Annotated in this window: 59 protein-coding genes (1 of these 59 cut by a window edge); 30 read left to right on the top strand and 29 right to left on the bottom strand. The window is 72.3% G+C overall.

All coding sequences use genetic code 11. The annotated features are described in order from the left end of the window. From GA0070215_RS05395 to GA0070215_RS05380, 4 genes are all read left to right on the top strand, one after another. A protein-coding gene (locus GA0070215_RS05395; RefSeq protein WP_018783891.1) for an enoyl-CoA hydratase-related protein crosses the window boundary here: on the top strand, positions 1 to 550 show its 3' portion. The gene continues 209 nt to the left of window position 1, outside the view; the window shows 550 of its 759 coding nt (coding positions 210–759); the start codon falls outside the window, past its left edge; it ends in the stop codon at positions 548 to 550. 5 nt (positions 551 to 555) lie between these two features. Further along, positions 556 to 2,781 (top strand): acyltransferase domain-containing protein, encoded by a 2,226-nt coding sequence (locus tag GA0070215_RS05390; RefSeq protein ID WP_244166868.1) that lies wholly within the window; start codon positions 556 to 558, stop codon positions 2,779 to 2,781. Between the two features lie 553 nt (positions 2,782 to 3,334). After that, entirely contained in the window at positions 3,335 to 4,096 is a 762-nt protein-coding gene (locus GA0070215_RS05385) for a Crp/Fnr family transcriptional regulator (protein WP_091042453.1), read from the top strand. Beyond that, positions 4,093 to 5,373 (top strand): cation:proton antiporter, encoded by a 1,281-nt coding sequence (locus GA0070215_RS05380; RefSeq protein ID WP_091042451.1) that lies wholly within the window; start codon positions 4,093 to 4,095, stop codon positions 5,371 to 5,373. Before GA0070215_RS05385 ends, GA0070215_RS05380 begins: the two co-directional genes overlap by 4 nt. 11 nt (positions 5,374 to 5,384) lie before the next feature. Here GA0070215_RS05380 and GA0070215_RS05375 read toward each other — a convergent pair whose 3' ends face one another. Continuing rightward, positions 5,385 to 5,924 (bottom strand): DUF1697 domain-containing protein, encoded by a 540-nt coding sequence (locus GA0070215_RS05375; RefSeq protein ID WP_026267549.1) that lies wholly within the window; start codon positions 5,922 to 5,924, stop codon positions 5,385 to 5,387. A gap of 126 nt (positions 5,925 to 6,050) precedes the next feature. Here GA0070215_RS05375 and GA0070215_RS05370 point away from each other — a divergent pair, with 126 nt between their 5' ends. Genes GA0070215_RS05370 through GA0070215_RS05360 form a run of 3 tightly spaced genes read left to right on the top strand, consistent with a single transcriptional unit; the run spans position 6,051 to position 9,143 of the window. Then, the gene (locus tag GA0070215_RS05370) at positions 6,051 to 7,292 is read left to right on the top strand and encodes a hydroxymethylglutaryl-CoA synthase family protein (protein ID WP_018783886.1); all 1,242 of its coding nucleotides are present in this window, start codon (positions 6,051 to 6,053) and stop codon (positions 7,290 to 7,292) included. Between the two features lie 23 nt (positions 7,293 to 7,315). Then, complete coding sequence (locus tag GA0070215_RS05365) at positions 7,316 to 8,800, top strand: class I adenylate-forming enzyme family protein (protein ID WP_091042447.1); 1,485 nt, start codon at positions 7,316 to 7,318, stop codon at positions 8,798 to 8,800. A 46-nt stretch (positions 8,801 to 8,846) separates the two neighbouring features. After that, positions 8,847 to 9,143: a DUF4260 family protein gene (locus GA0070215_RS05360; RefSeq protein ID WP_341844950.1), complete on the top strand. Its 297-nt coding sequence runs from the start codon at positions 8,847 to 8,849 to the stop codon at positions 9,141 to 9,143. On the opposite strand, the gene GA0070215_RS05355 is transcribed toward GA0070215_RS05360, so the two are convergent. The 3 genes from GA0070215_RS05355 to GA0070215_RS05345 all read right to left on the bottom strand — a co-directional run bounded on the left by GA0070215_RS05355 (position 9,076) and on the right by GA0070215_RS05345 (position 11,184). Next, entirely contained in the window at positions 9,076 to 9,708 is a 633-nt protein-coding gene (locus GA0070215_RS05355) for a M23 family metallopeptidase (protein WP_026267548.1), read from the bottom strand. The genes GA0070215_RS05360 and GA0070215_RS05355 overlap by 68 nt on opposite strands. 121 nt (positions 9,709 to 9,829) lie before the next feature. Then, positions 9,830 to 10,069 carry a hypothetical protein gene (locus tag GA0070215_RS05350; protein ID WP_091042443.1) on the bottom strand — a complete coding sequence of 80 codons (240 nt, stop codon included), beginning with the start codon at positions 10,067 to 10,069 and terminating at the stop codon, positions 9,830 to 9,832. 74 nt (positions 10,070 to 10,143) lie between these two features. Beyond that, positions 10,144 to 11,184, bottom strand: coding sequence for a DUF4034 domain-containing protein (locus tag GA0070215_RS05345; protein ID WP_091042439.1), 1,041 nt, complete (start codon positions 11,182 to 11,184; stop codon positions 10,144 to 10,146). Between the two features lie 152 nt (positions 11,185 to 11,336). On the opposite strand from GA0070215_RS05345, the gene GA0070215_RS05340 reads away from it, so the two are divergent. Continuing rightward, entirely contained in the window at positions 11,337 to 11,693 is a 357-nt protein-coding gene (locus tag GA0070215_RS05340; RefSeq protein ID WP_026267547.1) for a nuclear transport factor 2 family protein, read from the top strand. 276 nt (positions 11,694 to 11,969) lie between these two features. Here the strand turns inward: GA0070215_RS05340 and GA0070215_RS05335 are convergent, their stop codons facing one another. Continuing rightward, a complete protein-coding gene (locus tag GA0070215_RS05335) occupies positions 11,970 to 12,302 on the bottom strand; it encodes a hypothetical protein (protein ID WP_244166866.1) in 333 nt (110 codons plus the stop codon). 28 nt (positions 12,303 to 12,330) lie between these two features. Here GA0070215_RS05335 and GA0070215_RS28365 point away from each other — a divergent pair, with 28 nt between their 5' ends. Next, positions 12,331 to 12,561, top strand: coding sequence for a hypothetical protein (locus GA0070215_RS28365; protein WP_167361480.1), 231 nt, complete (start codon positions 12,331 to 12,333; stop codon positions 12,559 to 12,561). Here GA0070215_RS28365 and GA0070215_RS05330 read toward each other — a convergent pair. From GA0070215_RS05330 to GA0070215_RS05300, 7 genes are all read right to left on the bottom strand, one after another. Next, positions 12,546 to 13,700, bottom strand: a complete 1,155-nt coding sequence (locus tag GA0070215_RS05330) for an alanine racemase (protein ID WP_091042434.1) — start codon at positions 13,698 to 13,700, stop codon at positions 12,546 to 12,548. The genes GA0070215_RS28365 and GA0070215_RS05330 overlap by 16 nt on opposite strands. Further along, on the bottom strand, positions 13,697 to 15,292 hold the full coding sequence (locus GA0070215_RS05325; RefSeq protein WP_091042431.1) for an IucA/IucC family protein: 1,596 nt from the start codon (positions 15,290 to 15,292) through the stop codon (positions 13,697 to 13,699). The genes GA0070215_RS05330 and GA0070215_RS05325 overlap by 4 nt, the downstream gene beginning before the upstream one ends. After that, positions 15,289 to 16,911, bottom strand: a complete 1,623-nt coding sequence (locus GA0070215_RS05320) for an IucA/IucC family protein (RefSeq protein ID WP_091042427.1) — start codon at positions 16,909 to 16,911, stop codon at positions 15,289 to 15,291. Before GA0070215_RS05320 ends, GA0070215_RS05325 begins: the two co-directional genes overlap by 4 nt. Then, a complete protein-coding gene (locus GA0070215_RS05315) occupies positions 16,911 to 18,083 on the bottom strand; it encodes an ATP-grasp domain-containing protein (protein ID WP_091042424.1) in 1,173 nt (390 codons plus the stop codon). The genes GA0070215_RS05320 and GA0070215_RS05315 overlap by 1 nt, the downstream gene beginning before the upstream one ends. A gap of 73 nt (positions 18,084 to 18,156) precedes the next feature. Next, the gene (locus tag GA0070215_RS05310; protein ID WP_091042877.1) at positions 18,157 to 19,593 is read right to left on the bottom strand and encodes an MFS transporter; all 1,437 of its coding nucleotides are present in this window, start codon (positions 19,591 to 19,593) and stop codon (positions 18,157 to 18,159) included. Positions 19,594 to 19,814: 221 nt separating this feature from the next. Then, positions 19,815 to 21,056 (bottom strand): MFS transporter, encoded by a 1,242-nt coding sequence (locus GA0070215_RS05305; protein ID WP_091042421.1) that lies wholly within the window; start codon positions 21,054 to 21,056, stop codon positions 19,815 to 19,817. After that, entirely contained in the window at positions 21,056 to 21,766 is a 711-nt protein-coding gene (locus GA0070215_RS05300; RefSeq protein ID WP_091042419.1) for a siderophore-interacting protein, read from the bottom strand. Before GA0070215_RS05300 ends, GA0070215_RS05305 begins: the two co-directional genes overlap by 1 nt. A 114-nt stretch (positions 21,767 to 21,880) precedes the next feature. Here GA0070215_RS05300 and GA0070215_RS05295 point away from each other — a divergent pair, with 114 nt between their 5' ends. From GA0070215_RS05295 to GA0070215_RS28635, 3 genes are all read left to right on the top strand, one after another. Then, complete coding sequence (locus GA0070215_RS05295; protein ID WP_091042416.1) at positions 21,881 to 22,438, top strand: GNAT family N-acetyltransferase; 558 nt, start codon at positions 21,881 to 21,883, stop codon at positions 22,436 to 22,438. A gap of 492 nt (positions 22,439 to 22,930) precedes the next feature. Next, positions 22,931 to 23,458 carry a DUF421 domain-containing protein gene (locus GA0070215_RS05285; RefSeq protein ID WP_091042414.1) on the top strand — a complete coding sequence of 176 codons (528 nt, stop codon included), beginning with the start codon at positions 22,931 to 22,933 and terminating at the stop codon, positions 23,456 to 23,458. A gap of 128 nt (positions 23,459 to 23,586) precedes the next feature. After that, positions 23,587 to 24,564 (top strand): low temperature requirement protein A, encoded by a 978-nt coding sequence (locus GA0070215_RS28635; protein ID WP_091042410.1) that lies wholly within the window; start codon positions 23,587 to 23,589, stop codon positions 24,562 to 24,564. A 71-nt stretch (positions 24,565 to 24,635) separates the two neighbouring features. Here the strand turns inward: GA0070215_RS28635 and GA0070215_RS05275 are convergent, their stop codons facing one another. Further along, on the bottom strand, positions 24,636 to 25,388 hold the full coding sequence (locus GA0070215_RS05275) for a GNAT family N-acetyltransferase (RefSeq protein WP_091042406.1): 753 nt from the start codon (positions 25,386 to 25,388) through the stop codon (positions 24,636 to 24,638). A gap of 254 nt (positions 25,389 to 25,642) precedes the next feature. Between GA0070215_RS05275 and GA0070215_RS05270 the strand changes: the two genes are divergently transcribed. Continuing rightward, complete coding sequence (locus GA0070215_RS05270; RefSeq protein ID WP_018783865.1) at positions 25,643 to 26,851, top strand: DUF2254 domain-containing protein; 1,209 nt, start codon at positions 25,643 to 25,645, stop codon at positions 26,849 to 26,851. 95 nt (positions 26,852 to 26,946) lie between these two features. Further along, positions 26,947 to 27,129, top strand: a complete 183-nt coding sequence (locus tag GA0070215_RS05265; RefSeq protein ID WP_244166865.1) for a hypothetical protein — start codon at positions 26,947 to 26,949, stop codon at positions 27,127 to 27,129. Between the two features lie 7 nt (positions 27,130 to 27,136). Here GA0070215_RS05265 and GA0070215_RS05260 read toward each other — a convergent pair whose 3' ends face one another. The 3 genes from GA0070215_RS05260 to GA0070215_RS05250 form a co-directional block, all read right to left on the bottom strand. Beyond that, positions 27,137 to 27,538, bottom strand: a complete 402-nt coding sequence (locus GA0070215_RS05260; protein ID WP_018783863.1) for a hypothetical protein — start codon at positions 27,536 to 27,538, stop codon at positions 27,137 to 27,139. Positions 27,539 to 27,591: 53 nt separating this feature from the next. Then, the gene (locus GA0070215_RS05255; protein WP_018783862.1) at positions 27,592 to 27,861 is read right to left on the bottom strand and encodes a BON domain-containing protein; all 270 of its coding nucleotides are present in this window, start codon (positions 27,859 to 27,861) and stop codon (positions 27,592 to 27,594) included. A 492-nt stretch (positions 27,862 to 28,353) separates the two neighbouring features. After that, a complete protein-coding gene (locus GA0070215_RS05250) occupies positions 28,354 to 28,737 on the bottom strand; it encodes a Fur family transcriptional regulator (protein ID WP_018783861.1) in 384 nt (127 codons plus the stop codon). A gap of 378 nt (positions 28,738 to 29,115) precedes the next feature. On the opposite strand from GA0070215_RS05250, the gene GA0070215_RS05245 reads away from it, so the two are divergent. The 4 genes from GA0070215_RS05245 (at position 29,116) to GA0070215_RS05230 (ending at position 34,704) form a co-directional block, all read left to right on the top strand. Further along, positions 29,116 to 32,379 (top strand): S8 family serine peptidase, encoded by a 3,264-nt coding sequence (locus GA0070215_RS05245; RefSeq protein WP_091042401.1) that lies wholly within the window; start codon positions 29,116 to 29,118, stop codon positions 32,377 to 32,379. Positions 32,380 to 32,524: 145 nt separating this feature from the next. After that, entirely contained in the window at positions 32,525 to 33,535 is a 1,011-nt protein-coding gene (locus tag GA0070215_RS05240; RefSeq protein ID WP_231394675.1) for a permease, read from the top strand. Further along, positions 33,532 to 34,257: a TIGR03943 family putative permease subunit gene (locus GA0070215_RS05235; RefSeq protein WP_167361485.1), complete on the top strand. Its 726-nt coding sequence runs from the start codon at positions 33,532 to 33,534 to the stop codon at positions 34,255 to 34,257. The genes GA0070215_RS05240 and GA0070215_RS05235 overlap by 4 nt, the downstream gene beginning before the upstream one ends. Positions 34,258 to 34,401: 144 nt before the next feature. After that, on the top strand, positions 34,402 to 34,704 hold the full coding sequence (locus tag GA0070215_RS05230) for an ArsR/SmtB family transcription factor (protein WP_167361484.1): 303 nt from the start codon (positions 34,402 to 34,404) through the stop codon (positions 34,702 to 34,704). A 158-nt stretch (positions 34,705 to 34,862) separates the two neighbouring features. On the opposite strand, the gene GA0070215_RS29480 is transcribed toward GA0070215_RS05230, so the two are convergent. The 5 genes from GA0070215_RS29480 to GA0070215_RS29475 form a co-directional block, all read right to left on the bottom strand. Next, positions 34,863 to 34,997 carry a hypothetical protein gene (locus GA0070215_RS29480; protein WP_279616538.1) on the bottom strand — a complete coding sequence of 45 codons (135 nt, stop codon included), beginning with the start codon at positions 34,995 to 34,997 and terminating at the stop codon, positions 34,863 to 34,865. Positions 34,998 to 35,118: 121 nt separating this feature from the next. Further along, entirely contained in the window at positions 35,119 to 35,424 is a 306-nt protein-coding gene (gene rpsN, locus GA0070215_RS05225) for a 30S ribosomal protein S14 (protein ID WP_018783847.1), read from the bottom strand. Further along, the gene (gene rpmG, locus GA0070215_RS05220) at positions 35,424 to 35,591 is read right to left on the bottom strand and encodes a 50S ribosomal protein L33 (RefSeq protein ID WP_018783846.1); all 168 of its coding nucleotides are present in this window, start codon (positions 35,589 to 35,591) and stop codon (positions 35,424 to 35,426) included. Before rpmG ends, rpsN begins: the two co-directional genes overlap by 1 nt. After that, the gene (gene rpmB / locus GA0070215_RS05215) at positions 35,591 to 35,827 is read right to left on the bottom strand and encodes a 50S ribosomal protein L28 (RefSeq protein ID WP_018783845.1); all 237 of its coding nucleotides are present in this window, start codon (positions 35,825 to 35,827) and stop codon (positions 35,591 to 35,593) included. The genes rpmG and rpmB overlap by 1 nt, the downstream gene beginning before the upstream one ends. Positions 35,828 to 35,902: 75 nt before the next feature. Next, complete coding sequence (locus GA0070215_RS29475) at positions 35,903 to 36,391, bottom strand: winged helix-turn-helix domain-containing protein (RefSeq protein WP_091042392.1); 489 nt, start codon at positions 36,389 to 36,391, stop codon at positions 35,903 to 35,905. Positions 36,392 to 36,434: 43 nt separating this feature from the next. Between GA0070215_RS29475 and GA0070215_RS05205 the strand changes: the two genes are divergently transcribed. From GA0070215_RS05205 to GA0070215_RS05195, 3 genes are all read left to right on the top strand, one after another. After that, positions 36,435 to 37,751: a CobW family GTP-binding protein gene (locus tag GA0070215_RS05205; protein WP_091042388.1), complete on the top strand. Its 1,317-nt coding sequence runs from the start codon at positions 36,435 to 36,437 to the stop codon at positions 37,749 to 37,751. Further along, complete coding sequence (locus GA0070215_RS05200) at positions 37,748 to 38,011, top strand: type B 50S ribosomal protein L31 (protein ID WP_018783842.1); 264 nt, start codon at positions 37,748 to 37,750, stop codon at positions 38,009 to 38,011. The genes GA0070215_RS05205 and GA0070215_RS05200 overlap by 4 nt, the downstream gene beginning before the upstream one ends. A gap of 218 nt (positions 38,012 to 38,229) precedes the next feature. Continuing rightward, a complete protein-coding gene (locus tag GA0070215_RS05195) occupies positions 38,230 to 38,664 on the top strand; it encodes a Fur family transcriptional regulator (protein ID WP_091042384.1) in 435 nt (144 codons plus the stop codon). Between the two features lie 29 nt (positions 38,665 to 38,693). On the opposite strand, the gene GA0070215_RS05190 is transcribed toward GA0070215_RS05195, so the two are convergent. The 5 genes from GA0070215_RS05190 to aztA form a co-directional block, all read right to left on the bottom strand. After that, positions 38,694 to 39,101 carry a Fur family transcriptional regulator gene (locus GA0070215_RS05190; protein WP_018783840.1) on the bottom strand — a complete coding sequence of 136 codons (408 nt, stop codon included), beginning with the start codon at positions 39,099 to 39,101 and terminating at the stop codon, positions 38,694 to 38,696. Positions 39,102 to 39,439: 338 nt separating this feature from the next. Continuing rightward, complete coding sequence (locus GA0070215_RS05185; RefSeq protein WP_244166864.1) at positions 39,440 to 40,180, bottom strand: class I SAM-dependent methyltransferase; 741 nt, start codon at positions 40,178 to 40,180, stop codon at positions 39,440 to 39,442. Positions 40,181 to 40,182: 2 nt separating this feature from the next. Continuing rightward, entirely contained in the window at positions 40,183 to 41,415 is a 1,233-nt protein-coding gene (locus GA0070215_RS05180) for a GTP-binding protein (RefSeq protein ID WP_091042378.1), read from the bottom strand. After that, complete coding sequence (gene rpmF / locus GA0070215_RS05175) at positions 41,412 to 41,591, bottom strand: 50S ribosomal protein L32 (protein WP_081635878.1); 180 nt, start codon at positions 41,589 to 41,591, stop codon at positions 41,412 to 41,414. Before rpmF ends, GA0070215_RS05180 begins: the two co-directional genes overlap by 4 nt. 96 nt (positions 41,592 to 41,687) lie before the next feature. Next, on the bottom strand, positions 41,688 to 42,344 hold the full coding sequence (aztA, locus tag GA0070215_RS05170) for a zinc ABC transporter ATP-binding protein AztA (protein ID WP_231394674.1): 657 nt from the start codon (positions 42,342 to 42,344) through the stop codon (positions 41,688 to 41,690). 51 nt (positions 42,345 to 42,395) lie between these two features. Here aztA and aztB point away from each other — a divergent pair, with 51 nt between their 5' ends. The 5 genes from aztB (at position 42,396) to GA0070215_RS05145 (ending at position 46,994) form a co-directional block, all read left to right on the top strand. Further along, positions 42,396 to 43,274: a zinc ABC transporter permease AztB gene (aztB, locus tag GA0070215_RS05165; protein WP_018783836.1), complete on the top strand. Its 879-nt coding sequence runs from the start codon at positions 42,396 to 42,398 to the stop codon at positions 43,272 to 43,274. Continuing rightward, a complete protein-coding gene (locus tag GA0070215_RS05160; protein WP_018783835.1) occupies positions 43,271 to 44,464 on the top strand; it encodes a YncE family protein in 1,194 nt (397 codons plus the stop codon). The genes aztB and GA0070215_RS05160 overlap by 4 nt, the downstream gene beginning before the upstream one ends. Next, the gene (aztC, locus tag GA0070215_RS05155) at positions 44,461 to 45,372 is read left to right on the top strand and encodes a zinc ABC transporter substrate-binding protein AztC (protein ID WP_091042376.1); all 912 of its coding nucleotides are present in this window, start codon (positions 44,461 to 44,463) and stop codon (positions 45,370 to 45,372) included. The genes GA0070215_RS05160 and aztC overlap by 4 nt, the downstream gene beginning before the upstream one ends. A gap of 80 nt (positions 45,373 to 45,452) precedes the next feature. After that, positions 45,453 to 46,634 carry a zinc metallochaperone AztD gene (aztD, locus tag GA0070215_RS05150; protein WP_026267532.1) on the top strand — a complete coding sequence of 394 codons (1,182 nt, stop codon included), beginning with the start codon at positions 45,453 to 45,455 and terminating at the stop codon, positions 46,632 to 46,634. Positions 46,635 to 46,733: 99 nt separating this feature from the next. Beyond that, positions 46,734 to 46,994 carry a hypothetical protein gene (locus GA0070215_RS05145; RefSeq protein ID WP_091042373.1) on the top strand — a complete coding sequence of 87 codons (261 nt, stop codon included), beginning with the start codon at positions 46,734 to 46,736 and terminating at the stop codon, positions 46,992 to 46,994. Between the two features lie 29 nt (positions 46,995 to 47,023). Here the strand turns inward: GA0070215_RS05145 and GA0070215_RS05140 are convergent, their stop codons facing one another. Genes GA0070215_RS05140 through GA0070215_RS05130 form a run of 3 tightly spaced genes read right to left on the bottom strand, consistent with a single transcriptional unit; the run spans position 47,024 to position 49,485 of the window. Then, positions 47,024 to 47,845: a cation diffusion facilitator family transporter gene (locus tag GA0070215_RS05140; RefSeq protein WP_091042875.1), complete on the bottom strand. Its 822-nt coding sequence runs from the start codon at positions 47,843 to 47,845 to the stop codon at positions 47,024 to 47,026. Further along, positions 47,845 to 48,174: an ArsR/SmtB family transcription factor gene (locus GA0070215_RS05135; RefSeq protein WP_091042369.1), complete on the bottom strand. Its 330-nt coding sequence runs from the start codon at positions 48,172 to 48,174 to the stop codon at positions 47,845 to 47,847. The genes GA0070215_RS05140 and GA0070215_RS05135 overlap by 1 nt, the downstream gene beginning before the upstream one ends. Positions 48,175 to 48,216: 42 nt before the next feature. After that, complete coding sequence (locus tag GA0070215_RS05130) at positions 48,217 to 49,485, bottom strand: MFS transporter (protein ID WP_141708157.1); 1,269 nt, start codon at positions 49,483 to 49,485, stop codon at positions 48,217 to 48,219. A 144-nt stretch (positions 49,486 to 49,629) separates the two neighbouring features. Between GA0070215_RS05130 and GA0070215_RS05125 the strand changes: the two genes are divergently transcribed. From GA0070215_RS05125 to GA0070215_RS05110, 4 genes are read left to right on the top strand one after another with little or no spacing between them, the layout of a single operon-like run. After that, positions 49,630 to 51,303 carry an ABC transporter family substrate-binding protein gene (locus tag GA0070215_RS05125; protein ID WP_018783828.1) on the top strand — a complete coding sequence of 558 codons (1,674 nt, stop codon included), beginning with the start codon at positions 49,630 to 49,632 and terminating at the stop codon, positions 51,301 to 51,303. 35 nt (positions 51,304 to 51,338) lie between these two features. Further along, complete coding sequence (locus GA0070215_RS05120; protein WP_091042363.1) at positions 51,339 to 52,334, top strand: ABC transporter permease; 996 nt, start codon at positions 51,339 to 51,341, stop codon at positions 52,332 to 52,334. After that, positions 52,331 to 53,128 carry an ABC transporter permease gene (locus GA0070215_RS05115; RefSeq protein ID WP_091042359.1) on the top strand — a complete coding sequence of 266 codons (798 nt, stop codon included), beginning with the start codon at positions 52,331 to 52,333 and terminating at the stop codon, positions 53,126 to 53,128. The genes GA0070215_RS05120 and GA0070215_RS05115 overlap by 4 nt, the downstream gene beginning before the upstream one ends. Then, a complete protein-coding gene (locus GA0070215_RS05110; RefSeq protein WP_208600289.1) occupies positions 53,125 to 55,041 on the top strand; it encodes a dipeptide ABC transporter ATP-binding protein in 1,917 nt (638 codons plus the stop codon). Before GA0070215_RS05115 ends, GA0070215_RS05110 begins: the two co-directional genes overlap by 4 nt. Positions 55,042 to 55,100 lie beyond the last annotated feature (59 nt).

Below are 55,100 nucleotides of genomic sequence, written 5' to 3'. Positions count from 1 at the left end.
CGCCGGTGACGGTGGCGCCTCCGACGGCGGCGCGGCGTTCTTCGCCCTGCTGGAACGCTTCACCACGATGCCGCGGGTGGTGGTGGCGCAGGTGGACGGGCAGGTCGCCGGCGGTGGTGTCGGGTTGGTCGCCGCCAGCGACTTCGTGCACGCCACCGCCCGCAGCACGTTCGCGCTGCCGGAGGCGCTGTGGGGGTTGCTGCCCTGCTGCGTGCTGCCGTTCCTGGTGCGGCGGGTCGGGTTCCAGAAGGCGTACGCCGCGACGTTGAGCACGCAGACGATCGCCGCGGCCGAGGCGTACCGGATCCACCTCGTCGACGAGGTCGCCGAGCGTCCCGAGACGGTGCTGCGGCAGCTGCTGTTCCGCCTCAACCGCCTCGACCCGGTGGTCGTCGGCGACGCCAAGCGGTACTTCCGGGCGTTCTCCGGCGTCGACGACCGGCTGCGCGAGCACGCGGTGACCGAGTTCGGGCGGCTGATGTCGGCGCCCGCGGTGCGGCAGCGGATCACGGAGTTCGTCGCGCACGGCCGCTACCCCTGGGAACGGTGATCGCCGTGCGCGCGTGGGTCTTCCCGGGGCAGGGCTCGCAGCACCCCGGCATGGGCGAGGGGCTCCTGGACCGGTTCCCCGCCGAGTGCGCCACCGCCGAGCGGATCATCGGCGTGCCGCCGGCGCGGCTGTGCCGGGACGCCGAGGGCGAGTACCTCGGCCGCACCCGGTACGTACAGCCCGCCGTGTTCCTGGTCAGCGTGCTGGCCGCCCGAGCCGCGCTGGCGGACGGCCGTCCGCCACCCGAGGTGGTGGCCGGGCACAGCCTCGGCGAGTACGCCGCGCTGCACCTCGCCGGCTGTCTGGACTTCGACAGCGCGCTGAGCCTGGTCGTGCGCCGCGGGCGGCTGATGGAGAGCGTGACCGGCGGTGGCATGGTGGCGGTGCTCGGCCTGCCGCTGTCGCGGGTGACGGAGCTGCTGGCCGAGATCCCGGACGTCGACCTCGCCAACCACAACCTGCCCGACCAGTTCGTGCTGGCCGGCGGCACGGCGGGCGTCCGCGCGGTCGTCGACGCCGTGCGGCGGCTCGGCACCGGCCGGTGCGTGCCGCTGGCGGTCAGCGTCCCGGCGCACTCGCGGTTCATGGCCGGTGCCGCGGGGGCGTTCGCGGTGGCCCTGCGCGACGTCGCGCCGGGACCGCCGTCGATCCCGGTGGTGAGCAACGTGACCGCCTCGCCCCATGTCCCGGGCGAGATCCAGGGCACGCTGCTGCGGCACTTCGTCGAGCCGGTCCGGTGGTGGGACACGATGTGCCTGCTGGCGCGGTCGGGGGTCACCGAGCCGGTCGAGGTCGGTCCCGGTGAGGTGCTGACCAAGATGTGGCGCCGGGCCGCCGGGAGCCTGCCGCCGCCCGCCCCCGGCGGGCCGCTCGCCCTCGCCGCGCCTGTCCCGCCGTCCGCACCGTCCACCCCGGCCACACCGCCCGCACCGTCCTCGCCGGTCGCACCGGCCACGGCCGTCGCGCCGCCCGCGCCGGCCGCGCCTCCGGTGGCAGCGCCGTCCGTGTCGGTGGCACCCGGTCCCACTACCGGGCCGCCGCCGGCCGCCGCGTCGCGTCCGCGCCCGCCGGGCTCGTCCGGGCTGCGGTCCGACTACGGCATCCGGTACGCCTGCCTGGCCGGGTCGTCGCCGTTCGGCGTCACGTCGCCGGCGTTCCTGCGACGGCTGTCGGAGGCCGGGCTGCTCGGCTTCTTCGGCGCGCAGGGGCTGGCGCCGCCGGAGATCCGGGCCGCGCTGGCCGAACTGCGCGACGTCCGCCGGTACGGCATGGCCTGGCCGTCCGGCGGCGACGAGCGGGCGCTGTGCGATTTGTACCTCGCGCACGACGTCCGCCATGTGGAGGTCACCGGTCCGCTCGCCGTGGTGTCGCCGCAGCTCGTGCGGTTCCGGCACGGCGACGGTCCCCGGCAGCTCCTGGTCCGCGCCCCGGACCTGGCCACGGCGGTCCGGTTCCTGCGCCCCGCCGACCCGGCGACGGTACGGGCGCTGGCCGCCGCCGGGCACCTGAACGGCGTGTCGGCGGTCGCGGCGGCTCGGGGACCGATCGCCACCGACGTGGCCGTGGAACGGGACGCCCACGCGCTGGTGCCGGCCCTGGTGGCTCTGCGCGACCGGGAGGCGCCGGGGGCGCGGATCGGGGTGGCCGGGGTGGGCACCCCGGCGGCCGTCGCCGCCGCCTTCGCGCTCGGGGCCGACTTCGTCGTCACGACGACGGTGAACCAGTGCACCGCCGAGGCGGCCACCTCGGACGCGGCGAAGGATCTGCTCGCCGCGCTCGACGTCACCGACGTCCGTGAGGCGCCCGATCCGGACCTGTTCGAGCTCGGCGCGCGGTCTCCGGTGGCGCACCGGGGCACGCTGTTCGCGGCTCGTGCCGAGGAGCTGTACCGGATGTTCCTGCGCTACGACCGGCTGGCCGACGTCGGTCCGCGGCGCCTGGCCGAGTTGGAGCGGACGCACTTCGGCCGCCCGCTGGACGAGGTGCGCGCCGATCTCGGCGTCGCGGGGCGGGACGACCGGCGCGCGCTCGCGTCGGTCTGCGCCGCGTACTGCCGGGAGGCCACCGCTGCGGCCCTGCGCGGCACGGCGGGTCAGCGGCTGAACTACCGGGTGCCGGCCTCCACCGACGTCGGGGCGTTCAACCGGCTGGTCGCGGCGGAACCGCTGGCCGGCTGGCGGGCCCGGCACGCCGAGCTGGTCACCGAACGGCTGCTCGGCGAGGCAAATTGACCTAAATCCTTAAAAAGGCCAGCCGACTCCCATTCCGCTGACAATCACCCGCTACGAACCGGACGGAGGTGGAAATGCCTGGTCATTGCTCTGCGTAGACACCTGTCACCCAATTAGTTACGATGACGGCGGCCATTAACACCGCTCAATCAAGCGGTGTGCGCACCCCTCACCCGCGCCCTCCGAAAGGCCCCTTGCATGCATTTGCTTCACTGGATGAACGCGTGCCGAACCCGGGAGAAACCAGACACTGCGGATGGATGGACAGCGCAGGCCGCGCCATGATGCCACCCATCAGAAACGTCTCTGCCTGGGGAAACGTGGGCAGACCGCCACATCGGAGGGTGCACGGCTTGCCGAGCGCAACCAACGGCACGAACGGCCGGCACGGGCCGCATTGCAATTCAGACAGAATGCCGACACCCGGCTAAAGACTATTTGCCGGTGTTGCGGCTGCCCCGTCAACGATTGATAGCGTCACGCATTTCACCAGCGAACGATCAGGAACCTGACAACACGCCCGAGCCACGACATCGGGTGCCAGGAGGCCTCCTTGCGAATCGCCGGCGCCACCACAAGTTTGCGTAACGAGCTGCATCGGCTGATCCGGGACGACCCGACTTTCGCCGTCCGCACACACGTCCCGCGAGGCGGGGCCGCGTACAACTCCGGCGACCACGATCTGCGGATGTACCTCGTGGAGGTCGGTCAGTTCAAGACCATCGCGTCCTCCGCCGACGGCAAGCAGTGCCTGCTGTCGATTCACACGCGGGGCGACATGTTCGGTGAACTCGGCCTGCTCGGCGGGCCACGCCACGACACCGCCCGGGCCATGCGCGACAGTGTGATCAGGAGAGTCAACTCGGCGAAGCTGTTCGACCTGCTCAGCAGCGACGAGCAGCTCAACTGGCACTTCACCCGGTTCCTCATGGCCAAGCTGCTCGACCAGCAGCAGGCCATCACCCAACTGGTCACCATGGACAGCGAGCACCGGCTGGCCGCGACCCTGCTGCGACTCGCCCGGAAGGTGGGCCGGCGGCTCAACCTCGGCATGCAGATCGACGCGAAGATCACCCAGGAGGAGCTGGCCAGCATGGTCGGCACCACCCGGTCCCGCGTCGGGCTGTTCCTCAAGCACTTCCGCGCGGCGAAGCTGGTGGATCAGCTGCCCGGCGGATATCTCCTGATCAACGAACCGGCGCTGACCCGCTACGTGGAGTGCGGCCAGTACGAGCCCGTCCGGTGGGGCACCGACCCGATCCGGCCGGTGAACGGCGCACGCCTGCTGCGCGGCGACCGCGAGCTGTCCGCATGAGCAGCGTCCTGCTCCTCCTGCACGGAGCCGCCCTGCTCGTGGCGCTGCTGCTCGTCGGCGGGATCGGACGCGCCACGGCGCGGCTGTTGCGGCAGCCGCCGGTGATCGGGGAAATCGTCGCCGGTCTCCTCGTCGGCCCGACCATCGTCCTGTCCGCCGGTCACGACGGGCTGGCGGCGGTGCTGCCGGAGGACGTACGCGCACTCCTGCGCCTGGTCGCCGAGGGCGCGCTCGTGCTCTTCCTGGTGGGCCTCGCGCGGGAGCTGCGGGTCGGGCCGGCGCGCGACGACCGCAGGCTGGCCTGGGTGACCGCCGGGGCGCTCGTTCCGGCGCTGGTCTGCGGCGTGCTCGTCGCGTTGTGGGTCCAGTTCGTCGCCGGCCCGGCCGTACGCGGCGACGCGCCGATGCCGGCCTTCGTGCTGGGCGTCGCGGTCACGCTGTCCATCACCGCCGTACCGGTGCTGGCGCGGCTGCTCACCGAGCGGGGCCTGACGGAGACGGCGGCCGGGGCCCTCGCGCTGGCCGCCGCCGTGGTCGTCGACGTCGTCGGCTGGCTGCTGCTGTCCCTGGCCGTCGGCCTGGGCGCCGGGGATCCGGCGACCTTCGGGCGCGCGATGGCCGTCCTCGCCGGAGCGTTGCTGCTGGCCGGCGGGATCCGATGGGTGCTGCGCCGCGGCCGGCCGGCACTGTGGTGCGGCCGGTGGCCCGCCGCCGGCGCCGTCGTGCTCGGCGTAGTGGCTCTCGTGGTCGGCTTCGGCATCCACCAGCTCGGACTGACCGCGGTGTTCGGCGCGATCCTGGTCGGCCTGGCGGTGCCGCCCGGCGAGCCCTGGGACGCGCCGACCGCCACCGTGTCGCGGCTCGGGCGGTCGCTGCTACCGATCTTCTTCGTCAGCGCCGGGCTCACCGCGCTGACCGGCGCGGTCGCCAGCACGCCGTGGTCGCTGGTGGTCGTCGTCCTCGTCCTCGGCCTGGCCGGAAAGATCGGCGGCGGCTATCTCGGTAGCCGGCTCGGCGGCTGCTCGCCCGCGGAGGCCATCCGGATCGGCATCCTGCTGAACACGCGCGGGCTCACCGAGCTCATCGTGCTCCAGGTCGCGTTCCAGGCCGGCATCCTCAGCCCGCCGCTGTTCCTCGCCCTGCTCATCATGGCGCTGGTCACCACGCTTCTGACCGGTCCGCTGCTGTCGTCGGCGGACCGGTTCTGGCCGGCCGCCGACGCCGGCGACAGCGCCTCGGGGGCCGTGTCCGGCCCGTCGGTGGTAGGCCCCCGGTGACGGGTACGCGGTCAGGCCGCCGCCATGTCGCGCAGCTTCAGCACCGAGCGCCAGTTGCGCGTCGTCCCGACCACGCCGGTCCGCTTCTCCACGAAGGCGTTGCTGAGCTTGCTGCGCCCGTACCCGTCGGGGACGTGCACGAACACGTCCCGGCCGAGCAACGTCAGCGTGCCGGTCTCGCCGGGCGGAGCGGCGAGCGCCGCCTGCTTGTCCGCGCCGGGATCGCTGGCGAGCATCGTGACGAGCAGCTTCGTGTGATCCGTCTGGACGTCGAGATACGGGTTGGCGGCGATCATCGCGTCGAGTTCGGCCAGGCTGCGCAGCAGCACCGGCACGTCACGGCCCCACCGCTGCTTGATGCCCCTGTCGATCTCGGCCAGGATCGCGACCTCGTCGGTCTCCGGGCAGCCGAACACGACGTTGCCACTCTGGATGTACGTGGCCACGCCGTCGAAGCCGCAGGAGACGAAGACCTCTTTCAGCTCCGTCATCACCATCGAGCTACCGCCACCGATGTTCACCGCGCGCAACAGAGCGACGTATCTCGTCATGACCCGGGATGGTAACCGGCCGGGCCGATCGCGGGCGCTCAACTCTGAGCAGACACGCCCGGCCGTCGGTCGTACAACGTCAGGGACCGCGACGGTGAGGGATCCACGAAGAGGAGAGGACCGAGGATGATCACCACGGCGGTCGGCATCGAGGATCTCCACGTCTACCCCGGGCGGGCGTACGTCGACGTGCCCGGCCTGTTCGAGGCGCGCGGCCTGGACCCGTCGCGGCTGCCGAACCTGATGATGCGCAGCCGGTCGGTGAGCCTGCCGTGCGAGGACCAGGTGACCCACGCGGTCAACGCCGCCCGCCCGCTGGTCGACGCGCTGTCGCCGGAGCAGCGGGAGGCGATCGAACTTGTGGTGGTCGCCACCGAGTCGGGGCTGGACTTCGGCAAACCGATCAGCACCTACGTCCACGACCTCCTCGGCCTGCCGCCGCGCTGCCGGTCGTTCGAGGTCAAGCACGCCTGCTACGGCGGCACCGCCGCCCTGCAGAGCGCGGCGGCGATCATCGCCGCGAGCCCGGCCCCGGACGCGCGGGCGCTCGTGGTCGCCACCGACATCGCCGGCGTCGCGGCGGCCGGCAGCTACTTCGAGCCGTCGGAGGGCGCCGGGGCGGTCGCGATGCTGGTCAGCCGTACGCCCGACGTGCTGCGGCTCGACCTGGGCGCCAGCGGTTACCACACCCAGGAGGTGATGGACACGCTACGGCCCCGCCCGGACGTCGACGTGGTGAACTCCGACCTGTCCCTGCTCGCCTACCTCACCTGTCTGGAGCGTTGCTTCGCCGCCTACCGGGACCGGGTCGAGGGCGCCGACATCGTCACCACGTTCGACCACCTCGTCTTCCACATCCCCTTCGCCGGGATGGTCAAGGGCGCCCACCGTACGCTGCTGCGCAAGACCACGCGCATGCCACCGGCCGACATCGACAGGGACTTCGCGGCGCGGGTGGCCCCGTCGCTGTCGTACACGAGCCAGATCGGCAACCTCTACTCCGGTTCGCTCTACCTCGCGCTCTGCTCGCTGATCGACCACGCCGACTTCACAGTGGCCCGCCGGATCGGCCTGTTCTCCTACGGCTCCGGCTGCGGGTCCGAGTTCTTCAGCGGAGTCGTCACGGAGCGGGCCGCCGACCGGCTCGCGGCCCGCCCGCTCGCCCGCGCCGTCGAGGAACGCCGCCGGCTCACCGTCGCCGAGTTCGACGACTGGAACCGGCACACCGCCGACCGTGCCTTCGGTGTCCGCGACGCCGTCCTGGACACCGCCCCCTACCGTTCCGTGCTGGACAGCCACGTGGCCGGCCGGGGCCTGCTGCTGCTCGACCGGATCGAAGACTTCCACCGCGTGTACCGGTGGAGTTGAGCGCACCATCCGAGGGAGGACCCATGAGTGTGCCCACGTCCGCGGTCGTCGTGCCCGACCTGCTCCGGCACCGCACCGGCCTGATGCCCGAGCAGGAGGCGATAAACGTCCGCGGCAAGACGGCGATCACCTACCGGGACTGGGACCGACGCTCGAACGCCGTCGCCCGCGCGGTGCTCGACCGGCTCGGCGGCACCGGCCGGGGCGCCCGGGTGGCGCTGCTGTTCGGCGGCGACGACTGGATCGACTACGCCGTCGCCTACCTGGGCGTACTCAAGGCCGGGGCCACCGCCGTACACGTGAACGACACGATGCCGGCGGTGGAGCTGCGCCGCCGGTTCGACCAGTGCGCGGTGGCCGGGGTGATCCGCGGCGCGGCGCTGCCGCCGTGGCGGGACGACGCCGGACGCTGGTCGGTGGTCGTCGCGGACCTCGACCAGGGCGACACCGGCGACATCGACACCGGCGTCACCCCCGACGACATCTCCGACATTCTCTACACCTCCGGCACCACCGGCCCGGCCAAGCCGTTCACCAACCCGCACGGCAACCTGACGTACGGGCGCGGGTCCGCCGCCCTCGGGCAGCTGGTCGACCCCGCGCCGCTGCTCGCACCGATGCCGCTGGGCACCACGTCGAGCGCGACGACTGTCGCGGTGCTGGCCACCACGACGCCGTCCCCGCTGATCGTGTGCTCCCCCGACGACCCGGAGGAGATCGCCCGCCTGCTCGCCACGAACGGCTGCGCGACGCTCATCCTCACGCCGTGGACCGCGATCCGGCTCGCCGCCATCCGCCCGCAGGACCGCTACGACCTCAGCTCGGTCAAGACCATCGGCAACGCGTCGGCGATCATGCCGCCGCGCATCGCCCGCGACCTCCTCGCGGCCATGCCGAACGCCACCATCGCCAACGCGTACGCGCAGTCCGAGGCGGTGCCGGCGATCATCCTGGGCAACGTCGACCCGGATCGGCCGATGTGGCTGGGGCGCCCCGGACGCGGCACCGAGATGCGTGTCGTCGACCCGCAGGGCGAGCCGCTGCCGCCGGGCGAGCTCGGCGAGGTGTGGCTGCGCTGCGAGGCGCCCAAGCGGCTGTACCTCGACCAGGCACTCAACGCCCGCGTGCACGCCGGTGGATGGACGCGTACCCGTGACCTCGGACGCGCCACCGCCGACGGCGAGCTGTTCCTGTTCGACCGGATGACCGACGTCATCACCACCGACGGGAAGCTCGTGTCGTCGCTGGAGGTCGAGGCCGCGCTCTACGACCACCCCTCGGTACGCGAGGCCACAGTCCTCGCGCTGCCCGACCCGGAGCACGGCGAGGTCGTCGCCGCCGTCGTGGCGGCCGACCCGGCCCTGGACGACGCGACGCTCGCCGCGTTCCTCGCGCAGCGGCTGGAGCCGCACCAGGTGCCCGCCCGCATCCACCGCCTCGACGCGCTGCCCCGGGGAGGCACCGGCAAGGTGCTGAAGTACCAGTTGCGGCAACGTTTCGGCGGCTGACCTCGACATCCTCTCCGGCCCGGAAGGACGGAGAGGATGTCAAAACGTGGCGCACTCGTACACGCTGCCGGCGGCGCTCGGCGGGGTGGCAGTGGCGGCGGCCGCATCCGGCGACCGGATCGACTGGCTCGGAGTCCTGGCCGTCGCGTGGGCGCTCCACATCGCCGTCGATCGTGCCCTGGGTCACGGCCTCAAGACCACTCGGGGGTTCGAGCACACCCACCTCGGCCGGATCGTAGGGCGCGGCGTGCCGGCGCGTCCGCCGACGGCTCCGGTCACGGGCGGGCCGACGGGCAGTTCGCGCTCGTCAGCCGCACCGAGTACGCACGGTCGTCGGACGTGATCCCGGACGGTACGCCGTCGAAGTACGCCTCCACCTTCTCCCAGCCCCGGCGCTGCTCGTAGTGCAGGTGCGGCGCGCCGGAGTTCCCGGTGCTGCCCACCCGTCCGAGCTGGTCCCCCCGGGCCACCCGCTGACCGGCCTGCACCGACGGCGGTTCGAGCAGATGCAGGTACTGCGTCTCCCACTTGCCGCCGTGGTCGATCTTGACCCAGTAACCGCCGCCGCGGCCCCGCGGCCCGTCCGGATCCTGCGGGGTACGGCCACCCAGCGAACCGTTGATCCCCGCCACCGTGACGGTGCCGTCGGCGGAGGCCAGCACCGGCCGTCCCCACGCGTTTCCGGAGGTCGGGAAGAAGTCGACGTCGTAGTCGTCGTGCCCCGGGTAGGTCGACAGCCGCCACGTCTCGCCGCAGGCCACCGGGAGCTGGAAATCCGGTCGCGGGCCGGGTGGCCACAGCAGCGGTACCACGACCGCCGCACCGGCGGCGAGCACGGCGATGATCAGCAGGACGCGCGGGGCACGGCGGCGCGGGCGGCGGGAACCATGGGGACGCTCGGTGGTCATCGCCTCGAGCATGACAGGTGGCGCTGTGGGCAGGCTGACCGCTCCGTGTCGCCGGCTACGGGCGCGACCCGACCGGGCCGCTCCACCGACGCGCGACGAGCCGGCGGCGCCCACCCGGGTCTCAGCCCAGCTCGATGACGGGCCGGGTCAGGATCTCGTCGGCGTACCCCTCGTCGGAGGCGGACCACCGGCCGAAATCCTCGTCGCGGAACGCGGTCGCGATGGTGAGCCCCGCGTACGCCCTGTCGCCCGTGCCGACCACCGTCAGCTCGTGCCGTGCGGCGATGTCCTCGGCGATCCGGCCGGCAGCACCGTCGGAGAGATCGTTCCACTGGGCGGAACTCAGATCGGCGTACGACACCGCGAAAGGATAGCCACGGGATCCGACATTGTCGGCTCGCCGGCCGGCGAGCAGCGGAGCCGGACCGCCGGCGGTCAGGCGGCGCGGCGGGCGCGGCGACGGGCTCGGAGAAAGGCGGTGTCGCCGCGGCCGAGGCCCCACCAGGACCACGGAACGCTGGTCGTGTACCGGCCGATCGACGCGAACACCGGCGCGGCCTCGGCGTCGCGGCCGGTGCGCACCAGCCCGTACGCCAGGAAGTTGGCGTCGTCGAGCCAGTCGGCGTGTCTGGTCGCCGGCTGGTGGAACCACCGGGACAGCGCGTTGTCGAGATCCGACTGCATGACCGGATCCTCTCGCCACCGCCGGCTGATCTCATCGGCGGTGCCGGCCGGGGATGCGCGCTCCTGCTCCCACAGCGCCCACTCGGCGGCGGCCCGCACCGGCAGCACGAGCAGCGGTGAGCCCGTGGGTGCCGTGGCGGCGACCGAGCGGGCGAAGCCGAACATCGCCTCGTGCGAGCCGCTCCACTTCCGGCAGTGGTAGGTGAGCCTGAGCACGTGGCCCTGCTGATGCCAGGGATCCCGCTTGGTCAGCTCACGCCACGTCTCCTCGACGTCCTCCAGTGGCGCGCTCTCGTCGATCATGATGTCCAGCCGGTTCACCCACGGTGTGGGGTCCTCGGGCGCGAGCCGCATCGCCCGATCGTTCACCTGCCGGGCCAGGTCCAGCAGGCGGTGGAACTCGGCCCACTGCTCCGGACGGACGGTGGCGGCCCAGTCGCCGCCGCGCACCCCCCACGCCCGCGCCATCAGGGACCGGGCACGGACGAGCTGGGCGTCCGGATCGGCGGGCGCGCGCGAGGCCCAACCATCGGTCCAGGCGGCGTCGGTGTCGACCCGACCGGTCGTACGGTCGACCCGGGATCCCAGCCCACGAGCAGTCGACTCGGCCAGCACACGGACGTACCGTGCCCGGCGGTCGTAGTCGTCCCGGGTGGCGGCCAGAGCCTTCCGGGCCGGTCCGATGTCGGAGCCGTACCGCGCCTGCGTGCGCGCCTCGCGCAGCACGGCGTCGTCCTGCGCCGGGTTGATGTCGATCTGGCGGGTGAGCAGCCGCCACACGGTCAGGATCATGATCAGGGATGGTAGATGCCGGCGGGCCGGCGTGCGTACCGGCGCCCGATCGACCGGACCGTCGAAGCCGGGCGAGCGTTGCCGTCGGTGGAGGTGTTCTGCCGCGAGCTAACCCGCTTGTCGTGTCGCGGGGCGCTGGAGAGGATCGGTGAATGGATCTCCGTGCTGCGGAACGGCGGCTCCAGGCCGCTCAGCGTACCGCCGATGTCGAGTCTCTCGACGCACTTCTGCACCCCCGGGTCGTGGGTGCCGGACCGGACGGCACGGTCTTCACCAAGGAGGAGGACCTGGAGAGCTACCGCTCGGGGGCCCTGCGGATCACGGCCCTGGTGGAGGAGTCGCTCGACGTCCAGGACGACGGTGAGACCGGAGTGACCCGCACGGTCGCTGCGGTCGATGCGGTTCAGGGCGGTGCCGTCGTGTCCGCGCGGTTGCGCTACACCCGGCTGTGGGTGCGTGAGGACGGCACGTGGCGGGTGTTGGCCGCCACCTTCGTTCCGGTCCAGTGAGCGCTTCACCTGCCGTGCGTGATGTACGAGTCGGCGGGTTCGTCTACCTGCCGGTGGCGGGGGCGACTCGGGGCCGGGGTCAGCGACAGGTTCGGCGGCACTGCTGGCCGGGTTGCCGCCGCCACCGCCGGTGAACGGGCTGAGGATCAGTCCGGCCGAACGGGGGTCGCCGTTGTCAACACTGCTTGTCAATAGGCGGTGGCTATTGGATGCGGGCCGGTCACCCGACCGGTCGTACCGTCACACGACCTCAGCCGACCCGCCTGGGCCGTACACCTAGGTGAGCGCGTGCACCAGCGCGGTCGCCGCCCCGGCCAGGAGGGCCATGCCCGCGCCGGCACCGACGACGGCGCTGGGAGCGAGGTCGAACCGCCGGGCGACGGCGACGCCGACGAGCGCGACCAGGGTGACCAGCGCGGCCCAGATCGCGAGGGCCGGATACCTCAGAAGTGGTGCCAGAGGGAAGAAGTGCAGGCCGACGATCAGGGCGATCCAGGCCGGAACCAGGGGCGTGCGGCCGGCCCGCCGGAGCCAGATCGCGCCGGCGGCACAGAGGACCACCTCGATCAGGACGATCACACCGAAGACCGGCCCCGTCCTCTCGTCCACGGAGCTGCCCTCGCCCCAGGTGCGTGCGGTGACAATGCCGCCGACGATCGCTGCGGCCAGGGACAACACCGAGCCGACGCCGAGCCACGGACGCCATGCCCTGGGCGGCGCCTCCTGCGCCCAGCCGAACCAGACGATCCCGAAGACTCCGAGGATCGCGGCGGTGGCCGCGGCGTTGGCCGCGAATGGTCGGCGCGATGGCCGCGGGACGCGGCGGCTCGATACGGCCGGTTTGGTGGCGCGCTACCGCGAGGTCTGACCGGCCCTGCCGGCCGTCCACTCGGCGGCGATGCGGTACGGGTCGCCGGTGCGGAAGTCCGGCGGCTCGTGCAGCAGGAAGTCGCGGTGGCTGATGTTCCAGGCGTACGCACCGGCCATGGCGAAGACCAGCACGTCGCCGACGCCCACCGGACCGGCCTCGGTCGAACGGGACAGCACGTCCTTCGGGGTGCACAGCTGCCCGACCACGGTCACCGGTCCCCCGTCGGTGCACGGGCCGTCACCACCGTGGCGCCGGTGCACGGTGAACGGCTGCGCATGGCCCTTGGCCGCCGGGGTACGCAGGTGGTGGGTGCCGCCCGCGACCACCGCGAACCACTCCCCGTAGGAGCGCTTCACGTCGATCACCTCGGTCAGGTACGCGCCGCAGTAGGCGGTGACCGACCGGCCGGGCTCGACGCGAATCCGCACTCCCGGGTACGCGTCGCACACGCCGGCCAGCGCCCGCCCGTAGCCGGCCCAGTCGAACCGGGTCCGCGGGTCGCCGTAGTCGACCGCCATGCCCCCGCCGACGTCCACCTCCCGCGCGCCGACCTCGGCGACCGACCAGCTGACCACGGCCCGCGCCACCGTGGCGGCGAGCGGCGCGTCCAGTCCGCTGGCCAGGTGGACGTGCACGCCACGCACGTCGACCCCGGCCGGTGGGCGGCGGGCGCAGGCCACCGCGTCGGCCGGGTCCATCCCGAACGGGCTGGGCCGCCCGCCCATCACCAGACTCGCCCCGGGCGCGTCCAGCGGGAGGTTCACCCGCAGCAGCACCCGCGCCGGCACCCCGGCGGCGACCGCCAGCGCGCCGAGGCGGCGCAGCTCGGCCGGGGACTCCACGTGGATCCGCGCCACCCCGGCGGCGAGCGCGGCGGCCAGGTCCGCGTCGGTCTTACCGGGACCGGCGTACGCGGCAGCCGGGCGGCCGGGCAGCACCTCGGCGAGGCGCCGCAGCTCGCCCCGGCTGGCGGTCTCGAACCCGTCCACGACCGGAGCGAGGGTACGCAACACGTCCGGCTCCGGGTTCGCCTTCACCGCGTACAGCAGCTCGGCCTGTGGCGGCAGGGCGGCGCGGATCGCCCGGGCGTGCCCGGCCAGCGCGTCGAGGTCGTGGACGTAGACCGGCCGGGTCATCCGCGACCGCCGAAGGGGTTCGGCACCGGCACGAACGTCGCGGCCCGGTCCGCGTCACGCCGCCACCGCACCAGCAGGTTCGCCTTGGCCACCAGGTGCTCGCCGGCCAGCAGCGCGCGCAGCTCGGGCGGCCCGTCCAGGGCGGCTGCCACGTCGGTGACCACGTCCCGCACCTCCCGCCACAGGGCCGGTTCGATGCCCGGCCGGGCATCCGCGAGCGCGCCGCTGATCCCGGCCAGGTTGTTCACGAACAGGCAGTAGAGGACGCGCCGGCGGGCCTGCCGGGCGTCGTACCCGGCCTGCCGGGGCAACCCCCGCGGCCAACTCGCCCACCGGCTGGTGTCCAGCTTCACCCCCTCCAGATCGCGCAGCAGCATCCGCGCCGGGCGCCCGTCGGCGTCGCACACCACGACGACGTTCTGGAGGTGCGGCTCGTGCACCACGCCGTGCCGCAGCCACGCGCCCAGCACGGCCGGCACCAGCAGCCCGACGTAGCGCCGCCACCAGTCGAGCGGGTCGGGCACCGGCAGCGGCCCGCCGGCCAGCGCCGCCGCCAGCACCGGCGTCTGGCCGGGTCGCAGATGGGCGCGCAGCCCGGTGCGCAGGATCGTCCCGTACGCCTCGTCAGCGCCGGCCGCGTCGACGGTCCGGTACGCGGGTTCGGCGAGCAACGCCACGCCGTCGGACAGCGGTATCCCGGCGAGCAGCCCGGTCAGCGCGACCGCGGAGGTCAACTCGTACCGGGCGTTCTTCCGCAGGCAGTTCGTGATCCGCACGTGCAGGCTGGTCTTGACGAACAGGTCGGCGTCGGGAGAGTAGAGCGTCCGGACGCTCGCGGTGGGGCGTACCGGCACGCCGGCCGGGCCGAGCCGGCGCACCCGGGGATGCGTCGGCGGCACCAGCGCCAGCTGCCACGGATGCACCGGCAGCACCCGGTGCCCGGCCGGTGGGCACGGGGGTTCCAGGGCGGCCAGCGTCTCATCCACCGGACCGGCCTCGGCCACCAGGTCGTCCGGCACGGCCAGCCAGTGCAGCCGGAACGCGGTGCGCAGTTCCGGCGCGTACGCCCGCCAGTCGTCCGGGCCGCCGCTGCGCCACTTGGGTGTGGGGTGGTGCGGGTGGCCGAGGACGAGCGACTGCTCGGACGCGACGTAGGCGTCGACGGCCGGGTCGCCGGTGGGCGTGGGGTCGGCGGCCGGCCGCCCGGCCAGCAGGAGGGCCACCGTGTCCCGGCTGGCCCGCACCTGGTCGAGAAACTCGGGATTGTCGTGCCCGGTGCGTGCGGTCAGCTCCGCGGCGACCAGCCCGGCCAGCCCTTCGGCGTCCAGGTCGCGCCACGGGCCGCCGTCGGGCCGGTGGCGCACCGGCCCGGTGTAGCGATGCGTGCCGGCCGGGGACAGCCGGGCCGCCGTGCAGCGCAGCGTCACCCCGGTGGACGGCAGCCGGACCTGCACCACGTCGCCGGTGACGGTGACGTCACCGGCGGGGGTGGCGACCTCGCGGATCAGGCAGCCGAACACGGCGTGGGCGGTGGCCAGGTCCGCCGGGTGGGTGTGCCCGGCGGCCCGGGGGCGCAGGCCGGTGCTCGTCATCGCGTCTCCCGCAGATAGTTCGGACCGGTGTGCCGGTAGAACTTGTTCACGTCGGCGCATCCGAGCCGCTGCTTCGGTAACAGGGTGCCGGCGGTGACCATCGCCTTGACCGGCAGCCGTTCGGCGTGCAGCACCCGTTCGGTGAACTCCCGCACCGCCGGCCCGTCGCCCCACCGGTCCCGGGCCGCGACGAGCCGCGGGGTCAGCGCGGCGGCCGGAGCCGGCACCGGCACCCCGCGGGCGGCGAGCGCCAGCAGCGGCGCCGCGGCGGCCAGGTGAAGGGTGATGGTGACGAACACGTCGGCCAGTTCGCCCGGACCGGTCACCCACATCCGAGCGTCCCGCAGTGTCACGGCACCACGGTGGCGCGGGTCGAGGCGGGCGCCGTCGTCGTCCTTGTAGAGCAGGCCGACCGTCCCGTCCGGCGCGAGGACCAGGTGGATGTTCTGCGGGTGGGCCTCCAGCGCCACGCCGTACCGGAGCCACAGGCAGACGTGCCAGTCGAGCAGCAGGTCCAGGTAGGCGTCGAGCACCGCCTGCGGACGTCCGCCGCCGATGCGCTCCAGCACCGTGCCGGATTCCGGGTCCGGCGCGGCGAGGGCCGCCACCGGCACCACCCGGGTGCCGGCCGGATCCCGGGGGAACCGGCGGAGCAGGAAGGCCCGCCGGTCGTCGTCGCCGACGTGACCGAAGAAGCGCTCGTCGGCATGCCGGATCCGGCCCGCGAAGGCGGGTTCGGCCGCGGCGATCCGGTCGAGCAGCCCGGCCATCACCGCGCCGTCCGCCAGCGTGCCCGGCCGCAGGCCGCGCCGGTTGCGTGCGCCCAGCGTGGCGGTGGGCAGCGGTAGCTTCAGGTGCGTGTACGGGTCGTCTGCGAGCGCCACCGTACGCATGGAGAGCGTGGGCCGCACGGTCACCGCCGGCCGGTCGGTCACCGGTAGCGCGTGCCGCGCCGCGATGAGCGGGTGCACCGGCAGCAGCACCTCGCCGGCCCGGTCCGCGGACGGCCACCACGCCGGCAGCGGACCGGTGAGTCGCACCGCTGCCCGGGGCGCGACGTGCCAGCGCAGCGCGAACCGGGGTGCGTGCTCCGGGGCGTACCGGAGCAGGTCGTCGTCGTCGAGACCGTGCCGGCACCGGTCGGTCGGGTACACCGGATGCCCCGCGTGCGCGGCGAGCACGTCGTCGAGCAGTGCCGCCGCCATTCCGTCCGGCGTGGTCGCCCGTTGCGCGGCCACGGCGGCGAGCACCGCCGCCCGGTTCCGGGCGGCGAGCCGGCGGGCCCGCAGGTCGGCGTGGCACTCGGCGGTGAACGTCTGCCAGCCGGCCTCGGCCTCAGGGTCGCCGACCGGGGCGAGTGCCGCGAGCAGAGCGTCGAGGGTGTCCACCCGGCGTTCGCGGCCGTCGGCGTCGCGGACGTCGAGCGTGGCGGTGGCGCAGCGCAGCGTCGCCTGGAAACCGTCGGCGCGGACCGGGATGCGCAGCAGGCCACCGGCGTGTGGCACCTCCCACCGGCCGGTCCCGGTGAGCCGGCCGCGCCGGAGCAGGCCGATGTGGTCCTCGCGCAGCAGCGCGTCGAGCACCCGGGTGAAGACCTGCCGCTCGCTGTCGTCGGTCATCAGGTGATCGTCCAGCTCAGACCGTCCCGGAACGCGGTGAGCGCGGCCCGCACGATATCGGGGTCGGGTCCGATGCCGTGCAGCGCCGCCAGGTAGTCGCGGTTGGTGCCGGTCCGCTCGGCGACGCGGCCCACCTCCCGCATCGGACGGCAGGAGAGCCGTACGCCGTCGCGGACGGTGTCCACGGGTCCGGGTGCCGCCGTGAGCCGGCCGGACCGGTCGGCGCAGACGTACTCGACCCGGGCGTGCCGGCCGGGCGCGGCCGGGCCGGGCCGGGCCAGCGCGGCCAGTGGCTCGCCGAGGTGCAGCCGGATGACGTCGGCGAACAGCGGTACCCCGAGCAGGTCGGTGAGGATCAGGTCCATCCGGTCACCGATGAGCCGGTCGTTCACCTCGATCAGCCGGATTCCGTCCGGCCGCACGACGTACTCGGTGTGGCAGGCGCCGAAGCCGACGCCGAGCGCGTCGAGCAGGACGCGTATCCGGGCGTCGTGGTCGCCGGGCGGGGGCGCCCAGTCCAGGCTCACCTCGGTGAAGGTCGGCGGCGGGCCGAGGCCGGTGCGCCAGCCGCCCAGCACCGCCAGCGATTCGCCGTCGCCCAGCGTGTCGTAGGTGCGCAGCTCGCCGGCCAGGTACTCCTCGACGACGAGGGCCACCTCCGGGCGCCGTCGCCGGATCGCGGTGACCCGGGCGGCCAGCTCGCGCCGGTCGGTCACCAGGTAGGCGTCCTCGCTGGCCACACCGTCGCGGGGCTTGAGCACGGCGGGGAAGACGTCGGCCGGGACGACCGGGGTGGTGCCCGGGTCGACGGTGACCGCGCGGACCGGGTCCAACCCGGCGGCGGCGAGGGTGCGGCGCATGACGGCCTTGTCCTTGCAGCGCCGGGCCGCCTCCGGGTCCTTGCCCGGCAGGCCGAGCTTGCGGGCAGCGACAGCGGTCGCCTCCTGGAGGTGGTCGCTGTTCGACAGCAGCGCGGCGGGCGGCTCGGCGGCGGTGGCCGCGATGATGGCGGCCGGGTCGCGGACCGCGCACTGCCGCACCGGGACTCCGGCCGGCCACTGGCCGGGCCGGTCGGTCAGCACGGTGGCCGGAAGGCCGAGTGCGTCCGCCGCCGGGAGGAAGCCCTCCAGGACGGCGTCGGTGGGGTTCAGCGCGGTCAGGTAGAGCCGCATCCAGCCTCCTCGACCGATCGACCATTTAGGCCAGCCTACCCTAAATGGCTGTTTCGTTGAGGATTGACCGGTGTCAGCCCCGCCGCGCCAGCCGGTCGGCGCGCCACAGCAGGGCGGCGGCGACCAGACCACCGACCAGGACCGCGGCCGCGCCCACCGTCTGGCCGGTCCGCAACGCCTCGGCGAAGGCGGCGGTCACCACCTCCCGGTCGGGGCCGGCGGCGGCCAGCGTGGCCGGGAACGAGCCGGCGCCGGCCAGCGCAGCCGGCAGCAACGCGCCGAACCGGGCGTTGAGCACCGCGCCCAGCACGGCCACCCCCAGACTGCTGCCGACCTCGGTCATGGTGCCGTCCACACCAGCTCCGGCACCGGCCTTGTGGGTGGGGATCGCACTCATCACCGCCTCCACGATGGCCGGGTTCGCCAGCGCGCATCCCGTACCCATGACCAGCAACCCGGCCAGCAGCGCGCCGTAGCCGTCGGACCGGACGTGCGTGACCAGCGCCAGGCCGCCGGCCAGCAGGGTCATGCCGGCCGCGATGGCAGCCGGCAGTCCGAGCCGACGGATCACCAGCGCGGCCACGCCGCTGACGTTGAGCGCCACGATGGACAACGCGAACGGCACCATCCGCAACCCCGCCTCCCAGGCCGGGTAGCCGCGGACGAACTGGAGCTGCTGGGTGAGCAGGAACAGCGCCCCGGTGGCGCCGAACGTGATCAGCACGACGCCGCAGACCGCGCCGACGAAGCGGCGGTCCCGGAAGAAGTGCATGTCCAGCATCGGGTGGGCGCACCGCCGCTCCCAGCCGACGAACAGCACCAGCAGCAGCGCTCCTGCCGTGCCCACGCCGAGCACCGGCGCCGAGGTCCATCCGCGCTCGGGACCGGAGATGATCGCCCAGACGATCGCGGTCAGGCCGGCGGTGGACAGCGTCATCCCGCCCAGGTCGAGGCGCCCCGCTGCCGGATCCCTCGACTCCGGCACCAGCATCCGGCCGGCGAGCAGGCAGACCAGCACGATCGGGACGTTCAGCAGGAAGATCGCACCCCAGGGCAGGTGGGCCAGGACGAACCCACCGACCGGCGGTCCGGCGGCGAAGCCCAGCGCGCTGGTCGCCGCCCAGATACCGATCGCCCGGGAGCGCTCGGCCGCGTCGAAGACCTGCATGGCGACGGCCAGGGTGGCGGTGGCGAGCAGCGCACCGCCCACACCCATGCCGGCACGGGCGGCGATCAGCTGCTCGGCTGTGCGGGCCAGCCCGGCCGCCGCCGAGCCGAGACCGAACAGCACCAGCCCGGCGAGCAGCATCCGCCGCCGCCCGTACCGGTCGGCGGCGCTGCCGGCGGTCAGCAGCAGCCCGGACAGCATCAGCGCGTACGCGTTGATCATCCACTGGACGTCGGCCGTTCCCGCGTCCAGTTCGACGGTCAGCACCGGCACGGCCACTGTCAGCACCGTGTTGTCCAGCACCACCACGAGCTGGGCCAGGCAGAGCACCGCCAGGATCAGCCAGCGGTGCGGTACGGCGGCCGGTTCCGTGGCGGCCCGGTCCGCGCTCGCGGCCGGCGCCGGACCGACGCCCGTGGGGTCGAGCGTCACGCTGCCGGCACCGGCGCCGGTACGAGACGGGTGAGCCGGACGGCCGGGCTCCCGATCGAACTCATGCGACTTCCCAGCGGTAGTGCGGACGGGACGCGCGGCGACTGCCGCGGCGATCAGATCGGGCGGCCTTACCCGGCGAGCAGGTCCGCCCGCGGGTGAGCGGCCCGGATCGCCGGCCCGGACGGCGGGAACCGGCGCTGGTGCGTCACGCCGACCGCCACCCCGGCCGCGACGAGCACCAGCGAGGCCAGCGCGACGGCCGGGTAGCCGAACCGCTCGGCGGCGGCGAGCCCGATCGAGGCGGCCACGAACGAGCAGACCAGCCCGAACGACGACAGCACGGTGAAGTCGGTGCCCCCGCTGCCCGGCCGGGAGTAGTCCATGTTGACCGTGTAGAGCACCACGTTGGCGATCGTGTACGCGGCCAGGAAGGAGCAGAGCGCGGCGACCGTGCCGGCGAGCGGCGCGCGGCCGTTCATCAGCGGCAGCAGCGCCACCGTGGACAGCGCGAGGGCGACCCCGCCGGCCACCAGGACGCCGGCGCGGCCGAAGCGGCCCACCCCGAGACCGGCGACCAGGCCGGCCGCGATCGCCGGCACGCTGGTCACCACGCCGGTCACCACACCGATCCGGCCCAGCGACCAGCCGGCGTCCACCAGCGCGGGCGTCACCAGCGCGTACGCCATCCCGGCGCCCACGTAGACCAGCGGCACCACGCCGAAGGTCCACCACCGGCAGCCGGGCTGCCCGAACACCGACACCAGCGCCCGGTAGGCCGTGCCGATGCGCACGACCCGGTCGATGCGCTCCGGTTCCCGGAACTGCCAGACCACCAGCAGCCCGACGGCCGTCAGCGCGGCCAGCAGGCCGATTGCCGCGGCCCAGCCGAAACGGTCGTACACCAGTACGCACGCGCCGCCCCCGAGCAGGTTCCCCAGGTAGCTGGCGGCCACCTGGATGCCGTTGCCGGTGCCCCGCTCCGACGCGGCCAGCAGGCGCACCGCGACGGCGTCGGCGGCGATGTCCTGGGTGGCGGAGAAGAACACGAACGCGGCGCAGACGCCGATGACCGGGCCGAGTTGGTCGGCCGGCCGGGAGAAGGGCAACAGCGCCAGCAGGGTCAGCACCAGCGCGGCCTGGAGCACCAGCAGCCAGGAGCGGTAGTGGCCACGGTGCCGGGAGCCGTAGCGGTCGAGCAGCGGCGCCCAGAGGAACTTGATCGGCCAGATCAGGCCGACCACCTGGAGCAACGCCAGCGTGTCCAGCGAGGTGCCGCCGTCGCGGAGGATCGCGGTCAGCCCGACCGTGATGAAGCCGATGCCGAGATACTGCGTGACGTAGAGCGAGGTGAGGATCCCGAGGCTGCCCATCAGGTGGCCCGCCAGTACGCAAGCGCGGTGAGCTGGTGCTTGCCGACGCCGAGCGTGCGTCGCAGGTGCCGGGTGATGCTGCGGGTACTGGCCGCCTCGCAGGCCACCCAGTAGTGCGCGGCCGCGCCGCCGGGCAGCTCCGCGCAGACGGTGTCGACCAGGTGCCGGCCGTCGTCGCGGCGGGGCACCCACGTCACGTCGTGGTGGGCGCGGGTGCGCAGGCTCAGCGCCTTCTCGCCCTCGTGGGCGAACTCCAGCCAGACCGTCGCGGGGATGTCCGCGCCGGCGTCGAGGAGGCTGTTGACCGCCGGCAGCGAGGCCGCGTCGCCGACCAGGTAGAGGTGCTCGGGTGCCGGGTCGGGCAGCGCGAACGCGCTGCCCTGTACGGTGGCGTCGATGGTGTCGCCCACCCGCGCGGCGACCGCCCAGCGGGCGGCGCAGCCGTCGTGCACGGCGAACTCGAGTGTGAACCTTCCGGTGGCCGGATCCGGGTCGACGAGTGTGTAGGCCCGCTGGTGGGCCCGTCCGTCGTTGTCGAACCAGAGCCGGATCCACATCGTCGGGTGCGTGCCGCAGGCCGCCAGCAGCCCGCCGTCGTCGAGGAGCAGGCGCTGGTAGTGCCCATCGACCGACTCGGTGCCCAACACGGTGAGCCGGAAGTCCCGGCCCCCCATGGCCTTGAGCACCAGGCCCTCCCAGTTCCGTTTCACGAGCCCCTCCAGGTAAGGTCTGCCACAGCCGGGTTAGGTTAGCCTAAGTTTGCCGCTTGGGGAACCGCCATCCCGGGGTGAGCCTCGCCGATACGACCGCCGAAAGAGGAGACCGTGACCTACCAGGAACAGATTCCCGGCCTCGGCGACCTGGCGCTGGTGCCGGTGCGCCCCGAACAGCACGCCGAACTGCTGCACGGCTGGGTCACCCTGCCCCGCAACGCGTTCTGGGGAATGGGCGGACACAGCCTCGACGACGTGCGCGAGATCTACACCTTCCTCGACGGGCTGGACACCCATCACGCGTACCTGGTCCTGCTCGACGGTGAACCGGTCGGCCTGTTCCAGACCTACCGCCCCAAGGCGGACCCGGTCGGCGAACGCTACCCGGTCCAGCCCGGGGACGTCGGGATGCACCTGTTGCTCAACCCGCCCCGGCGCTACGCCCGCGGCCTCACCACCGCCATCGGTCCGGCACTGGCCCGGTTCCTCCTGCGGGATCCCGCCGCACGGCGCATCGTGGTCGAGCCGGACGTGCGCAACGAGGCAGCGCTGCGACGGCTGCGGACCGAGGGCTTCACCTTCGCGTCCGAGATCGACATGCCGGACAAGCGGGCACAGCTGGCGTTCCTGACCCGCGAGCGGTTCGAGGCGAGCCACTCGCCGGCCTGAGCCGGGCACCCCGGGCGGCCCCCGTACCACGGCGGCGCCGGCCCGGCGGCCGGGAGGCCGGCGAGGCCCAAGACCCGGCCCTGTTGGTGCGACGTACCGCGTCAGCGGCTCGTGCGTCGCCCCTGCTCTCGGCGAGCGGAACCCTCCCGCAGTTCCACCGCGAGATCCCCTGGACCTCGTCGGTGATCACGCGGGCGAGGGAACTCGAACGCGATGACTGGGGTGCCGAGGCTGCGGCGCAGGCAGTGACCCGCACCGTGACGGCCACTGTCGTCAACGGCGTCGTCGTGGCCGTCACCGTGCTGGGCGAAGCTGGTGCCGAGAGGGAGACCACGCCGCGTTGCGCAACATCATCGGCGTGCAGGCTCTCTGTAGGCCCGAGTTCGTGGTGGAGACCGAAGCGACAGCGATCATCGGGCTGAGTGCCGCGTCCGCGCCAGGTGGTCCGGCTCGTGGCGGATAAGGGCCGGACCACCTGGGTAGCTCCACGCAATGGTGTGGAAGAACCCCGCGGACCTGCTGCGTCTGCTCGTCGTCGCACTGCTCGTCTATCCGGCCCTGGTGGTGATCCTGCGGGTGTCCGGGAAGCGGACGCTGTCCAAGCTCAACGCTTTCGACTTCGTGGTCACCGTGGCGCTGGGTTCGACCCTGGCGACGATCCTGCTGTCCCGGGACGTCTCCCTGGTCGAGGGGATCCTCGCGCTGGTTCTGCTGGTCGGCCTGCAGTACGGAGCCGCGCTGCTCGCGGTCCGTTGGCCGTGGTCGCAGCTGCTGCTCAAGGCACGCCCGACCCTGCTGCTGCGCGACGGGCGGCTCCGGTACGAGGCCATGCGCGGCGTCCGGGTGGCGGAGAGCGAGATCCGGCAGGCCGCACGCAGCCAGGGCACCGGCGATCTGGGTGACCTCGCGGCGGTGGTGCTGGAGACCGACGGAAGCCTCAGCGTCATCACCCGCGGCCGGCTGGGCGACGGCAGCAGCCTCGCGGACGTGCCCGACGCGACGGCGCGGCCCGATGGGTGACCACGCGGCAGCCGGGGAGGCGGATCCCGCTCGGCGGGCGCGACGGCGAAGCAGGGACCCGCCCCCGCCCGGTGCCCGAGACCCGCCGGGGGTGCAGCCCGCCACGTCTGCGCCGGTCCCGGTGGCTGATGCCGGTCGCTCCGGGCAGCCGGGCCACCCGCCTGGAGCTGTGCTACGACCTGATCTTCGTCTTCGCCTTCCTCAACGTCACCGGGCCCGTGGCCCGCGACCCGGCGGTCGCGGAGGTGGTGTCCGGTGTCGTCGTGGTGACGCTGCTGTGGTGGTGCTGGACCGGCTTCGTCGCGCTCGGCAACGTGGTCCGCGCCGCCGAGGAGGCCGTCAGCGCGTGGCGGAAGGAGTATCTGCGAGGCGGTCCCGCCGCGACCGGAGGTTCCCGGACCGGCGCGCGGGTAGGCTGCGGCAGGGTGAGCGACGATCCCGGCCGGCGACACCGCGAGGAGGACGCCCGCCTCAACGGCCTCGCCCGCCGGCTGGACAAGCCGATGGGCGTCCTGGGGCTGATCTTCCTGCTGCTCGTCCTGGCCCAGGCGGTCGTCCACGACGAGCCGCTCAGCACCGTGCTCACCGTCACGAGCTGGATCCTGTGGGCGGTCTTCGTCGCCGAGTTCACGCTCCGCGCCTGGCTCGCCCGTCACCGTGCCGGCGAGTTCTGGAAACACAACTGGTGGCAACTGATCTTCCTGGCGGTGCCGTTCCTGCGGTTCCTGCGCGCCGCGAGCGCATTGCGGGCGGCCCGGGGCGGCGGCGTCGTCGCGGCCGCGATCCGCGGATCCCGCTCTGCCGGCCGGCTGCTCACCGACCGGCTGGCATGGCTCGCCGTGGTGACCATCGCCGTGATCCTCGCGGCCGGGCAGCTGCTCGTCGTCACCGGCTCCTACCGCAGCCTCCCCCGGGCCCTGCACGACGCGGCCTTCACCACCATCACCGGTGAACCGCTGCCCGGGGACGACACGTTCGCGCAGATCCTGGAGCTGGTGCTGGCCGCGTACTCGGTAGCGGTGTTCGGCACGCTGGCCGGCGCGCTCGGCGCGTTCTTCCTCAGCCGGGAGCGCGCCGAGGACGAGCGCCGCCAACCGGACGAGTGAGCGCCGCCGTCGGCCGGGTAGCGGACCGGGAACCCGCCGACGCAAGCGCCTGCAGAGCGGTGATGATGCGGTCAGCCCTCGCGCGTCTCCGCGAGACGACGGTGGTACGTGCGCACCACGTCGCCGTCCGGCGCGTACCGCGCCGTGCCGGCTGCCCAGCCCAACCGCTCGTAGAAGCTGGTCGCGCCGTGGGATCCGGTCGAGGTCTCCGCCTCGGCCCGGATCGCGCCCGCGCTGCGGGCCGAGGTGAGGAAGTGAGCCACCAGCGCCACGCCCACCCCGCTGCGGCGCCACTGCGGATGCACGGCCAGCGCGCTCAACACGGCCACCTGCCCGGCCGCAGCCGGCCCGTCCGGCGCCGACGCGGGCACCCGCCGGCGCAGGTACCGGCGGGTCCACGGCCGTACCCGCGACCGCAGCAGACGGCCCGCCACGCGCGGCCGGACGGCCATCGCCATGAGGCCGGCGAGCGCCAGGGAGCAGAGCGCCCGCCGGTCGGCGGCCAACCCGCTCGCGTACGCCACCTGGTCGCTGGTGCCCAGAACGAACCCGACCACCGCACCGTTCGATCCGGCGTCGACGGCGACCAGGCCCAGACCGTGCCGCGAGTTCAGGTAGGTACGGTGCCATCGCCGGACGAACCGGGCTCCGAGGGACGGAAAGAGCCCGATCGGGAGGAGGTCGACGTGTGCCCTGGACATGCCGGCGAGATCCTGATGCTCCGCCGCGCGTACGAGGAGTCGCCCTGCCGCCACCTCGTCGACCGGTGGCGGCGCCACCACGTCCGACCGCAGGTCGTCGACGATCCTGCCAGGAAGCCTCATGGCTCACCACCTCCCGTCCGATGCTGGCGCATACCCCCGCCGCCCGCCGATACGCAGGATCGGGGCGCCTCGCGACGGTTCACCGGGGAGTGCGCTCAGTACACCCAGACCGGGGTCCTCGGCAGCACGTCCTGCGTCCACAGCCAGTCCATCGCCGGCAGCGTGACCCGCGTGCGTCCGGTCGGGGTCGCCCCTCGGGTAAACAGACCCGTCGGCAGGCATGCAAAAGGCACGCGCCGGGGAACTACGGCGGCATGAGCAGCGCTCCGCGTACCCTCCGGTCCCGGCTGGCGGCGGCGTGGTCGGGATTCTGGCTGGTGCCGGCGGCGTTCGCCGCGGGAGCCGTGTTGCTGGCCCTCGGTCTGTCGGTGGCCGAGCTGCGACTGGGCCTGCCGACCGGCGGTTTCCTGCCCAGCAGTGTGGCCGGTGCCCGGTCGTTGCTGTCGTCGATCATCACCGCGATGATCTCGTTCACCGCGCTCGTCTTCTCCATCACCATGGTGGCTGTGCAGCTGGCCAGCAGCCAGTACTCCCCCCGGGTGCTGCGGACCTTCCTGCAGGACCGAATCACGCAGGCCGCACTGGGTACCTTCCTGGCGACCGCGCTGTTCGCCATGGTGGTGCTGGCGGCGCTGCCGGCCGACGCCGATGCCCGGCTGCCCGAACTGTCCCTCGCCGTGACGATGACGCTCGTGCTCGCCAGCAGCGGGCTGTTCGTCTACTACCTGCACCACGTCACCACTGTCATGCGGGTCTCGCACATCATCGCTGCGGTCGGTGCCCAGTCCCGCCGCGTGATCGAGGAACAGTATCCGGTCGGCCCGGCCGCCGCGCCCGTCACGCCGCTGCCACCGCCGGTGCAGGTGATCGCCGCGGCCCAACCCGGCATGGTCGAGCACGTCGACCTCGACCGGCTCGCCGCGCTGGCCCGCGAGCACGACTGCGCCCTGTCGGTCCTGCCCGCGCCGGGCGACTTCGTGGTGGCCGGGCAACCGCTGATCGCGGTCCACCCGCTGCCCGGTGATGCCTTCCCCGGGACCGTGCCGGAGGTACGGGCATGCGTCGCGGTGAGCCTCGACGTCGAACGGACCCTGGGCCAGGACGTCGGGTTCGGGTTCCGGCAGCTGACCGACATCGCCGAGCGGGCCCTGTCACCCGGAATCAACGACACCACCACCGCGGTCCGCAGCGTCCAGGAGATGCACGACCTGCTGCGCCGCCTGGCCGGCCGGCCCGGTCACCGCATGTTCGTCGACGATCCCGACGGCACTCCACGCGTACGGGCACGGACGCAGGACTTCGACGGCTTCCTCGCGGTCGCTGTCGACGACGTCCGGCGGGCGGGACGCGACCAGCCGCGGATCACCCGCCTCCTGGACGACGTGCTGGCCGACCTGCGTGCCGTGGCGTTGCCGGAGCATCTGCCCGACATCGCCCGCAGGATCGTGAACCGGGACGCATGAGTCGCCGGTAGCGGGGAAGGCGGCGGCTACGAGTCCGCGGCGCACGGCGTACCGGAGGGAGTGCCGGCATCATCCTGGGCATCGCCGGACTCAAGATGGCCGCCCGACCCGCAGTGACCGGCCGGGGCGTGGCCGTCGCCGGCCTCGTCCTGAGCGTGCTCGCCCTGCTGCTCGGACTGGCGCTCGGCGCGGGCATCACCACGTTCCTCAACGACGACAGCGCCGTGGACCGGCTCCAGCAGCAGGTCGACGACCTACGCGACCGACTCGACAACTAGCGACCCGTCACTTCCACACGGTCACGTCCTCGGCGACGAGCGCGCGGCCGCCCTCGAAGTCGCGGTACGCATCCGGGGGCCCGAGTTCGTAGCGGCCGGACAGGTCGCGGTACGAGAAGTCGACGACGGTGCCGACCACTGTCACCAACTGCGGGGGTTCCGCGGTGGCCTTGCCGGCGGACAGCACCAGCAGCTTCCCGTCGGTGAAGTCGACGTCGCGCACCACGAAGGCGGTGCCGGTGACGACACGGTCGACGGTGGCGGTCACGGTGAGTCGCGCACCCACCTCGGCGCGGGCGACAGTGCCCAGCCGGACCGTGGGGGTCGGCTCCGGGGTCGGCTGGGGGTCACGCGGCTGACTGGCGCAGCCGGTGACGAGCAGCGCCGCTGCCGAGAGCGCTGCCAGCACCGATGGGATCGACTGCCATGACCTGCTTCTCCTGTCGTCCTCACCTGCCGGCGTCACGCGACAGACACCCTGACGTTGACATCGTGCACCCCGGGCACGGCCCACGCGAGTGCGCGCGCACGGGCCAGCGCCTCGGCCGAGCCGACCCGGCCCTCCAGGATCACGACCCGGTTCTGCGCCTCGACACAGATGTGCTGGTGGCGCAGCAGCGGGTCACGACTCATCTGCTCGACGACGTGGCACGCCAACCGGGTGTCGTTGGTGGCCGGGCCCTCGTGGAACAGCGGCGGCATCCCTTCCGGAAAGAACCACGGGTAGGTCATGGCGGGTCTCCTCACACATCGATGTCGGGTTCTTCAGGCCGTACCCCGAGGGTTCGGCCGGGAACACGACAGAACCGTGACGATTTGCACCCGCCGGTGTGACAGTTCGCCGCCTCGCTCGCCCGATCGTCCCGTTCCGCGCCGGCCGCGGTATCTCCTGCTGGCCCGGGGCAGGGGTACGGCATGCGGCAACGCTTGTGACTGTGGATCGCGTGAGTGATCCCCGGGGCGCCTCATTCCTCGTCGCCCCGGCAAGGGCCGGCCGACGTGCGTTCCGCAGAGGGGCGCCGCGCCGGCCGGGTCCGCCTCACCTGAGGTACCCCCTACCTCGCGGACACCGTCACGATAATGAGTTCCGCTTCGATTGTCATCGGCCGCACGACCGCGGCACGGCCCCCTGCGCCCAGCCCCGGTGACCTGAGTCCGATCACCTGTCACCGTCGGCGACACCGCGTCCGGCATACGCCGCCAGATCACCCGGCGGGACGGAGTTCAGGCGGCGCAGGTGCCGCAGGTACCGAAGATCTCCATGGTGTGGCCGACGTCGGTGAAGCCGTGCTGGCTGGCGACCTGGTCCGCCCACCGCTCCACGGCCGGCCCGGCGACCTCGACCGTCCGGCCGCACCCGCGGCACACCAGATGGTGATGGTGGCGGCTCTGGCTGCACCGCCGGTACAGCTGCTCTCCGCCCGGCAACTTGGTGGAGTCGAGTTCACCGGTGTCGACCAGCAGCTGCAGTGTCCGGTAGACGGTGGTCAGGCCTACCCGCGCCTGGCGATCCAGCAGCATCTGGTGCAGCTGCTGCGCGCTGTGGAAGCCGTCGACTTCGCGCAACAGCGCCAGCACCTCGGCGCGTTGGCGGGTGTTGCGGGTCATGCCGGTCGTCGCCTCGCTCACCGTGTGCCGTCTCCGTTCCGCTCCATGGCCGGCCCGCTGCGGCTGGTCGGTGGCGCGCTCTCACGCCTCGCTGCGGGCATTTCGACATCCGCACCCATTATGCATTACGCATATATGCAAGGGTCGCGCTGACCGTCTCGGTGCTGCACCGATGCTCGCCGAGCCCGAAACGCGGCCTGGGCTGGCATCGCGCCCACCGCCATGCCGTGACTCAAGCGCCGGTGTGACGCCGAGGTACGGGTTGGTCACGGCCTGATCACAACGTCTCGCGCACTTAGTGACAATGGCTTTCGATGAGCGGAAGATCCCCTTCAGTCGCGCCCGTCACCGGGCGCTCGCTCTGGGAGGAATCCGCCCGTGAGACATCCATCCTCGTGGGGGAGGCGGGGCTTCGCCGCCCTGCTCGCCTCCACCGTCGCCACCAGCGCGGTCGCGCTGACCGGCGCGCACCCGGCAGGGGCCGAGCCGGCAGCACCCGCGCCGGAGGCACCCAAGGAGGCACCGGCCGAGGCCCTGGGCAGCCACGACGCCGGGCTGCTCGCCGACGCCCGGGCACAGCGCAAGCCGGCGGTCACCGTCATCGTCGCCACCGACAAGGGCAGGGCCGGCCAGGTCACCGCCGAGATCCGCAAGCTCGGCGGCACGGTCACCCACCGGGTCGACCAGGTCGGTTACGTGCTGGCGCAGATCCCGACGGACAAGGTCGTCAAGGCCGCCGGGCTACCCGGTGTCGCGGCACTGGACCTGAACGAGTCGATCACGCTGCCGGACCCCCGCGCGGAGTCCCTGCCCGGCCGGCGGGCGGCCGCGCAGGCCGCTCCCGGTGGCCCGGGCGAGTCGACGCCGGCCGACAACCCCTACATGCCGACCGGGGAGACCGGCGCGGTGGCGTTCAAGAAGGCCCACCCGACGTGGGACGGCCGCGGTATCACCATCGGCATCATGGACTCCGGCGTGGACCTGGACAATCCCGCTCTGCAGACCACCTCCACGGGCGAGCGGAAGATCGTCGACTGGGTCACCGCCACCGACCCGCTGCTGGAGGGCGACCTGACCTGGCGGGCCATGCGCACGCAGGTCACCGGCCCGTCGTTCACCGCTGCCGGGCGCCAGTGGACCGCGCCGGCGGGCACCTGGCTGTTCAACGTCTTCAACGAGAAGATCACCGAGGGCAGCGAACCGGGTGGCGACGTCAACCGCGACGGTGACACCTCCGACAGCTTCGGGATCCTCTACGATCCGGCCAGCCACGACGTCCGGGTGGACTCCGACCAGGACGGTGACTTCACCGACAACCCGGTGATGCGCCCCTACAGGGAACGCTTCGACGTCGGGCACTTCGGCACCGACGATCCCGCCACCGCCGTGCGGGAGCAGATGCCGTTCGTGGTCGAGTACCGCGAGGACGTCGACCTCGGACCGGCGGGCCTGCCCGGTCAGACCGCGGACTTCGTCAACATCGGCATCGTCGAGGACGCGCACGGCTCGCACGTCGCGGGCATCACCGCGGCCAACGACATGCTCGGCAACACCCGCTTCGACGGCGCCGCACCGGGCGCGAAGCTGGTCTCCTCCCGGGCCTGCACCTGGGGCGGGGGGTGCACCGCGGCGGCGCTGACCACCGGCATGGTGGACCTCGTGGTCAACCGCAAGGTGGATGTGGTGAACATGTCCATCGGTGGCCTGCCGGCGCTCAACGACGCCAACAACGCCCGCGCCGAGCTGTACGACCGGCTGATCAACGACTACGGCGTGCAGATGTTCATCTCCGCCGGCAACTCCGGCCCGGGTGTCAACACCGTGGGTGACCCGTCCGTCGCCGACGACGTCGTCAGCGTCGCCTCCAGCATCAGCCGGGAGACGTGGCTGGCGAACTACGGCTCGGTCACCCGCCGGCCGTACCAGCTGCACCCGTTCTCCTCGCGCGGGCCGCGTGAGGACGGCGGCTTCAAGCCGACCATCAGCGCGCCCGGCTCGGCGATCTCCACCATTCCGCTGTGGCAGGCCGGCTCGCCGACCCCCGAGGCCGGCTACTCGCTGCCGCCGGGCTACGCCATGTTCAACGGCACCTCGATGGCCTCTCCGCAGGCCGCCGGCGGTGCGGCGCTGCTGCTGTCCGCGGCCAGGGCGACCGACGTCGGGGTCACCCCGGCGGCGTTGCGCCGGGCCCTGGTCAGCTCGGCCTCGTGGATCAAGGGCGAGCCGGCGTACGCGCAGGGCAACGGCCTGCTCGACGTGCCGGGTGCCTGGAAGCTGCTGGCCAAGCCCGTCACCCCGCGCGGCTACACCGCGAGCGCGCCGGTGTGCACGCCGATCTCCGACTTCCTCGCCACCCCCGGCCGGGGCACCGGCGTCTACAACCGCTGCGCCCCCGGGCAGGGCGGACAGAAGGTCGGGCAGGCACGCACCTACCAGGTGAAGGTCACCCGCACCAGCGGCCCGGCCGGCGTGATCCGCCACAAGCTGCAGTGGCGGGGCAACGACGGGACGTTCCGCGCCCCGAAGTCGGTGGACCTGCCGCTGAACAGGGCCGTCTCCATCCCGGTGACGGCGACCCCGGCGGCCGGCGCCCACGGCGCCATCCTGCGCATCGACGACCCGAAGACCAGGGTGGTCGACTTCGAGGTGCTCAACACCGTCGTCGCCGCCGAGCGGCCCACCAAGCCGGCGTACGCGTTCTCCGGTTCGGGCAGTGTGGACCGCAACTCGACCACCAGCTTCTTCGTCTCGGTCCCCGAGGGTGCGGCCGCGCTGCAGGTGAACCTGTCCGGTATCGCAACCGGCTCCCAGACCCGGTTCATCGCCGTCAACCCCTGGGGCGTGCCGGTGGAGAGCACCGCCAGCACCGCCTGCTACACCAACTATTCCGACGCCGCGGTGTGCAAGCCGCAGGAGCGGGACTACGCCAACCCGATGCCCGGCATCTGGGAGATCGAGGTGGAGGCACGGCGTACCTCGCCGTCGCTGACCAATCCGTTCCAGCTCACCGCGCGGGTGCAGGGCGTCAAGGTGGAGCCGGCCCTGGTGACGCTGCCCAGCGTGACCGCCGGTGAGTCCACTCCGGTCACCTGGACTGTCACCAACCTGTTCGGCCCGGTGGTGATCACCGGTCAGGGCGGTCCGTTGGGCAGCTCGGCCTCCTCCCGGGACAGCATCGCCGACGGTGAGCGCAAGACCTACACCGTCGAGGTGCCCGAGGGCGCCACCCGGCTCGACGTCACCATCGGCAACACCAGCGACCTGGCCGCCGACCTGGACCTGACCGTCCTGCGTGACGGCGTCGAGATCGGCCAGTCCGCCGACGGCGACTCCGAGGAGTCGGTGTCCGTCCCGAACCCCGAACCCGGCACGTACACGGTGCAGGTCGACGGGTACGCCGTGCCGGCCGGCACCACGCAGTTCGACTACCGGGACGTGTTCTACTCCCCCGCGCTGGGCCAGGTCACCGCACCCGGCACCACGGTGTCCCTGCCCAACGGCGCCAGCACCACCATCACCGGCGCCGTGACCGTCGACGCGGCCCCGGCCGAGGGTCGGCAGTTGTTCGGCGAGCTGAACCTGGTCACCGACGAAGGCGCGGTCGTCGGCCGCGGCGCGGTGTCCGTCGGCACCGTGAACTGACCGGAACGTGCGATGCCCGCCCTCGTCGCCGCCGGGGGCGGGCATCGCCGCACCTTAGGCGCAATGCGATCAGCCGATCACGGTAAGATTCGGCCGTTGACGCTGGAAGGTGATCCGTCTGAGCACCACCGATCCTGCCGCGCCCGTGCGGCCCGAACCGCCGGCTCCCGCCGCGCCGGCCGCCGAACCCCCGACGTCCGACCGCGAGCGGTGGGTCGGCTCCACCGAGGTTCTGTGCTTCCTGCTCATTCTCGTCGGCGTGCTGCACCGGCAGATCGCGGCGCTGGTCACCGATCCGCGGCTGCAGACCTGGCTGACCGTCTTCGTGTCGGTGATGGTGCAGGCGGTGCCGTTCCTCGTCTTCGGCGTGGCGCTCTCCGCCGTCATCGCGGTGTTCGTGCCCCGCTCGTTCTGGGCGCGGGCCCTGCCCCGCCATCCCGCGCTCGCGGTTCCGGTGGCGGGCATGGCCGGAGTGGTGCTGCCCGGCTGCGAGTGCGGGTCGGTGCCGATCGCGGGGTCGCTGATCCGTCGTGGTGTCACCCCCGCCGCCGCGCTGGCGTTCCTGCTCGCCGCGCCGGCGATCAACCCGATCGTGCTCACCGCCACCGCCGTCGCGTTTCCCCGCAACCCGGAGATGGTCGCCGCCCGCGGCGGCGCCAGCCTCCTGGTCGCCCTGCTGATGGGCTGGCTGTGGCTGCGGCTGGGCCGCGCCGACCTGATCCGCCTGCCGCACCGCGCCCACCTCGACGGGCTACCCCGGATGGCCGCGTTCTGGACGGCCTGCCGGCACGACGTGGTCCACGCGGGCGGATTCCTGGTCGTCGGCGCCATGGCGGCGGCGACGATCAACGTGGTCGTACCGCAGCCGTTCCTGCACGACCTCGCGGCCCGGCCGGTGCTGTCGGTCCTCGCCCTCGCCGCCCTCGCGGTGTTGCTGTCCATCTGCTCCGAGGCAGACGCGTTCGTAGCCGCCTCGCTGTCCCAGTTCTCCCTGACCGCCCGGCTGGCCTTCCTCGTGGTCGGTCCGATGGTCGACCTCAAGCTGATATCCATGCAGGCCGGGGTCTTCGGTAGGCGGTTCGCCGTCCGGTTCGCCCCGGCCACCTTCGTCCTCGCCGTGCTCGTCGCGGCCGGACTCGGGACGGTGATCTGGTGAGTCGCGGAACGCAGGCGGTGGTGCTGGTCTTCCTCGGCGGCGCGATCCTGCGCGCCAGCCTCACCGACCTCTACCTGCGCTACGTCAAGCAGGGACTGCGTCCGTTCCTCATCGCCGCCGGTCTGCTGCTGGTCATCACCGCGCTGGTGGCGCTCGTGCAGGAGGTGCGTCATCTGAACCGGCCCGAGGGTCAGCCGGACGACGACGACGGCCACGGACACGGCCGTTCCGGTCCCGCCGTCGGTTGGCTGCTGCTGCTTCCGGCGCTCGCGCTGGTCTTCGTCGTGCCGCCGGCGCTCGGCGCCGACACCGTGACCCGCGCCGGTTCCGCCCTGACCGACGACCGGGACATCGCCTTCCCGCCCCTGCCGCCCGGCGACCCGGCCGAGTTGTCCCTTCTCGAGTACGGCTACCGGGCCGTCTACGACCACGGCCGTACGCTGCAGGGCCGCCGCGTCCAGTTGACCGGCTTCCTCGCGCCCGGCCCGGACGATGAGCCGATGCTCGCCCGCATCATGCTGTCCTGCTGCGCCGCCGACGGCATTCCCGTCAAGGTCGGCCTGCGCGGCGACATGCCCGAAGGGCCTGCCAACACCTGGGTACGCACCACCGGGCGGTGGATCCCGCACACCGCCAAGGATCCCATCAACGATGCCGACCTCCCCTACTTCCACGTGGAGACCTGGGAAAAGATCCCCGCACCCGCCGATCCGTACGAGTAGCCGGGGAGATTGCACGAGTGCAGATATCAACATGTGACAGCTAGACGACGCTATTGCACATGACTACCGTTGCGTTCACTTCCAGGAGCGCAAGGAGCGGTCGAGCATGCGCAGAGTTCCGCGCCATTCCGTTCCGGCGGTGTCGTGACCCCCGGCCACGGCCCCGGCACCGGCACCGGCACCGTCGAGGAGATCAGCGACCTCCTGCGCACGATCGCCCATCCGACCCGGCTTCGCATCCTGCAGTGCCTCAGGGACGGCGATGCCTGCGTCACGGAGCTGAGCGCCATGCTGGACGTTCCCATGCCCTACGTGTCCCATCAGTTGCGGCTGCTCCGCAACGCCCACCTCGTGCGCCGTTACCGCGGCGGCGGCCGCATGTACTACGCCCTCACCGGCATGCCGGCCGTCACTGTCGTACTGGAGATCCTCAGGTTCTGCCCCTGACGGCGCTGAGGAGGCCGCACCCGCCGGGCGCCGGTGCGCCGAGTCCCGTCGGCGGCCGGCGCGGAGCCGGGTGGGCAGGCTCCGCGCCGGCCGCGATCACCGTTCGGTGGCGCCCCTACCTCAGGGAAGGGTCGAACCGGTGACGGACCTCAGGCGGGTCAGGGCAGCACCTCGAACGTGAAGGTCTTCGGGCCCGAAGTGATGGTGCTTCCGGTGGCGGCGGTGGGCGACGGTGCCGCGCCGGTGACCACCACGGCCCCGACGATCAGGGCCGCGAAACCGCGAGCCCTCAATGTCGCATTCATACCTCCCCTTTCCACGCCGCGCGCGTCCGCGCGCGGTGGTACATGTCGCCCGGTGCGGGCGGCAGCCGGCGCGGGGCGGTGGCCCGCACCCGACCGGTGACGGCGACCGTCACCAGGACGCCTTGCGGACCCCTGGCAGCTCGCCGCGCAGGGCCAACTCCCGGAACCGGACCCGGGACAACCCGAAGCGGGTCAACACGCCTCGCGGACGGCCGTCGATCTGGTCCCGGGAGCGCAGCCGGACCGGGCTGGAGTCGCGCGGGAGCCGGCCGAGCGAGCGGACCGCGTCAGCGCGTACGGCCGGGTCGGTGTCCGGGTGGGCGATCAGCCGCTTCAGCTCCGCCCGGCGGTCGGCATGCCGGGCGACCAGGTCCTCCCGGCGGGCCTGACGGTTGCTCAGGCTCTTCTTCGCCATCAGCGGGCCTCACGGAACTCGACGTGCCGGCGCACGACCGGGTCGTACTTGCGCAGCACCAGGCGGTCGGGGTCGTTGCGGCGGTTCTTGCGGGTGACGTACGTGTAGCCGGTACCGGCGGTGCTGCGCAGCCGCACGATCGGACGGACGTCGGTCTGCTTGGCCATCAGAGCTTCACTCCCCGGGCGCGCATCTCGGCAACGACCTTCTCGATGCCCTTACGGTCAACCGTCTTCAGCGCCTTCGCCGTCAGGGTGAGGCTGACCCACCGTCGTTCCGACGGCAGCCAGTAACGGTGGCTCTGCAGGTTCGGGTTCCACCGGCGACGGGTGCGCCGGTGCGAATGGGAAACGGCGTTGCCGAAGCTCGGCTCCGCCCCGGTGACGTCACAGCGTCGGGACACGACTCAACTCCTCTTGGTTCAAACGAACGGTAACGACAACGGTTTTCGTTTCTACATCAGCCGATCGGACACCGTTCAGCCGGGGTCGTCCACCACCTCGACCGACATGGCGGATCCGAGCCGGTAGCCGACGCCGCGGACGGTGGCGATCACCGGCAGGTCGGCGCCGAGCTTGACCCGCAGGCGCCGCACGTGGACGTCGACGCTCCGATTGCCGGTGAAGGGGTGTCCCCACACGCGATCGAGCAACTGGTCCCGGGTGAACACCCGGCGGGGATGGTCGGCGAGGTGCCGGATCAGATCGAACTCGCGCCGGGTGAGCGGGATCTCGCGGCCGTCGCAGTAGACCGTCCGCGCGTGCGGGACGACCCGCAGCAGGTGCCTGTCCCGCTCGGCAGAAGGCTCCACCCCGCTCCCGACCTGGCGGGCGGCGATGCGACGCACCAGCCGGAGCAGGCGGGTCGCGTCGGTGTCAGGAGGCCCCGTCGAGCCCCCCAGCCGGATGGTGACCACCACGGCACCGTCGTCCTCCATCGAAACCCCCACCCGCTGGTCGGCCATCATGTGCCTATAATGACAACCGTTTTCAGTTTGTGTCGAGAGGATTGTGATGTCGACGTCACCGCTCGCACCCGCCGAGCCCGGCGCTACGACGGCCGACACCCGCCCGTCGTTGACGGTGCTCAGCGGCTTCTGGCCATCCGCGACGTACGCGGTCGCCCGCACGCTGCTGGCAGCGGACCCGGCGCTGGTGCTGGTGCGCCACGATCTCGCCGACCTGGCCGCCGGCACCGTGCACCGCATCGTGCGCGACGCTGCCGGCGTGCTCGAGGACGAGCGGATCACCCTGGCGCACGGATGTGTCTCCTGCACGCTGCGGGAGGACGTGCTGCCCACCCTCGCCCGGCTGGCCCGCGCCCAGCCGCACCGCGACCTGCTGCTGATGCTGCCCGAGGTGGTCGAACCGGAGGCGGTCGCCGCCGTCTGCGCGCACTGCCTCGTCGACGGCGCCCCGATCACCGACCTGATCCGGGTCGACTCCTACGTCACAGTGGTCGACGCCGAGCACCTACTCGACGGCCTGGCCAGCACGGACGACCTGACCGCCCTCGGCATCGCGGCCGCCGACAACGACAACCGGGCGCTGGCCGACGTCGTGGTCCGGCAGATCGAGTTCGCCGACACGCTCGTCCTGTGGGGCGAGTCCCGCGAGGGCGCCTACGACACCAGTCGTCTGTCGGTGCTGCTGCAACGCATGGCACCGTGGGCGGCGCAGGTCCGCGTCGACGGTGACCTCGTCGATGCCGCCACGCTGACCCGGCACCTTCGCCACACCCACCGGCACCGGCCGGAGACCCCGGGCATCCTGAACCGCGGCCTGCAGGGCTACACCCTCGGCGCGCACGAGCCGGAGTCCGACTGCGGAGTCGTCTCCGCCGTCTTCCGTGCCCGCCGGCCGTTCCACCCGCAGCGCCTGCACGACGTCCTCGAAGAGGTCAACGCCGAGATGGTCCGCTCGCGCGGGTACCTCTGGCTGGCCAGCCAGCCCGACACCGTGGTCGCCTGGGAGTTCGCCGGTGGCGGCCTGGCCATGGGTTCCCTCGGATACTGGCTGGTGAGCCTGCCGGAGCAGCACTGGGAGCACGTCGAGGACCAGCGTCGCCTCGCCGCCGCCCTCGACTGGGATCCCTACTACGGCGACCGGCACCAGCACCTGGTCTTCATCGGCCTCGACACCGACCCCGTCGACCTGCACCGCACCCTCGCCGGGTGCCTGCTCACCGACGCCGAACTCGCCGACGGTGAGGAGATCTGGCGCACCTACCCCGACCCGTTCGCCGGCTGCTTCCCCCTCGGGACGGAGGAGCCGGCCGACACCGACACCGACACCGACACCGACACCCAAGGAGAGAACCCCGCATGAAGCCCGGCATCCACCCCGAGTACCGCCCGGTCGTCTTCCGAGACAAGGGCGCCGACTTCGCTTTCCTCACCCGCTCCACCGCCACCGGCGACCAGACGATCGAATGGACCGACGGGAACACCTACCCCGTCATCGACGTCCAGATCTCGTCGGCCAGCCATCCCTTCTGGACCGGCAAACAGCGCCTGCTCGACACCGAGGGCCGGGTCGAGAAGTTCCGCGCCAAGTACGCCCGTCGCGGACCGCAACAACCCCGATGACCGCGCGCGCCGGCTGGACGGCGCGTACGGCCCGCCCGTCGACGCCGCCACGGCCGACCGGCCCTGGTACCCCGCGAGCTGGTCGCCGCCGGCGACCGGCTCGCGGTCGCCGGCGGCCGTGGCGGCGCCGGCATGATCCGCGCCCTGGCAGGCACGTGACGTGTGGCCGGGTCGTCGAGGCGCGAGGCGTCCACGTCGGCCGGCGTAGGTGACCGGCCATGAGCGAGACCACACCTGCCGCCGACACGCCGCTGCGGGCAAGCGGCGTACGCACCACCTGGCAACGGCAGGCCATCCTCGCCGCGCTGACCGGCCGGACCCATCCGATGACCGCGCAGGCCGTGCACTCGGCGTTGACCGGGGCCGGTCACCGGATCGGCCTCAGCACCGTGTACCGCGCACTGCACCGGCTCGCCGAGGTCGGGTTGCTGCACACCTTCGACGTAGGTGGGGAACGCGCCTATCGTCGCTGCCCGGACACCCCGCACCAACACCTGCTCTGCGACGACTGCGGCCTGGTCACCGAGTGCCCGCCGCATCTGGTGGAGACGTGGCTCCGCGAGCTACGGGCGGCCACCGGCTTCACCCCGCACGCCGACCGGATCGACCTGCACGGGCACTGCGCCACCTGCACCACGACCCCGGCAACCTGATCCTGGCACCGGCTTCAACGAGCCGGCAGTCACCGGGTGGCGCACTCGGCGCAGGTGCCCATGATCTCCAGGGTGTGGTTGACGTCGGTGAACCCGTGCTGGCTGGCGGTGCGGCGGGCCCACGCCTCGACAGCCGGTCCGGTGATCTCGACGGTGCGACCGCAGTGCCGGCACACCAGGTGGTGGTGGTGGGTACGGCTGCACCGCCGGAACAGTTGCTCTCCGGTGGGCAGGCGCAGGATGTCCACCTCACCCGCGTCGGCAAGTGCCTGCAACGTGCGGTAGACGGTGGTGAGGCCCACCACCGCTCCCCCTTCACGGAGTTCCGCGTGCAGTCGTTGTGCGCTGCGGAACTCGTCCGAGCGGCTGAGCAGCTCGACCACCTTCGCCCGCTGTCGGGTGTTGCGGACGGCACCGGGGATCGGATTCGTTGTCATCGACTGTCACCTTTTTCTGCTCCGTCCGGGGCCGGCACTCGGAGCACCGCGACGGTGATGCCGACCGACAGCTCGACGGTGCCGCGTTGTCCCGACCGGCCCGATAAGCGCCGGTCGCCCGCCTGCCGCCGGGGCGGTGAGCAGGAGCAGCGCGGGTGCCCGATGGCAGGCACCGAGGCAGCCCGCCCGGATCAGGACCGCGTACCGGCTGGCCCGCACCGCTTCGCGAAGGGCACCGACGTCTTTCGCCGGGTCCTCCGGAACGCCCTGTCTCCCCCGCTGGCGAAGCGCACGGCGGCGATGACCGTCGCCGTAGACGCCGGTGACCGCGCTGGTACTCATCGGATGTCCCCGGAACGGCGGAAGGAGACCAGGACATGATCAGCTCGCTGGTGGAGCACCGTCGCGTCGGCGAAGCCGGCTCGACGGGCGGCATCCCGGTGCCAGTGGACCGGCGCGATGAACTCGGCGCAGGCGAGGCCGGTCAGGACGGCTGCCCGCTGGCGAAGCAGCGGCGCCATCGCCGGTTCGCCGCCGAGCATGGACCACCACGCCGCCCAGGGGTCGGCGCCTCCGCCTGCCGGCGGGGCCGGTACCACGGACGCAGCGTCCCGCATCGCGTCACCGACGAGAAGTAGCCCGCCCGGTCGCAGCAGTTGCCGGGCCTCGGCGTACCAGTCGCGCACCCGGTCTGCGGTCAGGTAGTGCACGGTCATCAGCGCCAGCACGACGTCGTACGGGCCACCGGCGGACGCCAGCCACTGCTCGGTGGCGATGTCGGCCCGCACGGTCGACACGTGCGGCATCGCGGTGCCGGTCAACGCCAGCAGGGCCGGGTCGACGTCGAGCACGGTGACGTGGGCGCCGGGCCACCGCCGCAGCATCGCCTCGGCGGTGGTACCGGGCCCACCACCGACATCGAGCACCCGCTCCGGTGAGCGGCCGAGCGTCTGTTCCACCGCAGCGAGGCCGGCGGAGAGGAACTCGTCCCGGCCCGGTTGGTAGAACCGCATCACCGTTTCCCAGTCCCGCCGCCACCGGGCCACGGCAGCGGGAGCGGGAGCAAGCATCATCGACATGATCAGACCCGGACCGGCTCGACGTGGTCGTGGTGGTCCAGGTCGCCCAGGTCCCACTCGGGGAACGGGTCGGGAAGGGACCGCCATCCGAGCTCCCCGGCGGCGACCTCCGCGTCGGTGAGCAGACAGGCGGTCAGTGCCGCCCGGAGTCCGTCGCCGTCGAGGCCGACGCCGATGAGGGCCAGTTCCTGCTGGCGATCACCGAACACCGGATGCCAGCGGGACTCCAGCTCCGCCCGCTCGACGGGATCCTCCGGCCACTCCCCCGACACCGCCACGGGCACCCCGGCCGGATCGCACCGACCGGACGGCCCGGCCTGGGACCAGAGCGCCACCACGTCCGGGCGGCTGGCCAGCCACAGGAACCCCTTCGACCGCACCACACCGAAGGCATCCAGGCCGCTGGCAAGCAGCTCCCACAGGCGCTGAGGGTGAAACGGCCGGTGGTCGCGGAACACGATGCTGGAGATGCCGTACTCCTCGGTCTCCGGCACGTGCTCACCGTTGAGCTCGGCCACCCAGCCGGGCGCGGTCTCCGCCCGATCCAGGTCGAACCGGCCGGTATTCATGATCGCCGCCGGTGACACCCGACCGCGCACGGCACGGACCTGCCGGGCGGCCGGGTTGAGCCGGGTCAACAGCGCCTCCACCACCGTCAGGTTTTCCGGGGACACCAGATCGATCTTGTTCACCACCAGCACGTCGGCGAACTCGATCTGGTCGACCAGCAGGTCGGCGACGCTGCGATCGTCCCCCTCGTACGCGGCCAGGCCGCGCGCCTCCAGCGTCTCTCCCGCCTCGATCCGGGCCAGCAGGCCCGCCGCGTCGACCACAGTGACAGTGGTGTCCAGTCGGGCGAGGTCGTCCAGGATCTGCCCGCCCTCCACCCCGAAGGCGAACGTGGCGGCCACCGGCATCGGCTCGGAGATCCCGCTGGACTCGATCAGCAGATAGTCGAACCGGCCCAACCGCGCCAGCCGGGCCACCTCGTCGAGCAGGTCGTCGCGCAGCGTGCAGCAGATGCACCCGTTGGTCAGCTCGACCAGCCGCTCCTCCGTACGCGACAACGCCCCGCCGTCGCGGACCAGCGCGGCGTCGATGTTCACCTCGCTCATGTCGTTGACGATCACCGCCACCCGCAACCCGTCCCGATTGGCGAGCACATGGTTGAGCAGGCTCGTCTTGCCCGCGCCGAGGAACCCCGACAGCACGGTCACCGGCAACCGGCCCGTCACGGCTGATCCACCACCTGACGCCCCTTGTACAGGCCGCAGTGCGTACAGGCCCGGTGCGGCACCACCATCTCCCTGCGCGGACAGGGGCAGGGAGTCAACTGCGGCACGCTCGCCTTCCACTGCGAGCGCCGGTGCCGGGTGTTCGACCGCGACATCTTCCGCTTCGGTACGGCCATGAGATCTCCTTCTTCCACCGGTCAGACTCGACACTACCGGTACCGGTTTTCGTTTTCTGACACGCGGTGGGGTGTGGCGCGAAGCGGTTCCGACGATCACGGTCCGTGGTGGACCGCGGCGTCGCCGACGGAGTGGCCCAGCGCACCCGTGAGTCGCACCGTGCGGTCGGCGAGGGTGGCGTCGGCGGCGTCGTGGCTGGCGAAGACGACCGCCGCGCCGGCACGGACCCGCTCGGCGAGCAGGTCGTGGACGTGTCGCCGGCTCGTCGCGTCGAGAGCGACAGTGGGCTCGTCCAGCACGTAGACGTCGGCGGCCTGGACCAGGGTCTGGGCGATGAGGGCGCGCTGACGCTGCCCGCCGGACAGTTCCCGCAGTCGCCGCCGGGCAAGGTGGGCGAGGTCGAGTCGCTCCATGATCACGGTCACGGCGGCGCGGTCGTCGCGGTTCAGGCGTCGGCGCGGCCGGAACCGGCCGATCCGCACGCACTCGGCTACGGTCAGCGGGAGCGCGTCGATGTCGCCGGTTCGCTGCGGGAGCAGGGCCAGCCGGCAGCCGGCCCGCCGCCGGACGCTGCCCTCGGCCGGCTGCTCGACACCGGCCAGCAGGTGCAGCAGCGTGCTCTTGCCGGAGCCGTTCGCGCCGGTCACGGCGACCGTGGAGGCCGCTTCCACGCGCAGGTTCACGTCCCGCAGGACCGGAACTCCGGCGTACCGGAAGGCCACGTTCTCGACGGCCAGGACCTCGGTGCCCACCACTCCCCCTAAATGGTATCGATTATCAGTTGCACTATAGTCGCTCCGGTGATGGCGTCGCTGCTCGAACCGTTCACCGTGTCCTTCGTCGTCCGCTCGCTCATCGGTGGCGTCCTGCTGGCCGCCGCGTGCGCCCTGGTCGGCGTGTGGGTGATCGCCCGCGGCATGACCTTCCTCGGCGAGGCGATGAGCCACGGCATGCTGCCCGGTGTCGCCATCGCGTCGATCTTCGGCGGCAACCTCGTCGTCGGGGCCGCCGCGAGCGCGTTCGCCATGGCGGTCGGCGTCAACGCCCTGCGGCACAGCCGCGAGTTCGGGCGCGACACCAGCATCGGGCTGCTGTTCGTGGGGATGCTCTCGGTCGGGGTGATCGTCGTCTCGCACTCGCGGTCCTTCGCGACCGACCTGACCGCGTTCCTGTTCGGCGACGTGCTGGCCATCCGGTGGCCCGACCTGCTGCTGCTCGCCGGCGCGGTCGCCGTGATCGCGGTGACCTCCGCCGTCTGCTACCGGCCGTTCCTGGCACTCACCTTCGACCCGCGCAAGGCCCGGACCCTCGGTCTGCGCCCCGAGATCGCCAACGCCGTGATGCTGGCCCTGCTCACCATCACGATGGCGGTCGCCTTCAGCGTCGTCGGCACCCTGCTCGCCTTCGGCATGCTGATCGCGCCCTCGGCGGCGGCGATGCTCGTCGCGCGGCGGCTCCCGGCGGTGATGCTCACCAGCTTCGGCATCGGCTCGGCCGCGACCGTGGCCGGCCTGTGGCTCTCGTGGCACGCGGCGACCGCCGCCGGCGCCACCATCGCGGCCGTCGCGGTCCTGCTGTTCTTCGTGATTCTCGGCGTGCGCCGGGTCACGACCGCGGTGCGACGCCGTCGGTCGCCGGCCCGCACGCCCGCCCCCCACCCGGTACCGGAAGGAAGTTTGTGATCATCGGCACCACCAGACGGTTCTTCGGCGTGGCCGCCCTGGGCCTCGCGCTCGCGATCCCCGCGTGCGGCTCGCCGAGACAACAACCGCAAGACGTCGAGGAGACGCCACACGGCTACGTGGAAGGCGCCGAGGAACTGGCCGAGCCGCAGTCGGCCATCGCGTACGCGACCCGCGGCGCGCAGCACTTGCGCCTGCACGACCTGAGCACCGGATCGGAGAAGGACGTCGGCCTGTCGGTCGCCGCCGAGCGGCTCACCGAGGACGGGCGCTTCGTCTACGTCGACGACGGTGACCGCGCTCTGGAGATCGTCGACGCCGGCGTGTGGACCGTCGACCACACCGACCATGTCCACTACTACCGGGCACCGTCCCGGTCCGTCGGAACCCTGTCGCTGGCCGCCCCGGTCCGGACGGTCGCCGGCTTCGAGGCCCACACCACGGTCGGCACCGCCGACGGCAAGGTGACGGTTCTCGACCGACGCGAACTCGAGGCCGGCCGGGTCGCCGAGCTGGCCTCGATCGACTCGAACAGCTCCACGCCGCTGGCCGTGCCGTACGCGGAGCAACTCCTCGTCGCCATGGGCGACGACCCGCAACGACCGGCCGACCGGATCGTCGCCACGGACGCGAAGGGCCAGCCGACCGGCGCCTTCGAGGCGCCCTGCGCGGCGCCCCGCGGGTGGGCCGTCCTGCGTGGCGGCGCGGTGATCGCGTGTGAGGACAGCATCGTCCGGATCAAGCAGGAGGGCGACAAGCTGACCGCCAGGGTGCTTGCCTCCCCGCGCACACCGGTCCCGCCGGGCGGGTTCGGCTACCGGCCGCGCAGCAACGAGGCCGCGGTGGCGGACCGCACCGGCATCTGGTCGGTGAACGCCGCCAAGGCCACCCTGCGGTACGTGCCGGCCACCGGCCGCGACCTGGTGGCCGCCGCGTCACCGGCGGACGGCAGCACGGTGCTCGCCCTCGACGCCTCCGACACGCTGATCAGCTACGACCTCGGGACCGGCAAGGTCCTCGCCCAGAAGCCGCTGCGTGCCACCGGCCTGACGCTGGACGCCGACCGCGCCTACCTGGCCGATCCGGAGGGCCAGGTCATCCACGAGATCGACTACCGCGACGGGCTGCGCACCGCCCGTACGCTGAAGGTCGCCGAGCGACCGGATCTCGTCCTGGAGGTCGGCCGATGAGGGCACGGAAGCTCTTCGCGACGCTCGCCGTCGGCGCCCTGCTGACCGGCGGCGCGGCCTGCACCTCGGCCGACGAGTCGCGCATCGTGGTCACCACGAACATCCTCGGCGACGTCGTCACCGAGATCGTCGGCGGCGAGGCCGAGGTCAGCGTGCTGATGAAGCCGAACGCCGACCCGCACTCGTTCGCCATCTCGGCCCGGGAGGCGTACACCATGCAGACGGCCGACCTGGTCGTCTACAACGGGCTGGGGCTGGAAGAGGGCGTCCTGCACCACGTCGAGGCGGCGAAGTCCGAGAAGGTCCCGACCGTCGAGGTGGGGACCAGGATCGACCCGATGGAGTACGGGGACGGCGACGCCGCCGGTCTGCCGGATCCGCACTTCTGGACGGATCCGACCCGAATGGTCACCGTGGTACGGCTGCTCGCCGGTGAGATCATCGAGCACGTCGACGGGGTGGACGCCCGCGCGGTGCGGGAGCGCGCGGACGCGTACGCGAAAAAGGTCGGCGAGCTGGACGCGGACCTCGCGCGGCGGTTCGCCGCCATCCCGTCCGAGCGCCGGGTCCTGGTCACCAACCACCATGTGTTCGGCTACCTCGCCGACCGCTACGACTTCCGGGTCATCGGCGCGATCATCCCGAGCGGCACGACGCTCGCGTCGCCGAGTGCGTCGGATCTCGCCTCGCTGGTCACCGCCATCCGGACCCACCGGGTGCCGGCGATCTTCGTCGACACCTCACAGCCGGCCAAGCTGGCCGAGGTCCTCGTCTCCGAAGCCGGCGTCAGTGTCAAGGTGATCGCCCTGTACTCGGAGTCGCTCAGTGAAGCCGACGGCGGCGCCCCGAGCTACCTGGGCATGATGCGCTTCAACACCGAGGCGATCATCGGCGGCCTGTCAGGTTGAGACACCCCGGCGTCGGGCCGGGAGGCACCCCTGTAGTGTGAGTGAAAATGATTGTCAGTTTCAGTTTGAGGGAGCAGTTCGTGAGGCATCGTAAAGTCAGCAGCGCAGCCGCCCTGGTGGCGGCCACGCTGGCGCTCACCGCGTGCGCGTCCGATTCGGACGAGGCGACCACACCGGCGGCCGAAACATCCGCCGCGGCCGCGGTGCAGGAGCCGGTGGCGATCACCTACGACGGCGGCATCTACGTGCTCGACGGCGAAGCGCTGAAGGTGGCGCACGACGTCACCCTGCCCGGCTTCAACCGGATCAACCCGGCCGGCAACGACACGGGTGTGTTCGTCTCCACCGAGTCCGGGTTCCAGGTCCTCGACGCGACCGCCGGCAAGATGACCGACATCAGCTACCCGGGCGCCAAGCCCGGCCACGTCGTGCTGCACGGCGACCGCACGGTCCTGTTCACCGACGGCACCGGCGAGGTGCACAGCTTCGACCCGAAGAAGCTCACCGACGGCAAGCCCGAGGGACGCACCTACAAGACCGCCCAGCCGCACCACGGCGTAGCCGTGGAACTCGCCGACGGCACCATGGTGGTGACCCTCGGCACGGATGAGTCCCGCCCGGGAGCGATCGCGCTGGACAAGGACGGCAAGGAGATCGCCCGCAGCGAGGAGTGCCCCGGCGTCCACGGCGAGGCGGTCGCCCAGGGCGAGGTCGTGGGGCTCGGCTGCAAGGACGGCGTGCTGCTGTTCAAGAACGGCGCCTTCGTGAAGGTCAAGAGCGCTGGTGCGTACGGCGCCGTCGCCACCCAGGTCGGCACCGAGCAGTCTCCGGTGCTGCTCGGCGACTACAAGGTCGACCCGGACGCGGAGCGTGAGTTCCCCGAGCAGTTCGCGCTCATCGACACGGCAGCCCAGAAGCTCCAGGTCGTGCCGATGCCCAAGGGTGTCAGCTACAGCTTCCGCTCGATGGCCCGCGGCCCGCAGGGCGAGGGCCTGATCCTCGGCACCGACGGCAAGCTGCACGTGGTCGACCCCGCCACTGGCAAGCTGACCGCCTCGTGGCCGGTCGTCGGCGCCTGGAAGGAGCCGATGGACTGGCAGGAGCCACGCCCGGCCCTCTTCGTCCGCGGTGACGACGCCTACGTCACCGAGCCCGCCACCAAGAAGGTGCACCGGCTCGACCTCACCACCGGCAAGGTCGCCGGTTCGGTGACCCTCGACGCGGTCCCCAACGAGATCAGCGGCACGATGTCGGAGCACTGACATCCCGGTCACCGGCGGTGAAGGCGAACCTCGTCTTCACCGCCGGTGGCGTTTGTCTTCCTGCCGACGGCGATAACCTTCCGCTGCTGCCGGAGATGATTGTTACCCAGCCGCACGACCCCCGGCCGGGCCGCGGTCCGGTCCGGTCAACGCGGCGCGGCCCAGCCGGACGGCCCGGGCGCCCTCCGGTGGCAGATGCGCTACCGGGTGCTCGACGACTCCGATCGGCTGGTACGTGAGGTCACGGCCGCGTACCGGTGGTTCCTCGTGTCGCCGGAGGCGATCGTCGCCGAACTCACGGCCGCCGGGTTCGACGCGACCCCCGGCCCGATGGACATCGTGCGGGCGGAGGTCCGGTGAGCCCGGATCGACACGTCCCGGTCTCCCGATCAGTGGCGATGCGCGCGGGAGTGCGGCTCCCCCGGTGAGGACCCGAGGCAGTTCTCGTCGGCACCCGACCCGATCGTCCGCCGGAAGGTCATGTCGACTCCGCCGACGCAGCAGGAACTGCCCGGATGGCAGCCGCAGCCGTCCGCCGTGCCGGCAGGGTCGGCCACCGTGTCTACGACCTGGCAGCAAGTGTCGCCCCGCCAGGCGTCCCGGCCCTCCTTGACAGCGACACCGGCGATGACCAGCGCGACGACCGGGTCGGCCCAGGACCAGCCGAACAGGCTGTTCAGCGCCAGACCGACGAGCAGGACGGCAGACAGATAGGTGCAGAGCAGGGTCTGCCGGGAGTCGGCCACCGCGGACCGGGAGCCGAGTTCCCGGCCGGCACGGCGTTGTGCCGTGGACAGCACCGGCATGACCAGCACCGACAGCCCGGCCAGCACCAGGCCGACGGCGGAATGCTCGGCGTCGGCGCCGCCGAACAGCGACCGGACCGCCTCGACGGTGACGTAGCCGGCGAGGGCGAAGAAGGAGATCGCAATCACGCGCAGCGCCACCCTCTCCCGGGACTGCGGGTCAGGGCCGGCGAACTGCCAGGCCACCGCGGCCGCCGACGCCACCTCGATGAAGGAGTCCAGGCCGAATCCGATCAGCGCGGTCGACGATGCGACCGTGCCGGCGGCGATCGCCACGATCCCCTCGATGACGTTGTAGATGATGGTCGCGGCGACCAGCAGCCGCACCCGGCGGGTGAGAACCGCGCGCCGCCCGGCCGACGGCACGGCGGGCCGAGGCCGGGGCCGGCTCAACGGCAGGCCCATCAGCAGCAGCCGTCCGCGACCGGGGCGGCGCACGCGGCGGGATCCACGGCGAGAACCAGGCCGAGCAGATCACCGAGGGCATGGGCGAGTCGACCGTCGGTCAGCTCGTAGCGGGTACGTCGGCCCTCCGGCACCGCCACCACCAGGCCACAGCCACGCAGGCACGTCAGATGGTTGGACAGGTTCTGCCGGCTGGTGCCGAGAAGGTCGGCCAGGTCCGCCGGATAGCCGGGGCCGTCACGCAGGGCGAGCAGCAGCCGGGCACGCAACGGATCGGACAGGGCATGGCCGAACCGGGCGAGAACCTGCCCGTGGGTCAACGTCTTCATGCGGCGACAGTACACGGCTTCCTGTATTCAGGAAAGCATGTACTACCGGGTGGCGGCAGAAGGCATCTCACGTAGCTGCGGGATACGGGACAGCAGGATCGGCAACGCGGCCACCAGGAAACCCACCGCGGCCACCCACAGCCCCGTGCGCAGCCCGAGCCACCCGCCGACGAAGCCACCGACGAGCGCTCCGGTGGTGCCGATGCCCCACATGAGTGTGCGCATCCCGGCCGTCATACGACCGAGCAGCTCCCGGGGGGTGACCGCCTGCCGCAGGCTCGAACCAGCCACGTTGGCCACCGTCAGCCCCGCGCGCATCAGGAAGAAACCGGCGGTCACGACCACCACGGCCAGCACCGGGGGCCCCGCGACCAGCGGGATGAGCAGCGGGCCGCCGTAGCCGACCACGACCGCCGCCACGTAGACGCGCCCGAACCGGTACCGGCCGACCAGGCGGGCCGCGAGGGCCGCGCCGAGCACACCGCCGATCGCGCTCACCGCGAGGATCCCGCCGATGGTGCCCGCGGCCATGTTCAGGTCACGCACGGCGTAGATGACGAACAACGCCTCCACGAACATGTAGCAGAAGTTGAATGCCGCGCCCGCGACCGCCAGTACCCGCAGGTAGGGCTGGCGCACGATGAAGCCGATGCCCTCGGCGATCTCCCTACCGAGGTGCCGCTTCGCCGACGGGGTGACCTCCTCGGGCGTCCGGATGGTCAGCAGGGAGAACACCGACACCAGGTACGAGCCGGCGTTCACCGCCAGCGCGTAGGGAGCGGTAAGTACCTGGACCAGCAGGCCGCCGAGTCCGGGACCGGCGAACTCGGCCGCCGACGAGCTGGCGCTGACCCGCCCGTTCGCGGCTACCAGATGCTCCTTCTCGACGAGCACCGGCACGTAGGAGAGCCAGCAGACCTCGAACAGCACCGTGCACACGCCGATCGCGAGCACGACCGCTGCCAGGATCGGCATGCTCAGCGCGTCCGCGAACGCCAGGACCGGGACGAGGCCGACCAGGACGGCGCGGGCCAGGTTCGCCAGGATCATCAGGGGCCGCTTGGCGTTGCGATCGACGAGGACGCCGAACGGCAGCGCCAGGAACAGGAATGGCAGGAATGCGAGCGAGCGGAGCAGTCCCAACTCCTCCGGACGGACATTCAACACGATCACGGCGGTCAGCGGAAGCGCGAGGTTGGTGACCTGGACCCCGAACAGGGAGACCGTCTCTCCGAACCAGAACCGGGAGAAGTCCCGGTTGTGTCGCAACGGCTTCGCACTGACGTCGGCCGCCTCGTCGATGTCGGTCATCGTCACCTCTCGTTTTCTGGTCTCGCCGTAGTATCACGATCGTCGAAGCCCGGGGCGTCGCCACTATTATTGAACATGGTTGTGATTTGCAGTACCGTCACGGCGACTGAACTTTCTGCACCCATGAAGGGGATCGCTCCGGCCATGCGGTTATCACGCAAGACGGCGGCGGCGCTGCTGCTCACCGTCGCCCTCGGCACGTCCGCCTGCTCCACCGACCACAAGGCGCAGCAGGCGTCGCCGGGCACCCCGGCGTCCGGCCAGGACATCAACCGTCAGGACCGCGCGAACCTACGCGACGGAGGCGACCTGCGGTTGCCGATCGACTCGCTGCCGACCAACTACAACCCCAAGCAGGTAAACGGCGCCCGCGTTGTGACCTACCAGTTCGCTGACGCGATCCTGCCCAGCGCGTTCCTCGACACCGCCGACGGCGTCCCGGCGGTGAACAAGACCTTCTTCGACTCGATCGAGATGATCTCCACCCAGCCTCAGAAGATCCGCTACAAGATCCGTGAGGAGGCGGTCTGGAGCAACGGCCGGCCGTTGTCCTGGGAGGACCTTCGCGGCCACTGGAACGCGCTGCGCGGCGCCGACAAGGGCTTCGAGATCAGCAACAGCATCGGCTACCAGGACGTGGCGAACGTGGAGCGCGGAGCCTCCGACCGGGAGGCCGTGCTCACCTTCGCCAAGCCGTTCGCCGACTGGCAGGGCCTGTTCCGGCCGCTGGTCCCGACCGAGGTGACCGCCACCCCCGAGGCGTTCAACAAGGCGTGGCTCAACCGGCCGGAGGTCACCTCCGGCCCGTTCGAGATCGCCGACGTCGACACCGTCGGCAAGGTTGTCACCCTGCGCCGCAACGAGAAGTTCTGGGGCACCAGGCCCGCCCTCGACCGGGTGATCTTCCGGGTACTCGCCCCCGCCGCCCGTGCCGACGAACTCGCAAACAACGGCCTCGACCTGTACCCGATCGGCGGCGACATCGACCTGCTCACCCGCGCCAAGGGCATCTCGGGCGTGCAGATCAGGAAGGCGTCCGAGCGGCGCGCGGGTCAGCTCACCTTCAACGGCGCCGACGGCGCACTCCTGTCGGACACCGCCCTGCGGGTCGCCATCGCTCAGGCCGTCAACCCGCAGGAGGTGACCGACATCGTCGTGGGTCCGATCGTGCCCGGAGCGAAGGCCGTCGGCAACCACATCGTCCCGCAGGGTCACGCCGCCTACAGGGACAACTCGAAGGAACTGCCGTTCGACCCCGAAGCCGCGCGCACCGCGCTCGACGCCCAGGGCTGGAAACTCAACGGGGCCGTGCGCACCAGGGACGGCAAGCCGCTGAGCCTGCGCCTCGTCGTGCAGGCCACCCCGACCGGCAAGGCGGTCTCCGGCGTCATCGGCAAGCAGCTCGCCGCCGTCGGAGTCGAGGTCGAGGTCGAATCGGTGCCGACCGAACGGTTCCAGGAGGCCTACCTGCTCCCGGGCAACTTCGACCTGATCGCGTTCGAATGGACGAAGTCGCCGTACCCGATCTCGCACGACCGGCCCGTGTTCCAGGTGCCGGTCGACGGCAAGGCGGGCAACAACTTCGGTCGCGTCGTCATCCCCGGTATTCAGGAGCTGTACGACAAGGCCATCGCCGAGTTCGACCAGGCCAAGAGTGCGGCCCTGATCGACGAGATCGACAAATTGGCCTGGAAGCACGCACACCACCTGCCGCTGTACCCGGAATCGGGCGCCTACGCCGTGCGCGGCACCGTCGCCAACTACGGCGCACGTGGCCTCGGCGGCTACGGCTTCGCCAACGCGGGCTTCATGAAGTGACAACGCTCGGCGCGGGCCGACGACGTGGCGCAGCGTTGTCGGCCTCCGCCGTCCGCGCCGTCGGCCGGCTCCTCGCCCGGCTGGCGGCCCGGCTCGGCGTCTGTCTGGCCGCAGTGCTGCTCACCTACACGCTCGCGGCGCTCAGCTTCGACCCCCTCGCGGAACTGCGCACCACCCAACCGCCGACGCCGCAGTCCGTCATCGACGCACGGGCCACGGCCCTCGGCCTGGACCTGCCGGTGCTGCCCCGGTTCGGGCAGTGGCTGGCCGGCGCCGTGACCGGGGACTTCGGCACCACCGCCGACGGACACGACATCGCCGGCGAGGTGTCCGCTCGCGCCGGCACCAGCATCCGGCTGTTCCTGCCCGGCGGCGTGCTGGCGGTGCTGTTCGGCTGCGGGTTCGGCATCTGGGGCGCGCTGCGCGCCGGCAGCGCCGCCGACAAGCTGTCGATGGCCACCGCCCTGCTGTTGCTGGCGATCCCGGTATTCGTGCTGGGCACCGTCCTGAAGCTCCTGTGGCTGCCGGTCAACGAGGCCGCCGGCACCGACCTGCTGCCGTTCAGCGGTGAACGGACCCCCGGCTCCGACCTCGCCGGCTGGGCCGCGCTCGGCGACCGGCTGCGGCACCTGGTCCTGCCGACGATCGCCATCGCCCTCCCGCAGATCGCGTTCTACAGCCGCTATCAGCGGGCCGCGATGCTGGAGGTACGCGACAGCGAGTTCCTGCGCGCGGCCCGGGGGCGGGGCCTGCGGCGGGGCCGCGCCGTCCGCCGCCACGGCCTGCGGATGGCGCTGATCCCGATGGCCCCGCTGGTGGCGTTCAGTTTCGGCCTGCACCTCGCCGGAGGCGTGTTCACCGAACGCATCTTCGGCTGGCACGGCCTCGGCGACTGGCTGGTCACAGCGATCGAACGCCAGGACGCGAACGTCGTCGCCACGGCCACCCTGCTGATGGCCGTCCTCGTGGTGATGGTCGGCTGGCTGGCCGACCTGGCGCTGCTACTTCTCGACCCACGGACCCGCACGTGAACGTTCACCGCCCGATCGCGCTGACCGGCGCCGGGCTGCTGGCGCTGCTGGTGCTCGCGGCATCCGTAGGCCCGCTGCTGCTGCCCTTCACCCACACCGACCAGGATCTGCGCAACGTGCTCGCCGCCCCGTCGGGCGCACACCCACTGGGCACCGCCCGGCTCGGCGAGGACATGCTCGCACTGTGCCTGCGCGGACTCCAGAAGTCCCTGGTGATCGGGCTGCTGGCAGCGGTACTCACCACCGCCCTCTCGGCACTGGTCGGCACGGTCGCGGGTTACCTCGGCGGCGTCGCCGACCGCGTCCTCATGATGGTCGTCGACGTGCTCCTGGTGCTGCCGCCGATCCTCGCCGTCGCGGTGCTCTCACCGGCCCTGCGCGGTTCCTCGTGGCTGGTGCTGGTGCTACTGATCGCGACGTTCCAGTGGATGGTGACCTCGCGGGTGGTCCGCGCCCGCGCCCGGAGCCTACGGGTCGCCGGCTACGTCGTGGCCGCCGAGAACACCGGCGCCTCCACCACCCGGATCGTCACCCGGCACCTGCTGCCACAGATGGTGCCGCTGCTGGCGATCGACTGCACCCTGAACGTCGCCTCCGCCGTCCTCGCCGAGGCCGGACTCAGCTACTTCGGATTCGGGGTGCAACCGCCGGACGTTTCGCTCGGCACCCTGGTCGCGACCGGCACCGGCTCCGCGCTGACGTTTCCGTGGGTCTTTCTCGCTCCGGTCGGCTTCCTCACCGCCACCGTACTCGCGGCGGCGATGCTCGGCGAAGGGCTGCGGGACGACGCATGATGCTCGACATCCGTGATCTCACGGTCTCCTACCGCACCCGCACCGGGCCGGTGCCGGCCGTGCGGAACCTGACCTTGACCGTCGCCGCCGGTGAGGCGGTCGCCCTGGTCGGCGAATCGGGCTCCGGGAAGTCGGCGACGGCGTTCGCGGTCATGGGTCTGCTTCCCGACACCGCCCGAGTGGAGGGATCGGTGCGCCTCGCCGACCGCGAACTGCTCGGCCTGTCCGACCGTGAGCTGTCCGCTGTCCGTGGCCGGCAGGTCGCCATGGTCCATCAGGACCCGCTCGCCGCACTGACACCGGTGATCCCGGTGGGCCGCCAGGTCGCCGAGGCGATCGCCGTCCACCAACCGGGCCTGCGCCGGCGGGACGCCACTGAAAGGGCCGTGGAACTGCTCGACCGGGTCGGCATCGCGGCGGCGCGGCGGCGGGCCGGGGCACTGCCGCACGAGTTCTCCGGCGGGATGCGGCAGCGGGTCGCCATCGCCATGGCCATCGCCAACGACCCCGACCTGATCATCGCGGACGAGCCGACGAGCGCGCTGGACACGACCGTGCAGGCGCAGATCCTCGACCTGCTCGACGACGTGCGGGCACGGACCGGAGCCGCACTGCTGCTGATCACCCACGACCTCGGGGTGGTGGCCCGATCGTGCGACCGGATAGCTGTGCTGCGCCGGGGGGAACTGGTCGAGCAGGGGCCGGTCACGAAGCGGTTCCGCCGACCGGCCAGCGCCCACCTACGCGACCTGCTGACGGCGTCGGGCGCCGAGCCGCCCACCGCCGTCGCGCAGGTGACGGCCGCCGGCGCCGGGCCACTCGCTGCCGCGGTGCGGGCGACCGCATCAGACGTCGGGCCGACCGCGTCCGAGGTCGAGCAGGCCGAGCCCGGTGCCGGGGCGGCGCTGCGGATCACCGGACTGCGCCGGCACTTCCCCGTCCGGCGCGGGGCCGTCGTCCGTGCCGTCGACGGCGTCGACCTCACGGTGGACACCGGCGAGGCGGTCGCCCTCATCGGCGAATCCGGCTGCGGGAAGACCACCGTCCTGCGTGAGATCATCGCCCTGCGCCGGCCCCAGGAAGGAACCATCGCGCTGTTCGGCGCCGACGTCTCCGGGCTGCGCCGACGGGACCGGACCGCGCTGCGCGGACAGGTGCAGATGGTGATGCAGGACCCCGCCTCGTCGTTGAACCCCACGATGTCCGTCGCCGACGTTGTCGCCGAACCGCTGCGGGTGCACGGATGGTCACGGCCGGACAGCCGTTCCCGCGCCCGGGAGGTGCTCGGCCTCGTCGGACTGTCGGACGAACACGCCGGACGCCGCCCTGGGCAGCTCTCCGGCGGACAACGGCAAAGGGTCGCCATCGCCCGCGCATTGGCCCCCGGCCCCCGCCTGGTGCTGCTGGACGAGCCGGTGTCGGCACTGGACACGTCACTGCGGGTCGGCATCATGGATCTGCTCGCCGACCTGCGGGAACGTTTCGGACTGGCATTCCTGATGACCTCGCACGACCTGACGCTGCTGCGGCGCACAGTCGACCGGGTGACGGTCATGTACGCCGGTCGCGTGGTGGAGACCGGCCCGGCCGCCGACGTGCTGTACGCCCCGGCGCACCCGTACACCCGGGCGCTCGTCGCCGCCACACCGGTCGCCGATGTGGCGGCGGCACGAGCCGGACGCGGGTCCGCCCCCGCCGGGGAGCCGCCCGACCCGCTCGACCGCACCGATGGATGCGCCTTCCGGCGGCGCTGCCCGCTGCACCGGGAGCTGTCCGCGCCGGATCGGGCGAGGTGTGGACAGGTACCGCTGCTCGCCCCGGTCGACCGCCGTCAGGTCGCGTGCCATCACACGGACCATGCGCTCGGCGGGCTCGGCACGCACCCGGCCGTTGAGGGTCACCCCGCCCGGTAGGTCCGGCACAACAGGAGGCACCGTCGCGATTCCCGGCATGGCGACGGAGCGCCCCCTGG

It is taken from the genome of Micromonospora marina (assembly GCF_900091565.1).
Taxonomy (GTDB): domain Bacteria; phylum Actinomycetota; class Actinomycetes; order Mycobacteriales; family Micromonosporaceae; genus Micromonospora; species Micromonospora marina.
Note: the sequence above shows the minus strand (reverse complement) of the source record. Positions and strands in the feature narration are given on the sequence as shown.

Bases quoted from the DNA above. Each gene is read 5' to 3' on its own strand.
- GA0070215_RS05195 (WP_091042384.1), top strand. From the start codon at position 38,230: ATGAGCGAGACCACACCTGCCGCCGACACGCCGCTGCGGGCAAGCGGC.
- aztC (WP_091042376.1), top strand. From the start codon at position 44,461: ATGAGGGCACGGAAGCTCTTCGCGACGCTCGCCGTCGGCGCCCTGCTG.
- GA0070215_RS05190 (WP_018783840.1), bottom strand. From the start codon at position 39,101: ATGACAACGAATCCGATCCCCGGTGCCGTCCGCAACACCCGACAGCGG.
- GA0070215_RS05135 (WP_091042369.1), bottom strand. From the start codon at position 48,174: ATGAAGACGTTGACCCACGGGCAGGTTCTCGCCCGGTTCGGCCATGCC.
- GA0070215_RS05330 (WP_091042434.1), bottom strand. From the start codon at position 13,700: ATGACCCGGCCGGTCTACGTCCACGACCTCGACGCGCTGGCCGGGCAC.
- GA0070215_RS05315 (WP_091042424.1), bottom strand. From the start codon at position 18,083: ATGCGGCTCTACCTGACCGCGCTGAACCCCACCGACGCCGTCCTGGAG.
- GA0070215_RS05275 (WP_091042406.1), bottom strand. From the start codon at position 25,388: ATGAGGCTTCCTGGCAGGATCGTCGACGACCTGCGGTCGGACGTGGTG.
- GA0070215_RS28635 (WP_091042410.1), top strand. From the start codon at position 23,587: ATGCCGGTCGCTCCGGGCAGCCGGGCCACCCGCCTGGAGCTGTGCTAC.
- GA0070215_RS05345 (WP_091042439.1), bottom strand. From the start codon at position 11,184: ATGATCCTGACCGTGTGGCGGCTGCTCACCCGCCAGATCGACATCAAC.
- GA0070215_RS05305 (WP_091042421.1), bottom strand. From the start codon at position 21,056: ATGGGCAGCCTCGGGATCCTCACCTCGCTCTACGTCACGCAGTATCTC.
- GA0070215_RS05325 (WP_091042431.1), bottom strand. From the start codon at position 15,292: ATGACGAGCACCGGCCTGCGCCCCCGGGCCGCCGGGCACACCCACCCG.
- GA0070215_RS05270 (WP_018783865.1), top strand. From the start codon at position 25,643: ATGAGCAGCGCTCCGCGTACCCTCCGGTCCCGGCTGGCGGCGGCGTGG.
- aztB (WP_018783836.1), top strand. From the start codon at position 42,396: ATGGCGTCGCTGCTCGAACCGTTCACCGTGTCCTTCGTCGTCCGCTCG.
- rpmG (WP_018783846.1), bottom strand. From the start codon at position 35,591: ATGGCCAAGCAGACCGACGTCCGTCCGATCGTGCGGCTGCGCAGCACC.
- GA0070215_RS05355 (WP_026267548.1), bottom strand. From the start codon at position 9,708: ATGACCACCGAGCGTCCCCATGGTTCCCGCCGCCCGCGCCGCCGTGCC.
- GA0070215_RS05285 (WP_091042414.1), top strand. From the start codon at position 22,931: ATGGTGTGGAAGAACCCCGCGGACCTGCTGCGTCTGCTCGTCGTCGCA.
- GA0070215_RS05125 (WP_018783828.1), top strand. From the start codon at position 49,630: ATGCGGTTATCACGCAAGACGGCGGCGGCGCTGCTGCTCACCGTCGCC.
- GA0070215_RS05380 (WP_091042451.1), top strand. From the start codon at position 4,093: ATGAGCAGCGTCCTGCTCCTCCTGCACGGAGCCGCCCTGCTCGTGGCG.
- GA0070215_RS05320 (WP_091042427.1), bottom strand. From the start codon at position 16,911: ATGACCGACGACAGCGAGCGGCAGGTCTTCACCCGGGTGCTCGACGCG.
- GA0070215_RS05370 (WP_018783886.1), top strand. From the start codon at position 6,051: ATGATCACCACGGCGGTCGGCATCGAGGATCTCCACGTCTACCCCGGG.
- GA0070215_RS05140 (WP_091042875.1), bottom strand. From the start codon at position 47,845: ATGGGCCTGCCGTTGAGCCGGCCCCGGCCTCGGCCCGCCGTGCCGTCG.
- GA0070215_RS05110 (WP_208600289.1), top strand. From the start codon at position 53,125: ATGATGCTCGACATCCGTGATCTCACGGTCTCCTACCGCACCCGCACC.
- GA0070215_RS05130 (WP_141708157.1), bottom strand. From the start codon at position 49,485: ATGACCGACATCGACGAGGCGGCCGACGTCAGTGCGAAGCCGTTGCGA.
- GA0070215_RS05375 (WP_026267549.1), bottom strand. From the start codon at position 5,924: ATGACGAGATACGTCGCTCTGTTGCGCGCGGTGAACATCGGTGGCGGT.
- GA0070215_RS05185 (WP_244166864.1), bottom strand. From the start codon at position 40,180: ATGTCGATGATGCTTGCTCCCGCTCCCGCTGCCGTGGCCCGGTGGCGG.
- GA0070215_RS05200 (WP_018783842.1), top strand. From the start codon at position 37,748: ATGAAGCCCGGCATCCACCCCGAGTACCGCCCGGTCGTCTTCCGAGAC.
- GA0070215_RS05255 (WP_018783862.1), bottom strand. From the start codon at position 27,861: ATGACCTACCCGTGGTTCTTTCCGGAAGGGATGCCGCCGCTGTTCCAC.
- GA0070215_RS05250 (WP_018783861.1), bottom strand. From the start codon at position 28,737: ATGACCCGCAACACCCGCCAACGCGCCGAGGTGCTGGCGCTGTTGCGC.
- GA0070215_RS05365 (WP_091042447.1), top strand. From the start codon at position 7,316: ATGAGTGTGCCCACGTCCGCGGTCGTCGTGCCCGACCTGCTCCGGCAC.
- GA0070215_RS05340 (WP_026267547.1), top strand. From the start codon at position 11,337: ATGGATCTCCGTGCTGCGGAACGGCGGCTCCAGGCCGCTCAGCGTACC.
- rpmF (WP_081635878.1), bottom strand. From the start codon at position 41,591: ATGGCCGTACCGAAGCGGAAGATGTCGCGGTCGAACACCCGGCACCGG.
- GA0070215_RS29475 (WP_091042392.1), bottom strand. From the start codon at position 36,391: ATGATGGCCGACCAGCGGGTGGGGGTTTCGATGGAGGACGACGGTGCC.
- GA0070215_RS05265 (WP_244166865.1), top strand. From the start codon at position 26,947: ATGGCCGCCCGACCCGCAGTGACCGGCCGGGGCGTGGCCGTCGCCGGC.
- rpsN (WP_018783847.1), bottom strand. From the start codon at position 35,424: ATGGCGAAGAAGAGCCTGAGCAACCGTCAGGCCCGCCGGGAGGACCTG.